Annotated in this window: 64 protein-coding genes (2 of these 64 cut by a window edge); 4 read left to right on the forward strand and 60 right to left on the reverse strand. The window is 35.6% G+C overall.

Annotated features, from left to right (window positions below; translation table 11 throughout):
- The 30 genes from I2490_RS00795 to I2490_RS00930 all read right to left on the reverse strand — a co-directional run.
- Positions 1-111, reverse strand: partial view of an S-layer homology domain-containing protein gene (locus tag I2490_RS00795; protein ID WP_206457881.1) — the beginning only. Its footprint begins 921 nt before the window's first position; only the first 111 of its 1032 coding nucleotides appear in the window; its start codon is at positions 109-111; its stop codon lies off the left edge, out of view.
- Positions 112-123: 12 nt separating this feature from the next.
- Positions 124-255, reverse strand: a complete 132-nt coding sequence (locus I2490_RS16780; RefSeq protein WP_280634178.1) for a hypothetical protein — start codon at positions 253-255, stop codon at positions 124-126.
- 91 nt (positions 256-346) lie between these two features.
- Positions 347-589, reverse strand: coding sequence for a hypothetical protein (locus I2490_RS00800; RefSeq protein WP_206457882.1), 243 nt, complete (start codon positions 587-589; stop codon positions 347-349).
- Between the two features lie 21 nt (positions 590-610).
- Positions 611-1105: a hypothetical protein gene (locus tag I2490_RS00805; RefSeq protein ID WP_206457883.1), complete on the reverse strand. Its 495-nt coding sequence runs from the start codon at positions 1103-1105 to the stop codon at positions 611-613.
- 12 nt (positions 1106-1117) lie between these two features.
- A complete protein-coding gene (locus tag I2490_RS00810; RefSeq protein WP_206457884.1) occupies positions 1118-1564 on the reverse strand; it encodes a hypothetical protein in 447 nt (148 codons plus the stop codon).
- A 43-nt stretch (positions 1565-1607) separates the two neighbouring features.
- Positions 1608-1742 (reverse strand): hypothetical protein, encoded by a 135-nt coding sequence (locus tag I2490_RS16785; RefSeq protein ID WP_280634179.1) that lies wholly within the window; start codon positions 1740-1742, stop codon positions 1608-1610.
- Positions 1742-1891: a hypothetical protein gene (locus I2490_RS00815; RefSeq protein WP_206457885.1), complete on the reverse strand. Its 150-nt coding sequence runs from the start codon at positions 1889-1891 to the stop codon at positions 1742-1744. The genes I2490_RS16785 and I2490_RS00815 overlap by 1 nt, the downstream gene beginning before the upstream one ends.
- 1 nt (position 1892) lies before the next feature.
- Complete coding sequence (locus I2490_RS00820) at positions 1893-2777, reverse strand: hypothetical protein (RefSeq protein WP_206457886.1); 885 nt, start codon at positions 2775-2777, stop codon at positions 1893-1895.
- 14 nt (positions 2778-2791) lie between these two features.
- Complete coding sequence (locus tag I2490_RS00825) at positions 2792-3718, reverse strand: hypothetical protein (protein WP_206457887.1); 927 nt, start codon at positions 3716-3718, stop codon at positions 2792-2794.
- Between the two features lie 4 nt (positions 3719-3722).
- Entirely contained in the window at positions 3723-5216 is a 1494-nt protein-coding gene (locus I2490_RS00830; RefSeq protein WP_206457888.1) for a hypothetical protein, read from the reverse strand.
- A 13-nt stretch (positions 5217-5229) separates the two neighbouring features.
- On the reverse strand, positions 5230-6006 hold the full coding sequence (locus I2490_RS00835) for a hypothetical protein (RefSeq protein ID WP_206457889.1): 777 nt from the start codon (positions 6004-6006) through the stop codon (positions 5230-5232).
- Between the two features lie 13 nt (positions 6007-6019).
- On the reverse strand, positions 6020-6715 hold the full coding sequence (locus I2490_RS00840) for a hypothetical protein (RefSeq protein ID WP_206457890.1): 696 nt from the start codon (positions 6713-6715) through the stop codon (positions 6020-6022).
- Between the two features lie 25 nt (positions 6716-6740).
- A complete protein-coding gene (locus I2490_RS00845; protein ID WP_206457891.1) occupies positions 6741-7760 on the reverse strand; it encodes a hypothetical protein in 1020 nt (339 codons plus the stop codon).
- A 15-nt stretch (positions 7761-7775) separates the two neighbouring features.
- Positions 7776-8846, reverse strand: a complete 1071-nt coding sequence (locus tag I2490_RS00850) for a M23 family metallopeptidase (protein ID WP_206457892.1) — start codon at positions 8844-8846, stop codon at positions 7776-7778.
- Complete coding sequence (locus I2490_RS00855) at positions 8839-10935, reverse strand: CD3337/EF1877 family mobilome membrane protein (RefSeq protein ID WP_206457893.1); 2097 nt, start codon at positions 10933-10935, stop codon at positions 8839-8841. The genes I2490_RS00850 and I2490_RS00855 overlap by 8 nt, the downstream gene beginning before the upstream one ends.
- 14 nt (positions 10936-10949) lie before the next feature.
- Positions 10950-13424, reverse strand: a complete 2475-nt coding sequence (locus I2490_RS00860; protein WP_206457894.1) for an ATP-binding protein — start codon at positions 13422-13424, stop codon at positions 10950-10952.
- Positions 13406-13873 carry a TcpE family conjugal transfer membrane protein gene (locus I2490_RS00865; RefSeq protein WP_206457895.1) on the reverse strand — a complete coding sequence of 156 codons (468 nt, stop codon included), beginning with the start codon at positions 13871-13873 and terminating at the stop codon, positions 13406-13408. Before I2490_RS00865 ends, I2490_RS00860 begins: the two co-directional genes overlap by 19 nt.
- Before the next feature lie 14 nt (positions 13874-13887).
- Entirely contained in the window at positions 13888-14208 is a 321-nt protein-coding gene (locus I2490_RS00870) for a hypothetical protein (protein ID WP_206457896.1), read from the reverse strand.
- A 99-nt stretch (positions 14209-14307) separates the two neighbouring features.
- The gene (locus I2490_RS00875) at positions 14308-15255 is read right to left on the reverse strand and encodes a conjugal transfer protein (RefSeq protein WP_206457897.1); all 948 of its coding nucleotides are present in this window, start codon (positions 15253-15255) and stop codon (positions 14308-14310) included.
- 14 nt (positions 15256-15269) lie between these two features.
- Complete coding sequence (locus I2490_RS00880) at positions 15270-16742, reverse strand: FtsK/SpoIIIE domain-containing protein (protein ID WP_206457898.1); 1473 nt, start codon at positions 16740-16742, stop codon at positions 15270-15272.
- Positions 16723-17559, reverse strand: a complete 837-nt coding sequence (locus I2490_RS00885) for a tyrosine-type recombinase/integrase (RefSeq protein WP_206457899.1) — start codon at positions 17557-17559, stop codon at positions 16723-16725. Before I2490_RS00885 ends, I2490_RS00880 begins: the two co-directional genes overlap by 20 nt.
- Entirely contained in the window at positions 17559-17702 is a 144-nt protein-coding gene (locus I2490_RS00890; RefSeq protein ID WP_206457900.1) for a hypothetical protein, read from the reverse strand. The genes I2490_RS00885 and I2490_RS00890 overlap by 1 nt, the downstream gene beginning before the upstream one ends.
- A gap of 15 nt (positions 17703-17717) precedes the next feature.
- On the reverse strand, positions 17718-18230 hold the full coding sequence (locus I2490_RS00895) for a metal-dependent hydrolase (protein WP_206457901.1): 513 nt from the start codon (positions 18228-18230) through the stop codon (positions 17718-17720).
- A 56-nt stretch (positions 18231-18286) separates the two neighbouring features.
- Positions 18287-18580 (reverse strand): hypothetical protein, encoded by a 294-nt coding sequence (locus I2490_RS00900; RefSeq protein WP_206457902.1) that lies wholly within the window; start codon positions 18578-18580, stop codon positions 18287-18289.
- 28 nt (positions 18581-18608) lie between these two features.
- A complete protein-coding gene (locus I2490_RS00905) occupies positions 18609-19286 on the reverse strand; it encodes a hypothetical protein (protein WP_206457903.1) in 678 nt (225 codons plus the stop codon).
- Positions 19287-19310: 24 nt separating this feature from the next.
- Complete coding sequence (locus tag I2490_RS00910) at positions 19311-19517, reverse strand: hypothetical protein (protein ID WP_206457904.1); 207 nt, start codon at positions 19515-19517, stop codon at positions 19311-19313.
- Between the two features lie 29 nt (positions 19518-19546).
- Positions 19547-19972: a YopX family protein gene (locus I2490_RS00915; protein WP_206457905.1), complete on the reverse strand. Its 426-nt coding sequence runs from the start codon at positions 19970-19972 to the stop codon at positions 19547-19549.
- A gap of 61 nt (positions 19973-20033) precedes the next feature.
- A complete protein-coding gene (locus I2490_RS00920; protein WP_206457906.1) occupies positions 20034-20288 on the reverse strand; it encodes a hypothetical protein in 255 nt (84 codons plus the stop codon).
- Between the two features lie 28 nt (positions 20289-20316).
- Positions 20317-20667, reverse strand: coding sequence for a hypothetical protein (locus I2490_RS00925; protein ID WP_206457907.1), 351 nt, complete (start codon positions 20665-20667; stop codon positions 20317-20319).
- A gap of 285 nt (positions 20668-20952) precedes the next feature.
- Entirely contained in the window at positions 20953-21207 is a 255-nt protein-coding gene (locus I2490_RS00930; RefSeq protein ID WP_206457908.1) for a hypothetical protein, read from the reverse strand.
- A gap of 472 nt (positions 21208-21679) precedes the next feature.
- On the opposite strand from I2490_RS00930, the gene I2490_RS00935 reads away from it, so the two are divergent.
- Positions 21680-21868 carry a hypothetical protein gene (locus I2490_RS00935; RefSeq protein ID WP_206457909.1) on the forward strand — a complete coding sequence of 63 codons (189 nt, stop codon included), beginning with the start codon at positions 21680-21682 and terminating at the stop codon, positions 21866-21868.
- Between the two features lie 68 nt (positions 21869-21936).
- On the opposite strand, the gene I2490_RS00940 is transcribed toward I2490_RS00935, so the two are convergent.
- From I2490_RS00940 to I2490_RS01000, 14 genes are all read right to left on the reverse strand, one after another.
- Positions 21937-22077 carry a hypothetical protein gene (locus I2490_RS00940; protein WP_206457910.1) on the reverse strand — a complete coding sequence of 47 codons (141 nt, stop codon included), beginning with the start codon at positions 22075-22077 and terminating at the stop codon, positions 21937-21939.
- Positions 22078-22181: 104 nt separating this feature from the next.
- Positions 22182-22403 (reverse strand): hypothetical protein, encoded by a 222-nt coding sequence (locus tag I2490_RS00945; RefSeq protein ID WP_206457911.1) that lies wholly within the window; start codon positions 22401-22403, stop codon positions 22182-22184.
- A gap of 94 nt (positions 22404-22497) precedes the next feature.
- The gene (locus tag I2490_RS00950; RefSeq protein ID WP_206457912.1) at positions 22498-22848 is read right to left on the reverse strand and encodes a hypothetical protein; all 351 of its coding nucleotides are present in this window, start codon (positions 22846-22848) and stop codon (positions 22498-22500) included.
- A 318-nt stretch (positions 22849-23166) separates the two neighbouring features.
- Positions 23167-24201 carry a ParB/RepB/Spo0J family partition protein gene (locus tag I2490_RS00955; RefSeq protein ID WP_206457913.1) on the reverse strand — a complete coding sequence of 345 codons (1035 nt, stop codon included), beginning with the start codon at positions 24199-24201 and terminating at the stop codon, positions 23167-23169.
- Positions 24194-24979, reverse strand: coding sequence for a ParA family protein (locus tag I2490_RS00960; RefSeq protein ID WP_206457914.1), 786 nt, complete (start codon positions 24977-24979; stop codon positions 24194-24196). The genes I2490_RS00955 and I2490_RS00960 overlap by 8 nt, the downstream gene beginning before the upstream one ends.
- 80 nt (positions 24980-25059) lie before the next feature.
- Positions 25060-25938 (reverse strand): DUF6017 domain-containing protein, encoded by an 879-nt coding sequence (locus tag I2490_RS00965; protein ID WP_206457915.1) that lies wholly within the window; start codon positions 25936-25938, stop codon positions 25060-25062.
- A gap of 99 nt (positions 25939-26037) precedes the next feature.
- Positions 26038-26457, reverse strand: a complete 420-nt coding sequence (locus I2490_RS00970; protein ID WP_206457916.1) for a D-alanyl-D-alanine carboxypeptidase family protein — start codon at positions 26455-26457, stop codon at positions 26038-26040.
- A gap of 264 nt (positions 26458-26721) precedes the next feature.
- Complete coding sequence (locus I2490_RS00975; protein ID WP_206457917.1) at positions 26722-27315, reverse strand: hypothetical protein; 594 nt, start codon at positions 27313-27315, stop codon at positions 26722-26724.
- 557 nt (positions 27316-27872) lie between these two features.
- A complete protein-coding gene (locus tag I2490_RS00980; protein WP_206457918.1) occupies positions 27873-28580 on the reverse strand; it encodes an alpha/beta hydrolase in 708 nt (235 codons plus the stop codon).
- Positions 28581-28728: 148 nt separating this feature from the next.
- Complete coding sequence (locus I2490_RS00985) at positions 28729-29016, reverse strand: hypothetical protein (protein WP_206457919.1); 288 nt, start codon at positions 29014-29016, stop codon at positions 28729-28731.
- 191 nt (positions 29017-29207) lie between these two features.
- Positions 29208-30323 carry a YfcC family protein gene (locus I2490_RS00990; RefSeq protein WP_245157038.1) on the reverse strand — a complete coding sequence of 372 codons (1116 nt, stop codon included), beginning with the start codon at positions 30321-30323 and terminating at the stop codon, positions 29208-29210.
- Positions 30317-30604, reverse strand: coding sequence for a hypothetical protein (locus I2490_RS16505; RefSeq protein ID WP_245157039.1), 288 nt, complete (start codon positions 30602-30604; stop codon positions 30317-30319). The genes I2490_RS00990 and I2490_RS16505 overlap by 7 nt, the downstream gene beginning before the upstream one ends.
- Before the next feature lie 274 nt (positions 30605-30878).
- Positions 30879-32081 carry a M20 family metallopeptidase gene (locus I2490_RS00995; RefSeq protein WP_206457920.1) on the reverse strand — a complete coding sequence of 401 codons (1203 nt, stop codon included), beginning with the start codon at positions 32079-32081 and terminating at the stop codon, positions 30879-30881.
- A 99-nt stretch (positions 32082-32180) separates the two neighbouring features.
- Positions 32181-33386 (reverse strand): amidohydrolase, encoded by a 1206-nt coding sequence (locus tag I2490_RS01000; RefSeq protein ID WP_206457921.1) that lies wholly within the window; start codon positions 33384-33386, stop codon positions 32181-32183.
- 167 nt (positions 33387-33553) lie between these two features.
- On the opposite strand from I2490_RS01000, the gene I2490_RS01005 reads away from it, so the two are divergent.
- On the forward strand, positions 33554-35026 hold the full coding sequence (locus I2490_RS01005) for a sigma-54 interaction domain-containing protein (RefSeq protein ID WP_206457922.1): 1473 nt from the start codon (positions 33554-33556) through the stop codon (positions 35024-35026).
- A 243-nt stretch (positions 35027-35269) separates the two neighbouring features.
- On the opposite strand, the gene I2490_RS01010 is transcribed toward I2490_RS01005, so the two are convergent.
- Positions 35270-35803 carry a spore coat protein gene (locus I2490_RS01010; RefSeq protein ID WP_206457923.1) on the reverse strand — a complete coding sequence of 178 codons (534 nt, stop codon included), beginning with the start codon at positions 35801-35803 and terminating at the stop codon, positions 35270-35272.
- Between the two features lie 100 nt (positions 35804-35903).
- Here I2490_RS01010 and I2490_RS01015 point away from each other — a divergent pair, with 100 nt between their 5' ends.
- Positions 35904-36518: an HD domain-containing protein gene (locus I2490_RS01015; RefSeq protein WP_206457924.1), complete on the forward strand. Its 615-nt coding sequence runs from the start codon at positions 35904-35906 to the stop codon at positions 36516-36518.
- A 122-nt stretch (positions 36519-36640) separates the two neighbouring features.
- Here the strand turns inward: I2490_RS01015 and I2490_RS01020 are convergent, their stop codons facing one another.
- Entirely contained in the window at positions 36641-37846 is a 1206-nt protein-coding gene (locus I2490_RS01020; protein WP_206457925.1) for an IS110 family transposase, read from the reverse strand.
- Between the two features lie 301 nt (positions 37847-38147).
- On the opposite strand from I2490_RS01020, the gene I2490_RS01025 reads away from it, so the two are divergent.
- Positions 38148-38300, forward strand: coding sequence for a hypothetical protein (locus I2490_RS01025; protein ID WP_206457926.1), 153 nt, complete (start codon positions 38148-38150; stop codon positions 38298-38300).
- Between the two features lie 62 nt (positions 38301-38362).
- On the opposite strand, the gene I2490_RS01030 is transcribed toward I2490_RS01025, so the two are convergent.
- The 14 genes from I2490_RS01030 to I2490_RS01095 all read right to left on the reverse strand — a co-directional run.
- A complete protein-coding gene (locus I2490_RS01030; protein ID WP_206457927.1) occupies positions 38363-38824 on the reverse strand; it encodes a hypothetical protein in 462 nt (153 codons plus the stop codon).
- A gap of 36 nt (positions 38825-38860) precedes the next feature.
- Positions 38861-39787, reverse strand: coding sequence for a ribonuclease Z (locus tag I2490_RS01035; protein ID WP_206457928.1), 927 nt, complete (start codon positions 39785-39787; stop codon positions 38861-38863).
- 32 nt (positions 39788-39819) lie between these two features.
- Positions 39820-40074, reverse strand: a complete 255-nt coding sequence (locus tag I2490_RS01040; protein ID WP_206457929.1) for a TfoX/Sxy family protein — start codon at positions 40072-40074, stop codon at positions 39820-39822.
- A 52-nt stretch (positions 40075-40126) separates the two neighbouring features.
- Positions 40127-40801 carry a DUF1287 domain-containing protein gene (locus tag I2490_RS01045; RefSeq protein ID WP_245157040.1) on the reverse strand — a complete coding sequence of 225 codons (675 nt, stop codon included), beginning with the start codon at positions 40799-40801 and terminating at the stop codon, positions 40127-40129.
- Positions 40802-40913: 112 nt separating this feature from the next.
- The gene (locus I2490_RS01050) at positions 40914-47060 is read right to left on the reverse strand and encodes a hypothetical protein (protein ID WP_206457930.1); all 6147 of its coding nucleotides are present in this window, start codon (positions 47058-47060) and stop codon (positions 40914-40916) included.
- A gap of 23 nt (positions 47061-47083) precedes the next feature.
- Complete coding sequence (locus I2490_RS01055; RefSeq protein ID WP_206457931.1) at positions 47084-48079, reverse strand: S-layer homology domain-containing protein; 996 nt, start codon at positions 48077-48079, stop codon at positions 47084-47086.
- A 672-nt stretch (positions 48080-48751) separates the two neighbouring features.
- Complete coding sequence (locus tag I2490_RS01060; protein ID WP_206457932.1) at positions 48752-49264, reverse strand: metal-dependent hydrolase; 513 nt, start codon at positions 49262-49264, stop codon at positions 48752-48754.
- A gap of 75 nt (positions 49265-49339) precedes the next feature.
- On the reverse strand, positions 49340-50497 hold the full coding sequence (locus tag I2490_RS01065; protein WP_206457933.1) for an HD-GYP domain-containing protein: 1158 nt from the start codon (positions 50495-50497) through the stop codon (positions 49340-49342).
- Between the two features lie 259 nt (positions 50498-50756).
- Positions 50757-51914 (reverse strand): M20 family metallopeptidase, encoded by a 1158-nt coding sequence (locus tag I2490_RS01070; protein ID WP_206457934.1) that lies wholly within the window; start codon positions 51912-51914, stop codon positions 50757-50759.
- Positions 51915-51927: 13 nt separating this feature from the next.
- Positions 51928-53322 carry a YfcC family protein gene (locus I2490_RS01075; RefSeq protein WP_206457935.1) on the reverse strand — a complete coding sequence of 465 codons (1395 nt, stop codon included), beginning with the start codon at positions 53320-53322 and terminating at the stop codon, positions 51928-51930.
- Positions 53323-53352: 30 nt separating this feature from the next.
- Complete coding sequence (locus I2490_RS01080) at positions 53353-54711, reverse strand: amidohydrolase family protein (RefSeq protein WP_206457936.1); 1359 nt, start codon at positions 54709-54711, stop codon at positions 53353-53355.
- 313 nt (positions 54712-55024) lie between these two features.
- Positions 55025-55771 (reverse strand): IclR family transcriptional regulator, encoded by a 747-nt coding sequence (locus tag I2490_RS01085; RefSeq protein ID WP_206457937.1) that lies wholly within the window; start codon positions 55769-55771, stop codon positions 55025-55027.
- Positions 55772-55797: 26 nt separating this feature from the next.
- Positions 55798-57102, reverse strand: coding sequence for a pyrimidine-nucleoside phosphorylase (locus I2490_RS01090; protein ID WP_206457938.1), 1305 nt, complete (start codon positions 57100-57102; stop codon positions 55798-55800).
- 9 nt (positions 57103-57111) lie between these two features.
- A protein-coding gene (locus I2490_RS01095; protein WP_206457939.1) for a phosphopentomutase crosses the window boundary here: on the reverse strand, positions 57112-57671 show its 3' end. 607 nt of this gene lie beyond the right edge of the window; only the last 560 of its 1167 coding nucleotides appear in the window; its start codon lies off the right edge, out of view; its stop codon occupies positions 57112-57114.

Genomic DNA, 57671 nt, shown 5'->3' on the forward strand with positions numbered 1-57671 from the left:
TGCCCAATTTGTTGTCTTTAAGTCTTTATATGTTTGCTGATCCGCAGCGTAAATTGCTGTGGATGCAAAAATCATGATTCCGGCTAACGTAATTGCGATTGTTTTTTTCATTTGGATTCCTCCTTACTTTATATGTGCTTTTATAATCAAACTATCTTCTAATTTGATTATCTCATCTATCCTATAAATCTCTGTACTTAATATTTGCTCTTTTAATGCTTGCATTCTTTTTTTCTTTTTAATCCGTTGATTCATACAATAATCCTCTTATAATTAAACTCTGCTGATTTATTAATATTATCCTACGCTGCATGTTGTTCCATTTCAAGGATAATTTTTATAATTTTTATAATTTTGTTAATTTATTATAAGAATTTTTTAATTCTTTCTTTTTCTTTTCGATCCATTTATCCTGGCAAGATGATAATTCCAACCAAATAGCACTTTCTGCAATGTGTAAACGTTGCAGCTCATCCAAATAATATACTATCTCATCTCCAATCAACTTTCGGTACAGGCAATTATTTTCCACTTTATATTCAGGCTCCGGCATATATTCAACCGAAGCAGTTATATTTAACTGAATCATTATGAGTCACCTCACTTAATCTTAACTTCCTACATATTCATAGCCGGATGTACGAATCAACCTTGCATCCCGCAGAAAGACTAATCTATAATCAAATAATTTATAATCAATCGTAACAATGGTCTTTGGCTCATAAACCATTTCTTTAAATCCGGTCAACGACTCTTCAAATAAATAAGGGTACTCTACTTTTTGACGCTTTACCAAATCCTTTCCCTTATATTCCGTCACATGACCGTCTCCATCAAAGTAATAAACATAATATTGCAATGGATCTTCCTTTAGATTCTGTTTTATCAGATAGGAAACGGCTGAGTTTCCATGGTCTTTATCAAAGATGCGGATTCCATCACCATAAGAATCACTTGTATAATAAAGAGAAGCTGCTGCGGCACAATCATCCGCAACATGCTTCAGCTTTTCTTGTTGCAGTAAAAAAGAATCATTATCTACTTGAAAGATAGAAAAGGAAGATAGTAAAAGTACAAGGGCGAAGGTGCAGATAAGTGATCTCAATGTTTCTTCCTCCTAATCCGATTCTACATATGGCAGCTTCTCTGAAGTGACTGCCCCTCTGGTGTAATACGTTCCTTTGTTTTCCTCATCCGAAATCCCAAACAATTGATTTGCCGCTATTTTCTTTTCAATGGGTACTCCAACCTCATATTCAATCAATTCACGGCTGTCAAAGGTTTCTGTACGATATTTCGGTACCTTCGTCACATTTACAATAACCTCATCTTCAGTAAATCCCAATTCCACGATTTCATCCACCATATGTGTAATGTTTTCATCTGTAAAATATCCCGCTTGGCGTGCTTCTTCCTTCGCGGAATTTACAATAGTATCGACCCGATCCATATTTCGGTTATTTTTCATTTGCAAAGAATATTGCGGTACAAAAGACAATAAAAGTGGAATACATATTAAAAATGCAATTAATTCATGCATGGCCGCTCCCTTCCTTAATTCCATTCTAAATCATTCTATTTATATTTAAGGGGGCATTTGCCCCCCATCATGGTACAATACTGCCGGCAGAAGATGTACTTTGCATTGCTTCAATACCTGCCGAAAATAAATCTCCTGTCATTGCTAAATATAATAGCGCAATTATGCCCATAGATAAAAATAAAACAAGCAATCCTTTCATTATTCTGTCAGCTCTGTAATCGTCTTTGTTGTAGACTTCCCAAGGGTTTCCATATTACTTTTTATTGAATCATTTTTTCCAATTAAAAATATGGTTACTAACCCGACAATAACGACAATTGCAATAAAATCATAAAGCATGTCTTTCATTTTAAATTCCTCCTAAAAAACTCATTGCATCCAATGTATCAATGAGTACCAAATACACAAAATTACCCATAATTAAAATTGCCTCGCAAAAAGCCAACATAAGTTTTATATGCTGTATGTGAACCAGTTTCTTCTCTTCTCTGGTTCTATGCTCTTCCAAGGCATTGTTTTGAACAATAGTGAGCTGTTTTAAAAATTCTTCTGGTGGCAATTCATCAAGCTTTACCATCACTCGTGCAAAGCTCTTACCGAGCGATGTAGGAAAGCGTTCTTCAAAGGCTTCCCCTGCGTCACTAACTCGTCCTTGGCGAACGAAATATAGTGCAGTTTGAAAGGCTGCCTTAGAGAAGTTTGTAAACGGTATCAATTTCGTTAATATGTAATCCGCAGAAGTACCATTTTTTTTCGATAGAATAATATTTTTCATTTGCATAATAATACCCGTTAATTCTTCATCCATTGCGCAGCCACGTCGTTTGGAAAAGGCATCACAAAACCTTGCAAATACTGTTTTTCTTCTACCAAACTTTTCTTTTGAAGATAACAAATAATATAAACCTATACCGAAAAGAATCAGTCTTATGGAAAAGTCTATATCACCTTTCATCACGTACATAATTGCAAGCAATCCAATTACAATAAGCAAAAGCTTTCGAATGGCGTTGTATCTTCTTAACGAAAGCTTTAATCCAATCTGACGAAACATCAAATCTTCGCTTTTATCTCTTATTTCCTCTAGGAGTTTTTCCATTTGATAGCTAACTCCTCGTCTTGAAGATATGTGTTCGACTCCTGCCTTTAAATGTAACCCTAATAAACACCACATACCCATTAAAAATAAAGCTGTTATACCAACGCAATAAATAGCTTTGATATCTACAATCAAATCAACCACCTCTTTCAAAAATCATATTTTCTTTTTCCAAGAACAGGGAATATGATTACATTAAATCCCGACAATAAAACAATCATGCTAAATATCATCAATCCCTTTTTTTCAACAAACTCATATTGCAGCATAGTTTGCCAGCTATAACTAACCATAGACTTTGCCATCCAAATCAGGATACAAAAAAAGAGAGGACAAAGTACTTTAACCACGACATCTGAAACCAATCCCTCTCTTTTATCCTTTTCAATTTTTTTGCTGATTCCTTTACACTCATCCAATATGTTTTCTAATCCATGTAATACATCAACTTGCTCCCACACCGCATTGTAAATATTATCTGCAATCATTCTTGCCCAAATGGTGTTCCAATTTGCAATGAAGTCTTTCAGTGCTTCCCGCAGTTCTCCCTCCTTTTCAAACGTTTTAATCCTTATTGCTAGCTGAAGTGTTGCTCGCTTTGAAAGGGTATCGGGTTTCAATTCCTTTACACAGGCATCCAATGCCGCATAAATATTATGATCGCAAATCTTATACTGGTTTAATAACTCATCAATTAACATTTCTCCTTCAAACGATGCATTTACTTGTATTACATAAAGCTTTGTCCTTATGTAACCATACGGTATCGCTGCTATCAAACCTGCTATAATAATTCCATTTATACCAAAGCCTCGAATGAATAAATAGCTCATTAAGACAAATATTGTGAGCACACCCCATATAAATGCAGTTACTTTTTCATTTACATGTTTACCATTCGTAATCACTTGAAAGATTCTTATCAAATGCGACCGAACCACGTTATGTGTTCCGCTAAATTTCGCTTGGATTGGCCATATAATAAGGCGTAAATTATATAAGATACTGCTTTGGTAGATTAAGAAAATGCCAATAAGAATAATGAGACAAAATACTCGGTTTACCCAAATAATCATAAAATCACCTACCTAATAACGCTTTTAAATAAGGGGGTTCAAATACGGTCTTTCCGGTGTTCGGAAACTCCTTTGCCAGCTTTTTTAAACATTCTTCAAGTTCTTTAAATGCCTTTGCATTTTCTTCGATTCCGATTTCCTTGACCTTTTCTCCTATGTCATAGGACCATACCCAATCATCATGTTCAACGCGGTATTTGCATATTTGATGCATGGTTATTTTCATGGATTCACTGTCATATCGCATTTCCCAAAGTCCTTTAAGACGTTTTTGGCCATAATCACTCGGCAAGCTCATCATATTCACGATGTACTGAAAGCTTTTCGCTACTTTAATCATGCAGCAAGCCAAGTCACCTCCACATTCTTTTGTCACTTTATCCGCTACATCATAGGCAAAATCCACGGTTTCACTGGTATGCATATTTGTTTTGCAGTGTCTTGTACCCATGTTTGCAGCCTCCAATGACAAATTCATCATTCTTCCTTGGCGAGCTTCTCCAATGATGATGTATTGTGCATCGGATCGCTTTGCGGTTGCAATAACCTCATCCATGTATTCTTCCGCTGGAACCAATTGCATAATCGGTGCCGTCGGCATCATCAAATGCAAAGGAATTTCCGGATCATTTTCGATACAAAGGCCTTCTAATTTTGGATCTTCATGCGATTGCCAAATACTCATCATCGTTGTTTTTGCAGATTTAACAGGGCCGGTAAAAGCTACGTTAAACCCACACTGAACCATAAGTTGAAATAAAATAATCGCTTCTTTCGGTATTGTATGTCGTTTCACTTGATCTTCAAATGTTGAAGTATTTGCAAGGTACTTTCGAAAGACAATGGAATCCTGACCTTTTTTCGTCATGCCATAATCGGAATAGATAGTGACACGGCTGCCATCTGCTAAATATACTTCCTGATACGCTTTAGCCCGATCTTTTGTTGGATCCGGCAAAAGCAGCATATCCCGCAGTTTTGCTCTTCTTTCCTTCGATATCGTTTGTTTTTGTAATTCTAATACACCATTGATATCATAATAAATACGCTCTCCAATAATCTTACAAGAGGGACTAAATTTTAATGTTCCTACACTTTGTATCCAATTTGAAATACTGCTAAATCCATACGCTTCTTGAAAAACAGCATCTTCTAAGCTTTGAAACCATGACGGATACACTGTCGCAGACAACTGCTTTTCTTCTAATATTTGTTTTATTTTATTTCTATAGTAAGCGACCTCTAGCTCCTGTCCAATGAGTGCTTTATATTGTCGATCCAGTGCAGTATTTTCTTCAAGCTCTTTCCCATCCATTGCATCAATGATGGTGCGCATGTGAGCACATACAGTATAAAATTCTTTTGAATCGCCTCTTTCTTCAAACTCGTTTCCTTCATGTCCAGGTTTTGTATTTCTTGATTCTATGTAGCTTGCAATGTCAAATTCCCTTTCTTGAACATCATGCTTCTTTGAAGTTTCTTTTCTTTCCATCTCCATCACTAATACCTTTTTATCCCTTTCTCCAAAATCTCATTATTCCTTTTCTTTTTTTCTTTCTTTTTTTATCATCCGGACTCGCAAATAGTTCCTTTGACAAGCGTTCCACATCCTGACTATACTGTTTATCCATTTTCACCAAAGTTCTTCCTTCATTTTCTGCTTGTAAGCTGTAGCTTGAATAATCTACCACGGTAGAATGTTCTATTTGATACTGCTTTGCAAGTTCTTGTTCATTTGGAAGAAAATGTGCAATATAAAACCGATTAATAATTAATTTTGAAAATGAAATTTGAAGCTGCTTTAGCACTTGACTATTTTTTTGCAGGTATTCCCGCAGATTGCCTTTATTTTGGGACGTAATCAATACATTCCGATCTGCATATAAAAGTGCTCCAATGTTCAAAGCGAAATCAACCGATGAACCACCATCCACTAAAACATAATCAAAGGTTGTTCTTGCCAATTCAAACAATGTTTTGACATCTTCAGGCTGATACTTTCGTCGTTCTATTAAACTTTGCGTTCCTTGCAGCGTATACAAATTATTTGAAACTGCACAAGCTCCAATCAACTCATCAACGGATAAAACCTTACTGGAAAGCTTTATCCTCAAATCATCCAAATGATAGGAAAAAGTTGTGCTGCTATACTGTGTTCCGCAACTTCCGCTTAAATTGAGCAATAATATCTTCTTTTCTGTGTGTTCTTCTGCCAAGCATTCTGCAAGTGACTGGCATAGCATCGTAACACCACACTTCGAACCGGCACCATAAAAAGTCATTATCATGAATGCATCACCTCTATTCGTACATTAAAATAAATACTTGATTTTTTTCCGCTGCTGTCTTTAATTTCTGATATTTCTCTTCCGATATTACAAGCTCAATTTGGGATACCGCAGCAGATCCATCGATGCGATCCGGTGTTACATCAATGACTTCGCGGTTGGAAGAATCTTTTACATAAGCAATCTTTGCAGTCATCAATTGATTTCCAAAACTTTTAGTATCGATGCCTTCGATTGTATCCATATCGTTTAAACTAGCCATATCCTCTACTTGTTGCGCCAGCTCCTTATCTATGCTGTAAAAGCTCACGGAATCACCTCGACGTAAGGTTTGAGGATAAGCATAAACCCAGTCCATCGGCATGCTAAAGACATAATTCCCATCTCCGGTAACAAGCTCAGGATCACTGAAAAACTCGCTGCATAGCTGCAAATGTCCGGGGATATAAGTATTTGTTCTCTGCCCGATGATCTTGTCCGGATCTATAATCGGCTGATCAATTAATTTTGCTTTCTCCATCATCATTAGTCCCAACATCTGCTTTTCAACAATCGTACCCTTTTGCACTTCTTCCTTAAAAACAATCACAGGTTGATAGGTCATTGCTTCTCTGCCGTAATTCTCCCATCCTATAAATCCTGCTACGGCAAAAAATATTAAAAGGATTCCAACGAATCCCCTTAGTCTTTCTTTTTGTGCTTTTCGCATAATATTCCTTCTTTCTACTGTCATGCTATTTTCGTTTCCAAAAAGGTTGTTTCTTTCTCACCTTTTTGATTCCAATTCCAATGTTCTGAAAAAAATCTTGCGTAAACTCTTCGAAGTCGTCTCGAAGCCAAATAGGAAGTTCATGATAATCCTTTAAAGCTCCCTCTTCATCCTCACCGGAAATGAGTAACATTAGCTGATTTCTCGACAAATCCTCTTTGAAAAAATCATTTTTCAAAAAGAGTGCAAGCTGATCCGTATTCCAAATGGATGCAAAACAAAGTCCTATCTTATAGTTACATCGAAGAAAATCTCCAATGCAGCTTTGTCTAGCGGATTCAATACAAGTATCTGAATTTACATCAAACATTCGTCCAAAATCTATGACAATGAACGGAAACTCATTGCTTCCATACGCAAGCTGTAAGATAGCATCCTTTTCATTTCCTGCTGCACTGATGTACTCCACATTTCGCTGCTTTTTTCTTATTTTCTTAAAGTTGGCAGATGTAATTTCCACACATAGCACCCGATGCCCGCAGTTTGCAATTTCCTCCGCAATCTTGATTGCAGCAGTTGTCGCGCCCGCTCCCGACTGCAATCCAAACACGCCGATGGATACCGTGCCAGTTACCGCTGTATGCATGGTTTTTAAGGTTTTATCGCTTTCAGCTAGTAAAGATAAATCAAAAGATGCAGGATAATCCCTTATATAACGCTCGATGAGCGGTATCCGATCAAACGGCACAAATGCTGTAACTTCCATTCCTACCATCTGTGCAATGAATTTTTTATCTATCAAATCCTTAATCAAAACAATGATTTTAGGCTTGTCTATTGAATCCAAATCATGAATCTCGCTTACTGCTTTTACTGCTTTTCGCTCAGAAAGCAAGGAATTTAAGATAACAAAATCATAAGTTTCATACGTTAAAATATCCGAAATGATATCTATATTTGAATTGCTTTCTGTTTGTACATCAGGAATCTCTGAAATGATGGATTCCAATTCTTCATTTCCAATTGCCATAAGTATTTTTGTCAAATTCCTCCCCCCTTTCTATTCTCGAATTAATGGTAGCGGATCAATTAACACACCGTTATAGGTAAGCTCAATATGTAAATGTGGTCCGGTTCCGATTCCCGTATTTCCCACACCACCGATTACGGTTCCACGTTTTACTTCATCACCTACGTCTACCTTTACCGCAGATAAATGCTGGTACCGGGAGATCCAAATGTCATCGCCAATCTTATGCTGCACTTTTATATTAATTCCACGTTCGCCTCCGGATAGATTCACATAAATAACCGTTCCGTCTTCAATTGCAATCACCGGCGATCCCATAGCATTACTTCCACTAATGTCCACGCCGTTGTGCGCCCGTTTAATGCCAAGAACGGGATGAATTCTTACCGATGCAAATTTAGATGTCACGCTATGAAGCTCCGGTGTCGGCCATGCAAAATAGCCTCCTTCGGTTGTGTCAATGTAATCCGGCAAATCATAAAGATCACCAAACATCTCATCTAAGATTCCGGCTGTCATTAAAGTGTCAACCCATTCAATCTGATCTGTATCAAATTCCTTTTTAATAATCAGTTCTTCCAAATCTTTATTTGAAAACTGAATGACCCACTTTACATCGCTGCTGCCACTCTCAGATACTCGTTTTCCCGCATCCAGGATAGCCTGAATATCACTCTCAGTTGGAATGGTCAGCCAAGAACAAATCGAAGAAGGTGTTGCTAAATCACCACTTTGTACTTCCTGCCAATAACCGCCTTCGTCCGTTTCAACCCAAATCCATTTTTCGTAATGCAGCTTAAGGAAATCGACCGCAGATAAGAATGGATCTACATCCTCTAAGTCATTGTCAAATCGAACAGTATCATAAACAAGAAGCTCCTGCCAAGTGCAGCCTGCAAGCTCTGCTGCCGCTTTATAATCATCCACCACACTATCCGCAACGGAAGGCATAACGCTTGCCATTGAAATAAATAGCATTGTTAGAATAAGGAAAATCATGATAAAAGGCATTGCAATCGCAAGCAATGCCCTCTTTAGCTTTCTCTTTTTTCTTTTTTTTGACTGTTTCTTATACTCTTGGTAGCCCTTTCTTTCATTCATTGTTTACCTCATTTTTACGCATATTTTGCGCAGATGAACGATTGACTGCTTTTACAGTACGTTTACTTTTTTCTTTTTCAAGCTCTTTTAATACTGCTGCATAACTTGCTTTTCTTTTCTTATCCCTTTTTCCTTCCGATGTAAAGTTAGAAAAATCATATTCGTCAACTAACTTTTTACCATATTTCTTTGTTGCAGCTTCATAGCAATCTTCACCCATCTCATCCCCAAAATTTGCTTTGAAAAATGAGATTCCCATTTGCTCCTTTGCTCTTTCATTCCTAATTATATTCGCAGATGAAGATTTTATTTGCTCTTTCATTGCTCCCAGATTAGTTGGCCGCTTAACTTCTTTTTTCTTATCCCAGTAAATTGCCTGGCCATCTGTTACCACATTTTTAATATCTCCACCCTGCATTTCTGTACTGCGTAAGATATGAGCAACCGCAGAAACATCTCGCTGATCAAAATGATTGCCACCTGATTTTCGTATTGAATCAGTGCGTTTTACAAAATTACTGTATTCTACGTCATCCTGTTTTTTGTCAGCACCATCTTCAGTTTTTTCTTTGGATATTTCGTATTGCTTTTGAAGCAATTCCTCCGCTTGTCTAAAATATCTTCCCATGTCGTTAACTGCCGTCGTCATGTTTTCGGATGAATCTCTTATACTGTCACTGATTCGATTGATATTCGGTGTTTCAATTCCACCAAACCGGCCGCCCGCAGTTTCGGTCCCCATTTTTCCAGTTGATCCCGGGATTCGTGTCTCAGACTGTTCATCATTATTCTGATTACGCATTTTCCGCCACATCTGTCTTGAACTATCCACTGCGTTAAAATCCTGATCCAAAGCTTTATGCATACTTTGAGGCATCTGTACACTGTTATTCGATTGAAAACTAGAAAACAGATTAAGCAATCGAAACCGTTCAAACCAGATGGAGGCAATAATTACTAGAATTAGAAATATACTTGTAATCAAGCCATATTCATCGCTAAACTTGTAAATTACCTCCATAAAAACAAGCGTTACACTCAGAAAAAATACAATCAAAATACGAACGAAAGAAATACTTATAATACGACCGCCCCATCGTCTCACGAGTGGCAATCCAAAATTGGGAAGCAAAGCCACAAGAAATACGAAAATACCAAGGAGTAAATAAACCAACACTAGAAACTGATACCCAATAATTAAAACAGAAAATACAATTAAGATAATCATAAGAAGAAGAGTGAACATCAACAAAATAATGGCTGTAACCAACCTTGATACTTGATAGGCAAACAATTTTGAAAAGAGCTGATTGGATTTTGCTAATGTTTCTACGGCATCCTTTCTTTGTTCTGTATCCGGTGTCAATTTTAATATTTCTGCTTCATGGCGTTCTGCCATCCTTACACTACCAAACTCCAATATCTGCCATGGCTGATGAACAAGCAGATTCCAGCAAAGCCCTGCCGCTTTTCCTTTTGCATCGCCACCCTTTCCTCCTACTGTTTCTTTATATGGTCCTTCCATTACGGTTTCACAAACACCGCCAGTTACGGTGTCAACACCCTCAATTAACTTAATTGGATATGCATAAAATGCAAATGCCAGCATTATGACAAACACTAAAGCAACCATACTTGAAAAAGCCTGTGCCGTTCGATTTTGCATCATTTTTAAAAGCAATAAGAAAGCGGCAAAGCCAATCCCGATTGCCGCAAACGTATCCCACATTGAGCCACGCATCGCTATGATAAATGGCTCTAAAAATCCTCCAAGCATCACCGCTATGTTACTGGATAACGAGAATGAAAATAAGGAAATTGTGACCTTTGCCAGTAAGACTTGAATGGCAAATAAGATATTTGAAAACCAATCACAAAAGACGCTTCCAGGGTTTTTATATACACTCATTTTTTCCGTGTCTAATTGGTAGTTGTCTCGATAATTTATAAAATAATCTTCATTGCTTTCCGCTGCTGTTTCATCAATGTTTTTATAAAGATCACTGTCTGCTGCAAAGATGACCGCTGAAGAGCATACTAAGATCAGGATCGTAATGCAGGTTAGGATTAATATAATTCGTTTTTTCATACCTCCTCACTCCTTCATGCAGTTTTTCCTGTCTTTGATTTTGGTGTAGTATCAAATGCGTCAATCAAATGCTCGTAAACCGCATCAAATGTCAGGATACCGACACGTCCGTCTAAATCCTGGAATAGACATTGTCCATTTTCTAACTTTGCCACAATCTTTATATTATCGTCAGTTTCCTCCAAATCCAAGAAATTTAAGACACGTTTAATCTCATGGTTTTCTGTCGTTTTAAAACAGAATTTATAAGTAATAGCATTTTTAATTCCATCACCCTTCAAATCAGTTACAGAATGCCCGATAAAGATACACCCGGCATTGAGAGAACGTCCCATTCTTGCAAGCGCATTCATCAGCTTAATTCCCATCTGTGTGGACGACAATGCCCATGACTCATCAAATAAAACCAACTTAAAAATACTCTTGTCGGACATTGCAAACTTCTTTGCAAAGCTTGCAATCGGAAGCATAAGCACAGAAGATAAGATTTCTTCTTGGGTATAATCTTCCTTTGGTGTACTCGGCTCCGGCATTTGTAAATTTTGTATCTGTAAAATGTTAAGCCGTTTTTTAAAGCTCAATCCCTTTTCCTTTCCGGTTCCAAACAAAAGCTTTGCCATTCCCGCTTCACGGATGACGGTAATTTTTCTTGCCAGTAAGCTTGCTGTTGCTTTTAATTCGTCCTCATGTGAAAAGCTTTTTAAACAATCTGCCAATGCAGACATGCATGGGTTTTCATTTTCCTTTACCCATTTAATTGCTTCCAGTAGGACTGTATATTCCGGATCCTTCGGCTGTATTTTAAAGAGTTCACAGATAATGTTTTGTGCAAGCTCTCCGGCTTCCGACATATTGTCTCGATAGATTAGGAAAGGATCTAGTTTCCCAACATCTTCCTCGCCCGCAGAAAGCGTAATAATACTAATATTTTCCGAAAGCTCCGGAAGATCATAAATCCAGTTCGAACGTTCTCCCTTTGGATCGAAAATTAACGCTGCTCCTCCGTAAAGAACATTTAGGTACGCTAACAGGTTCGCATTAAAGGATTTACCACCGCCTAAAGTACCTAAGAATGCTGCTGATGCAGAACGGTTTAAAAGACAAGCTCTAGCCAAATTTAAAAAGACCTGATGCATATTTACACCCGTGGTTCCGACGAACGGCCCTTCCGTATCTCCCAGCATCCTTGTAGCAGCAAACATGGAACCGGCTACTGTCTGCGGCGGCAACGGCAATACATAATCGGATACATAACGACCGGCTCCCGGAATGAATTCCATGAAAAGCTTAAATTGGTCGGTCATAGGCCGTTCTATCATAAAATTAGCATCCTCATAACGCTGCTTGATAAACGTAGCCTTATCTTCTAAAATATTTGCATCTTCGTTAGCAATACAAATGGCAATGGATACTTCCGTCAAAGGATCTCTTGCTTTTTTTAATTCTGACTCCAATTCATCCGTACTTTGTGATGCCTCAAACAAATCGTCCGGCACACTGTCGTTTTCTGCTACATGCTCTATCTGACTTTTAATTTCCCGCCGTTTTCCGGAAATCTTACGAATGGATTCTCGAAACTCTACGGTCTTAATGTGCATACAAACCTCACATGCTACCGAATAGTCCTGTAAAATTAGGAGCCACTCACTTCCGGGAAAAACGAGTCCATCTGGTATATGCGCCATCGTGAGAAACGTCTGATAAGACACCTTACCGTCACTGTTTGTTACTTTGACATATTTATATGACGGTTCAATCATTCCTTCTGTCAAGGTTAAAATATCTCGTTTTAAAGGACGAATTGCTTTTTCACCGTCCTTAATCACAATCTGTTTTTTAGGTTTCCAACCGGTTCCATCTTTATTTTTTCTTAACGATACGGATTCAGAAATACCACGGCGCAGCATTCGCTTGATTAGCCATTGCGTCGTTGCTGCATCTGTCTTTATAAGCCCGAGTCGCTTATTTTCTTCTCGATACCAAGCTTCTGCCGCTTCTTCAAATGACTTTTTTTCACTGAGCAAGATTTCTCTTCGCTCTACTCCTAGAAACTCCTCCAATGTTTTTATCGGCCTTTTAAAAAGCTGATCCACCATCTCACTCATCGTTGGTTGTTTAGATATTTTAACAATAACATAGACCTCATAATCATTGCTGCTTCCATTTATCTTAACCATATCATCAAGGTAGAGCTTCGATTCAATCGCATGTTCTTTTGCAGATTCACACAATGGATCATCCTTAGATAAAGAATTGATAAGACTTGCATAATGCTCTTCCGTATCCTGTGCAACCGGAATCATCAATATTTTTACTTCTGAACCAACATTAGCAATGAATCTTGTCAATCGATTCAGCATATTAATTTTACGTTCTGTCGATAAAAAATCGTAATTGAAGCATTTGACTTTATAGCAGGCCCAGCAGTCTTTATTCTGCTCGTTAAAAATCAAGTTGTCTTCATAGTATTTCACCGGGAATTGGTACATCTCTGCTTCCCCTTTCTGCTTTTCTTAGATTTTCTTTCAAACACTAATTCTTCTGTTAAATTGATGATTTCATGAGTACGAAAAACCACAGGAGAAAATTTCCCCTGTGGGTATGTTTTTACTGCTTGAAATCGAGCAATTTTCTTTGGCAACCCTATGTAATCCAGATAACCAATCAAGAACATATGTGGCAATTTCCCATCGAATTTTTTCTTGGTTAGGAATTTCATAAGTCCATAAGGTATTACCAAATATCTTATGAAAAACGGAATTGTATTTAAAAACGGGAGCACCTTAAGAAGTAATAGTGTAAATAGAAATCCTATGACTAAATAGATCAGTTCGTCCGGATTAATCGGAAACGGAAGCCGTATGTTATCAATTGCATAGACCTTTCGTTCGAACTTCCAAGCTTTATTATACGTTCGCAGTAATAGCTTATCTTCCATATGACATCACCCTTTTATTTAAAAATAATATTAAACATTGCTTCTCCAATTGAGGATAACTTCTCCGGATTTTTAATCACAACCAGTATCATACTTCCGATTAATACAAAGATTCCGCAAGGTATCCATGCTTTTTTAATGAGGTATTTCACAGCCATAAATGCGACGATAGCCAATGCAACCCACCATATCTGTCCCATAGCCCATTCCCCGAAATTCTGACCAACGCTAGTTGCATCGGCAAATACGGTTGCAGTTGATGCAATCACTGTTAAAACGATTAATTCTGCCGTTCTCAATACACTTCTTTTCTTTTCATTCAATGTATGTTTCATTTTTTCCCTCCATAATCGGTTGATTCAAAGCAGTCAACCGTCTAAATCATTAAATATATAACGTATACCTACTAAATTTCTAATCGATTTTGGATTGCATCAAAGCGGCCGTGTACTGATCATCTTGATATAGTATCTTCCTTTTGCAGCTTGCAGCCTTAAAAACAATCTCTGCTGCATCGGCTGCATTTCATCCAATACCGTAATCGTAGCATCCACCAAATACTCTTTGCTCTGTGGATCCTGATATGCAGTTATGTAATCGATCTTTTTATACTGCACGGTCCCTTCAATGCCCGCAGTTACATTACTTCCACTCGACAGGTAATACGATAATTCTGTTTTACTTCCTTCGTAATATGCAACGAAAAAACTATTTAAAGTATCTTTGATACGCTGCACTTGCTTTGTTGCTACCTGCTCACCATCATAAGAGTCTACCGGATCAATGCTTGCTGCTCTTATCTCGGGGACATACGATGGAAGAGAAGTTACTGCATAACCCCCATATTTATTCATAGTCACCGGCACACGAAGATAAATGTTTTTCTGTGTTGCACTTGTCCCTTCCGCAAGTGGCGTATAGGATACAACCAAATGGACATCAATATCCATTTGTGTATCACTCAGATAATGAATTTGTGTTGCAGTCGCTTGTTTTACAGTTGCTGCTACCTCTCCTGCAACAGGAGCTTTATATTCCAAATTCTTTGCTAAATAATTTGAGATTCGATCCTCATAATCACTATTCATTTTTCCGGAAAAGGTATAGTATTCATAAGCAAAGCTTTCGGCAAAGGATGCAGCCCGGATCTGGTTTGTTTCCCGCAGTTCTGCCTTCTGCTGATAATCGGTTACGATCTTTTCCAACCTCACTTCACTTCCAGGAGATAAAATTCCAACCACACCTTTCACCAATAAAAAAAGAATCACTACCCAAAGCAGGATTCTTCCTAATTTCATTAAGCGATCATTTCGTATTTTTTGAATCGCTTCTGAACTTTCTTTTGTTTCTTCTTCCCTTTTATTTTTCTTTTGAAATTTCAAATAAACTCCTCCTTTCAAAACCCTTGAAACTCAAATTCTTCGTCCTCTTCATAATCATCCTCAAATTCTTCCTCGATTTCTTCTTCATAGCTGTTATCCTCATCAATTTCATATTTACGATTACTTTGTTCTAGTAGCATCTCTCCAATTTGATAATTGCCCGGAACTAGACTTCTATCACTAAAATTAAATGCCTGAAATTCGTAGGTGTCTGCCCCTACAGAATACAAAAAACGTCCCAACGTATCACCCATCTGGCTGGCTTTTGTATTGCCAAGCACCATTTCTGACGCGTGCTTATCCACCATTCGCCCGCTAATACGGATTGGTAGGTTATTTTTAATCTGGCCAGGGATGACCTGTGCATCCGGACGCTGGGTTCCAAGAATCATATTGATCCCAGCAGCTCTTGCCAATCTCGCCAGAGATGCCATTTCTTTTTCGATTTCAAGATAGATCTTCTGATCCGATTTTTGAAGTCCTGTTTTATCCAGCATTTCCGAAACTTCATCACAGAAAGCGACGATTCTGCATAGTACCCGGTTCGGGTGAAGCTCATTATATTCGGCCAGGTTCTTTACGTTACATTCCCGAAACAGCTTTAAACGTAACTTCATTTCTTTTACAAGTACTTTCAAAATTTCCAAAGCTCTTTGACGTTCGGTGACAACTTCACCGAACTGCTCATATTCCCTGCCGAACTCAACACCACCTTTAAAGTCGAACATATAAATTTTTGCGCCTTTTTTTACACATTGCCAGAGCAAGCAGCGCAAATTTACGGATTTTCCGGAACCTGTTACACCGGCAATTAATGCATGTGGGTATTTGTTCAAGTCAATGACTGCTTCATCCAAAAGACCTTGCCCTAAGCAAAGCAGCCAATCCTTCTCCTTGATGTAATCATCAGACCATGGAAGATTTTCGCTAATTGCTATCTCTGCCGGCACAGCATGCAGCCGGACGACTTGCTTGCTCTTTTTCGCATTCTCAATTTTAAGGATATTGCAATCCAGAACATTTTCCAGTTCTGTTTTACGAGTCTCCCACACTTGAAGCTCTATAGATGGAGAAAAAAAGGAATAAATCACCTTTTTCCCATCCTCCGTCTTTTCCTTTTCTTTGAATTTTGGATAAGAACCGTCTTTCCCACAAAATTTAATTTGTGCAAATTTCTGCTCAAAATCTTCTGATTTTTCATCATTTGTACCAATGATATAAAGAAAAAGAATCGGTAAAACCGGTACAAGCAAAAGTGCAATTTTCAAAATATGAAATTCCTGATTGGGAATAAAATGCTGTGCAATGTTTGCCCGTAAATAAAAAATTGCTCCACTAACTAGTGTAACAATCACAAATAAAACCATCATCCCTTGTTCTTTTAATATTTTCTTTGCTCCTTCTCCAACACCTTTAAAAAAGTTAATTAGATAATTACCAACCAATTCAAGCTGCTGATCGCCTTTGTCAAGATTCGATTTCGCCACTTACCTCGCCCCTTTCTTCGTTCCATTCCTCTCCCAAATATAAATTTGTTGTCTTTGGAGCATTATGCCCAAGTTGTTTTCCAACTGCCCGTCTGGCTGCTGTCTTTGTACTTCCTAAACTCCTCTCCTTCCGAAATCGTTCTCTAGCATTAATGCGGCGCAAATCATGCGTTTCCATTCCATATTCTCCAGCTTTTTTCATCATATAGCTTGCAGAATAGAAAAGCGTATCATGTGCTTCAAATTGCCCCATATACGCCAACAAATGCTCTTTAAGGTATAAATCCTCAATCACTTCTACTTTTCTCTGTTTACGGCCTTTTCCGTTTCTTACATTTAAATAAATTCTCCCTTCTTCATCAAAATGAATGTCTTTTTTACTGAGATTCGAAATTTCACTGATACGAAGTCCTGATTTTTCTTGCAAACGGAATGCAAGCTTCAGCTTTTCATTCTCAATTCGATTAAATTTTTTTAAATAGGTTTTCTCTGAATAATTAAGCTTCTTGGCTGATTTATTTTTAGGTTGCATCTGCCGCAGCCTTTCCAATGGCTCACCGTAAAGTAAAATTTTCGGGCTACCAAGTACATCTCGTTCATATTTTTTAATCGCAGTGATATATTTTGCAATTTGCTGATTTCCATCACACAACTTGCGGATCACTTTTTCTAATGCTTCAGCTGATGAATGACCTTCCTCGTAATTTTCTTCTAGCTCTCTAATTTTATGTAAGTATCCACTTCTAGTCTTTTCAGAAAGTTTGTTTCTTTTTACCTGATCTCTTAATACCTCATCATACACCTGAAGGTTAAACATTACGCTCTCCTCCTCTTTGGTTTCTGAGAACCCAAAGTTCCTCCGTCTCGATACAACATCAATTCCTCCGCAGTGAGTTTATATTCCTTTACCGGCGCAGCGGGGGTTCTTTTTTCTTTTCTCCTTTTAATCTCTTGTCTCACTTGATACCTCCCTTATTAAAAAAATATATTATATTGTCCAAGCAGCACAGCACTCAGCACCGCGCAAACGGCAACCTCGCCTAAACTTCCTGTTCGAATTGGTAGGATATGCTGCCGTTTTTTTGATATTGGCCAAAGCCACATGATTCCTTGTATATTTAAAGTATCTAATATTAAATGGGACAACATACCAGGAACAAAGCCCTGTTTAAATAGTATCGCAAGATGCAGCTGCGGTGATCCTCCAAACCAGATCGGAATTCCCGCAGAAAGCAGGATCCAGATAAGTAGTATAAAAACCGGCGTATGTAAAAAGCCCCGGTGCTTAAACAAGCCCGAAGCTACTTCTGCTGCAATTGGAGCCTTATGTCCAATCCAGCTTTGTCTATGATCGATGTCCAGAAACAGTGATCCTAAAACAGCCCCTGTCACTACTGTAGTTTGCTGCACCGGATCACTGATTCCTGTTGCTGATATAACTGCGAACCCCGCAGCTACACCACCTAATGAATGTGTTATATAATTCAATGTGCCCACTCCTTTAATTTTTTTTATCTTGCCAAATAATATGTCACTTGTTATCTCTAAAAATTTTGTACTAAGTTATTTGGTCTTAGCTCCCAAACGTCATTCATACTAAATCCATAACCGCCTAAAAATTCTATTAATTTAATATAAATATGTCCGTTAAAAATAGTAGCTTCCAGTCTACTTTCAGAATCCGCAATATATCTATCTACAAATTCTTCTAAATCATTAGTATCTACCCATATACATAATTCCCTATTTCCGTCATATTCTACAACAGTTTCATTATCTTGATGCGCCAGTACCCACTTCCAAAATTCTTGTATAATTCCTTTTTGAAAACCATCCATGAGCTTTGCCCTTTCTTTTTTTATATTTTTAGTTTTCTTGAGGAAGTTCCATTCCTGCTATTTTCATTTTATTAATTACAACATCCTCAAAATAAACTCGTTTTCCCTCTATTTTTCTCATTGCTCTTTCATATCTTTTTACATTTTTTCTAAGTTCAACATATTGTTTTTCCGCTTTTTTTCGTTCTTCATTTGCACGTATCACTTCTTTTTTTAAAGCATTAGCTTTATCCATATCAGATGAATCCTTATATTTAAGCATTTTATAAAACATACTGCGTATAATACTTTCTTTAAGCATATTGTTAGTTTCTTGGTCTATTTCTTGTCGTTTTGGATTAAAGACTGTTACCATCTGCCATACACCGTGATATCTTAATTCATATGCCCTAATAAGCCCTACGTGGTTAGGCTTATATTTTTCCCAATCACCAATCTTATTTAATAAAGCATCTGATACTACAAGATAATTATAATGTCCATACCATGATTTTTTAGCACTTGATTTCAAGTCTTGTACGGTGACTTTAATTTCATAACAACGTATAATGCCTTTGCTATCCATTGTCATAAAATCCACTATTTCATCACCATAACCATTATTTACAAAACCTATGGTAATTTCTTCACAACCATAAATTCTTTTATCCCTGCACATTTCATTTAGTGCTTTTTCTATTCCCAACGTCTCTTTACGTTTTGCCATTTCACTTCCCCTGTAAATTCTAACTTACCTTATTGGTGGCTCTGCATTATCTACAAATGCTTTACATCCTTTACATTTTTCTAATACTTCCTCTGTTGAGGGTTCACAAAGTCCATAACAGAATTTTCTATTGTCAGTTGGGCCGTATTCACACGTTGAGATTATTGCTTTTTTACAATCTTCATCAAGTGGTTTGCCTCTTAGTTTGGCTCGTCCTTTAAAATTTTTCATATCTTTTCTTTACCTCCGTAAATTCTAATTTACCAGTTCACTAATTCTGGATTATCAATGATATTTCCAATTACTTTGGCATACTCCTCCAGCCGTCCAATGGGCATATCCGGTAAGTTTCTTCCGGAAGCGTAAAAGCCTACACTGTCCATAAAGCATTTGTCTATTGGACAATAAGCTTGATATACCCCATACCTTATAACTAAGTTATTAGCAAGGACTTGTCCTCCTATATGACTTTCAATAATATCTCCTTCAAATACTTCTTGGCCAGATATATCACATTTGCATGTATATCGCCCTACTGTTTCAGGTGCAACCATTATTTCGCCTATGTAAACTGATGAATTTATGTAATTATCTGCTGATAAATATCCATACACCCACGTGCCGTTTAAATGCTTGTTTACATTTATTGCGTGAATATGCTTACCTCTAAATTCATTTTCTCTCATAATTCCTCTTATCATCCTCGCTACATTTTCCTTCAGTAATTTTGTTTATAGGAATATTTTTTTAATATTCACTAAGCGCATCGATAACAACGCATTTTTGTCGATTACGTTCACGTTGTATTTGATATAACCCTGCTAATTTTAAACCTATAGGCTTATATCTTTTATCTGCTTGTTCAACTGTTATTGTTTCTTTCTCCATTGCCTTACAAATGCTATTTACTCTTTTTTGCAAACGTAAAATTTCAAATTCAATACTTTGATCACTTGACCAATTACGATGCTGTTCCAAATATGTATCAAGTTTAATATTCATCTTAATCGCTCCCACTATAAACTCTGATTTAATTATTTTTATTAATTGTTACGGTTTCCATTTCTTGTGAAACTGTTCCCCCAAATATATTTTTCCCTTTAGCTTCAACCATGACTATAATTTTAGATGTTTGTTCATCTTTTTCAGTTCCAGTTACCGTTATCTCAGAAAAATAATTAAAGTGGTTATGTACCCGATCTTTAATTTTAGTTGCTGTTCCTTCAGTCAAATATCCGTCTTTTTTAATATTTTCAGTCTCATTAGAAATAACTTTATCTACGAAGGGCGCAAAGTCCTTACATTCTTTTGCTGCTTTATAAGTATTAAACCCTGCTGATAATGTTAAAAAACATATTAGTATTAATAGAATTTTTTTCATTATTATTTCCTCATTAAGTTTAAGTTTGAGCTCACTTCTTCAATTTCATAGTTTTTTATATAACCAAACCTAAGAAATGCTTTTTCTGCACTACTTTCTGCCACTTTACGATTCTTATATACTTTAGTATTTTCAGTAATTATGTTCTCACAAATTGGATATTCTTCTCCTTAACAAATATATTTCTTCCCGATCCAATACCCGTAACTATTAGAAATCCTACTAAACCTTTCTGTATTTAGGTAAATCACATATCCCATTTTAATTACCTCGTAAGTTTTACTTTTATTTGCTAAACTCTATAACTGAAACATCATCCTGAAGAGGTGTCTCCGCTACACTTATAATAGGTCTGCTCACAACTGTTAATCCATCAACTGCGTAGCAACCTCTATAACCTTCCAACCATACTGACAACGTTCCGCATACTTCCTGCGGCTCTGTTATTACACTAAACGTCTTATCTCTATTTTTTTCAGACACATAGTATTTATCATTCATTTTTACCTTGTCATATTTTTTTATTGTTTCTTCGTTCATATTTTTCACCTCTAAAATTTTGATTTGTAAATAGAAAACCTCAAAGGCATTAACTTTGAGGTTCTTGTTAAAATATTTGGAATTATTTTTCTTTTTATATTGACATTTACGTTACGTAAATGTATAATAATATTATAGAAAGGGGGTAAAAATGAGTAAGAAAAAATCAAAGAAAAAAGAGCCTTTACCAACAATATTGCTTCTGACAGCAACCATCAACCTGATTATCGCAATAATCACTTTGATAAGAGATTTTAGGTAAAAGCTCTATAGAGGGGAAATCCACTCCCCTCTAATCCCACTATATAAAATCTTACTCATTAAGTCAATATGCTGATTATGTTACTCATACTAATTACTACCATGAACACAGCCAACTTATTTTTCGACTTTGGTAAATATTATACCATAGCGATAATCACATTATCCATTGCTGCAACTCTCCTTGCATGGAAAGATTGGAGGTCAAGTCGTGGAAACAAAGCCAATTAAGTTGTCTCCAAAGAAAGGTGGAAATGGTTATGTTTCTAGCTATTCCGTTAATCTTGGCATCAAGGAAGTTGTAGCATGTAATTTTCTTGATGAAACAGGTACTCCACTTGAAATTGAAAAAGTCATTGATACAGAAAAGAACCAAATTATCATTAGATTAAGAACTTAGAATTTATCTCTAATTTTTACATCGCGTCCAATAGGCGCGATGTCTTTATTTACTTCTAACTAATTATCTTATTTTACTGATTCAGCTAGCATATCAATCGCACAGTCTATCTCCGCATCATTATCAGAATCCCATCGAACACCTGCATTTTCAGCAATTAAGCGGAAATAATATCTTAATATTTTTTTTGCTTCTTCTTTCTTATCCATTTTCCATTCACTCCATATTGTTTAACTTCGTGCCAACTTGGCATGAAGTTAAATCTCTATAACAATTTTATAACGTGATGTGCTTATAATTATCAGAATTCAAATTATTCATTTCCTTCATCTATAACTTCATAGTCAAGCCCATGTAAAGTACAGGTGAGTTTTAATAGATTTATGCTTACATATCCCTTGTTTAAATTATTAATAATTGAGTACGGTATGGGTTTGTCAGAACTAATAATATAATCATTTAGACCTTCCATGTCTTCTATAGCCTCTATTTTAGCTGTATATTTCTTATTTTTTCCGCATTCTCCTTGTTTCAATTTTTCAAACCTCCATAAGTATAAACACCTACTCTTAATATTTTTAACTCTTTTCTTCATACTTTACACCAAGGGGCGCAAAGTTAATCTTTGGTTATTTCTTCTTCTCTATTTTCTTTAATAACTTATACTTGTCACAATCCACTGTAATTACTCTGACTGATTTGCCATCAATAAACTGCACATTAGTAAATCGACCAGCCTTACATACAATCCATTCTAATGTACGAAACGTAGACATATATTTCGGAAGTTGACTTGATTCAATTAACATTAAAAGTGCCTTTTTAAAATCATTGGAACGGAAATTCATAAAACGACCATTATTTGTAACAACACAGAGCTTTTTCCTAGCATCCTGCAAACTTAGTTTATCTATAAGCTGAACATATATATCAGCTAGGTTCTCAAGTCTCATTTCTGATTCATCAGTTCTGCTTTCCAAAAGTACCACCTCACATTATTCCTCTAATTTTAGGAGGTCTTCTAATCCATTGAATATCTTCCCTCCGTCATGCAATTAGAGGACACGGAGTGCGTACCCACCCTCCTACGACGGATTCCCGTCGTGTCCTCTAATTGCTTACCTTTGATTTATGCATTACTCCGAGGAAATATTTTCGCTTGCCCGTTACCGGTCATACTCACATATTTCCTCTTATAGACTCTTACTGGTAATATATATATTACTTTTACTGTTGTAACAAGAAAAAAACAACAATATCTTTACACTTGCAAGGCGGTAATATTAAACTTATGACATTTAAAACTCATTACCGGTATTTTCAACTTCTTTTCCTGCCTTTTTCTGCATAACGTAAGCCTTAATTGCGGTCATAATTACTTGTTCCAGTTCATTCGTATCCACAGAACAATCTTGCAGAATTTTTTCCTTCTTTATTGCTTTGTTCACACTGGCAGTTGCTTTTTTAAAAAGTTTCAAGGAATCAGAAGAAGCCTCTGTTTTTTCTTCCTTTAATAATGTCTCAAAAGGTGTTTGCTCTGTTAACTCACTATTTTCAGACAGCTTTCGTAATACCACAGCCATTTCTATAGACACCTTCTTAATTCGTGCATTACAAATACCATCTAATACAATACCTTGTTCTTCTTGATTTAAAAAAGAAAGTTCATAGGCAGCACCAAATGAAATATCTTCCTCATCAACCATTTCCAACAAATCAGGAATCAATTGATTTAAGCGAATATATCGATACACATTCCGCTTCTTATCTCCATTATTATCTGCAACAATTTTCCCAGCATCTAACTTAGTGCCAACTTGGCACGAAGTTAGATCTGTCCTCTTTCCCTGTCTTTTATAGATTTCTATCTGCATCGCATAAGCCTTCGCCTTTTCACTAGGTAATATTTTTTCTCTCTGCTTTAAATTAGTGTCCGTCATAATAATGGTTGCAGTATCATCATCCACATTCATGATTTTCGCTGGTATGTCTGTTAGCCCTGCCATCTTTGCAGCAGTCATTCTTCGATGCCCAGCTAATATCTCATAATTTTCTTCGCTAGTACATCGAACAAGGATTGGTTCTACTACCCCAACCTGCTTAATGGATTCTACCAATTCCGTCATTTCATCATCTTGTCTTACCTGAAAAGGATGATTCTTAAATTCTTGCAATTGGGAAATAGGCAGCATAGTATAATTGTCTGTATTTGCCGTCTGTGCACCAGGACTCATAATCCCTCTTAAAGCCTGTACTCTTTTTTTCGAATTTTCCTCAAAGCTTTGTTTTGTATCACCAAGGCATTTAGGCCGAATGCTGTTACTGTTATTCATCAGCCAATACCTCCCTTACAAATTCTTTATAGCTTAAAGAGATCTTTGAGCTCGCATCAAATTCCGCAATGGTCTTTCGTTGGCGAAATGCTCTTGCGGCTTTGGTACTTGTCCCTATTTTGGCTTGATATAGTGGAATCCTAAAATATTCACAACTTTCTTTTAGTCCTTTAAGTACTTCTCTTGCTTCCAGCAGCCGTTCATCAAACATCGTAAGTAATACCCCTACAATTTTTAAATTTGGATTAGTTTCCATCTTAATCATTTCAACAGTATCAATCAAAGATTCAAACCCCTTTGTATCCATATCATTCGATTTAACAGGTACGATTAATGCATCACTTGCAGTTAATGCATTAACAACCAAAGAGCCGAGCGTAGGTGGACAATCAATTATAATATAATCGTACAATGTTCGAAGCGGGGCAATGATTTTCTTAAGTAGATATTCTCTTGCTACAATAACTCTTTGCATTGATGCATCTGCAACTGAAAGTGTTAAGTTTGCTGGAATATATTCCACCTTTCCGCGGCTTAATATGTAGTCCTTAATATCCGGTAACGGTTTCCGATCAATCAATTCCATAAATAAATCACCAATAGTAAATTCCAGCTCTGACGGTACTTGTCCCATAGAAGTCGTCAATGAGCCTTGCGGATCCATATCGATGGTTAAAACCTTTTTCCCTTGCTCTGCCATTTCTGCTGCCATATTAAACACTGTAGTTGTTTTTCCTACGCCACCCTTTTGATTAATAATCGCATATACTTTTCCCATTTTTCTTTCCTCTCCACTTCGTGCCCATTGGGCGCAAAGTTCACTCTTACGACTCACTTATTATTTTTTTACAGTATTACTCACATTAGACCGGATGCTTTCACTTGGTAATAATGCTCCATGGTAGCAGGAGCATTATACAAAGCTGCTAAAAGATAATTCTTCATGTTATAAACTTTTGTTGTATTCTGTGATAAACAATTTAAAACGTACTGAATATGAGATGAGTTAATCATCTGTATTCTACGTTTCATATCCTCACTCGAAATTTGATTTCCTGAGAGCATCCATTGTTCTCGGTTCGATTTTTTCACTTCTGCCATCAGCTCCACAATTTCACTCAGTAACGTCTGATCATAGGATTCTTTTAAAATCTCGTATTCAATTTTTTCTTTTATCTCATCTACCATCTCATCCATCGAATTCATTGATGGATCGATTGATTGATTCGTATTTAATAAATCTTTATTTTGTATATTAGTATTTAATTGCACAGGATTTTCCTGTTTAGGTTTCCCCTGATTAGGAAAACCCAAGATTGGATTTTCCAATTTAGGTTCTTCCAATGTTGGATTATCTAAAATAGGTATTTCCAGTTTAGGATTTTCCAATTTATAAGATCCTGAATTAGTGAAGCTCACTTTTCTCGAATTTTCCTCTATCAACTGCGGATGCTCAAAGATGGTATATTCACTTCCTTCTAACTGTCCCTTTTCATTTCGAACTCTTTGGCGTAAAATATACCCATGAGAACTCAATTCCTTAATGGCAGCATTAATGGAGTCAATGCCATCTTTACTAATCGCAGCCAAACCTTTTAATGTATAGTCCCAATCCTCCGGCAAACTCAGCATTAAAGACAGCAACCCTTTTGCCTTTAAGGAAAGTTTCTTATCCTTAAGATGATAATTTGACATGACGGTATAATTTTGATTTTTCATTACTCTAAAAACTGCCATCTTAAATCCTCCAACTTTTATTTGCTGTAATAAAAAAAGATTGCCTTTCTCTTGCAATCCTTGTAATATAATCTTATTAAATTGTTTATTTTTCAATCTTTACTGCTTATTGGGTTTATTCCATGCTTCATTCGCGCTGCATATCGCCATGCCTTTTAATAAATTTTCTACACTTTGCGTTTCTCCAGTTTCCATATACATTTGACTTCCGCCCATGCTTGCCGCTCGTTCACTGATTGTAACTTGATCTTTCATACTGATTTGACCACGATCTACGGCTTCCAAAGCCAGCAGCATTGTCATAATTTTTGTAACACTTGCAGGAGGCAATTGCTCATGACAGTTTTGCTCATAGATAATGGTTCCTGAACCAGCATCCAAAAGAACTGCCGATTTTGCATCTACATTAAGACTTCCTTCTGCAATTTCTGTTTTTGTCCCTACAGCAGATGGCGTAATAGCTGTTTCCTCTACCGCGGATGGCGTAACGATTGGTTCCTCTTTCACGGATGTGGGCATAAAAGGTATTCTCCAAAAATGAGAAAAAGAAACAATAAAAGCAAAAATAATAGCGAAAATTAATACTGCTGACAAAGCCAACGGCATTCCCTTCTTTTTTTTATATAAATACAACGTAAACCCCCCTTACTCGTTTTCTTTCTAAAAGATATTGCGATAAAAGGGATTTTAGACCATAGGAAGACAAATTCTATTTAATAGTAGTAAAGGACAATTCACTATTATAGGATTGTCCTTTATCGTATTATTTTAAGCATATATCAATTATTCCTGATTTACAGGTATTCTCTCAGGCTCTCCAAAAATTTTATATAAATATTCGTATTCTTCCAAGCTATGATCAATCCACTTATCTTTAATCTCTTGTATTTGTTCTTTTGTTAACTCTTCTGAACTCATCACCTCAGAATAAGTTTTCCCATTTTTCTTCCAAGTAATTTCAAGGCATGCAGAGTGATAAATATCATCAGAATCTTCGGTATACCATCTTTTCTCCCCGATAAAAAAATGTCTATCCATTACAACTGATCTATCAATTCTAGCAACTCCATCTAGGATTTTTTCACGATTATAAATGTACATTTTATGATCTATTACACCACGTATATCGACGGTATTTTCTACTTTACCTTTCCCTTTATACCTAAAAAATGGCGTGTAACCAAAATCAGACGGACCTAATAATTCCCAATTTTCACTAGAAGCAATCACATGAAATGACTTTAGTGCAACTATGTCTTTTAACATCGCATTGTGAGTAAACCAACCCCAAGAATACATGATTAGCAGCATAACAATCGTCCATGCAAATAACAATTGTAGAAATACTTTAAACTTATTTTTGAATTTATCTCCCATAGTCCCTACACTTTCAATTAATTTTTTATAATAACTCTAGTTTAATGAATGATGTTAATATAAACTATTGAATATAAAAAATACGATACACTAAATTCTTACAAAAAAACTCTTCCAAAATAATAATTATTTGTTTTCGCTTTGTTATATCTTATACCGGAATCCAATCCAACAAATTCCTTTCAACTACAAATTTATTGCTTCTGTCCTTAATTTAACCATATATGTAATTTCCATAATCGTCAATATATTTTTAATAATTTGTATTATATTAAATAGTATATTAATTACAAAACTATTACCTCCCATTAAATGGGCAGTTTATTCAGGACATTACTTCTTAAGGAACTTGACTCTTCTTATTTATTATACAATTCTCAATTGTAGGAAGTCCAAGAAGATGCTTTCTTCGCCACTAATTCACTTGCCATCTTTACTCCTCCAACTTAAATTGCAAATTCTATTTAATAACAGAAAAGGAAGAGTATCTATTTTTACTCTTCCTGGGTGATTGCTTTTATTGTTATATAAACTTTACTTAATAATCCCGTTCAAACTTATTTTATTATTTGCTTCTTGATCCAACTTCTATAAATTTTCAAATCATCATCTGTATGAAAATAGTGTTCAGCATTTTCTGCTATTTCAAAATTACAGTTAAATGCTGTTACAAAAGATTGTACCACATCATATTCACAAAGATTATCTTTCTTTCCAAATAAAATGGAAGTTGGATTAGCCCATTTGGTAATAGGATTTTGTTTTACATATTGGTAATAGTCCCAATACAAAGTGTGACCAATAGAAGTAGCTATTTCTTGTTCTTTTTCAAGTCTTTCCTGTGTAATATTAAGCCACTTCATCATGTTAGTTATGATTCGCTCCATATCTACAATGGGGGATAAAAATAAACTTTGCTTTAACAGTTCATTTTTGTATGCCAGTAAACTAAAGTAAGCCCCCATACTATTAGCAAATATGCTGATAGTATTTGTTTGCATTTTTGCAAATCTCATCACTTTTTCCAAATCAGCAATACAATTCTGTGCCTTGCATAATGTAGGTTCTTCCTTTCTATCACCATGCTTTGGTAAATCAAAGCTAAGAACCTGATAACCTAATGGAATCGTTTCTTCTGCAAGAATCGCAATAGGAACATCCGATTTTGATGACATATTTCCATGTACCGCAACAAATAGCTTTGAACTCTTTTCTCCCCACAAAATTGCAGGTATATCATCAATTAATATATTTTCTTTTATCATATTTATCTCCTATTTTTTTATAGAGATATTACCCTCCACAAAAATTTTATTATTTCATTATACATAATGTTTCCTCCTTTCTCGGTTAATTTTATCTTTAATAGCATATAGCGAAATTACAATATTTGCAACATACATATTAATGATATTACTTTTTCATTTTATCTTTTTTTATTCGATCAATTTCTAATTTTTTATGTTCATTCATGCACTTTCTATAAAAATTTTTATAATATTTTTGTTCTGGATGTCTTTCTGAATAAAACCATCTTATGATACTTTTTGAATTCTCCTTTTTGCTATGTTGTGTAATATCTTTATCCCTCTCATTCGATATTTCTCTGTATTTATAATATATATAGGATGTTATAGCAAGAACGATAGCTATAATAAATATAAACATAATGTTAAATTCAATAAATTCATTAAAATACATTTAATAAACCTCCTGTTTCTTTCGTTTATGATTTAAAATATATTTTTTAAATATATTTATAGTAAATGTTTCAGAATTTACATAAATATCAGAAATATTATAACATAACAAAAGAACTAAGAGTTACTAATTATAAAAAAAATAAAAAAGGAGCAGATATCGTTATCTGCTCCAGACTTCATTAACAATAATTAGGAAAAATTAATCATCGTGGAAATTACAACCAAAATTACTTGAAGGATTACCATCATAAAGAAAAGCGGTCCCATAAATCGATACCATTTTTCTACCGGGATTCCCATCAAACCACATTCCAATGCAACTGAAGTTGGCCAGAATAAGTTTGAAAAGCCATCACCAAATTGAAATGCTAGTACTGCAATCTGACGATTCATTCCGATTGCATCTGCTAAAGGAACCATAATCGGCATAGATACGGCAGCCTGACCAGAACCGGATGGAATGAAGAAATTTATTAAATTTTGAACTGCAACCATTCCCACTGCTGCAATACTGCTTCCAACATTAGTTAATGTTCCCGCCATATAATATACAACCGTATCAATAATATTTCCTTCTGTCATTACAATTGTAAGCGATCTTGCAATACCAACAACCAACGCACCAAAAATAACTTCTGCCACCGCTTCAACAAAGAATCCGGCAATTTTACTAAGTCCAAAGCCACCGATTATTCCAACGATAATCATCATCGTCAAAAATAATGCAGACAATTCACTTAAGTACCAACCAAGCTGACTTGTTCCATACACTAAGATACCAATCGTTATCATAAATAATAACATAATAATTTTATGTTTTGCTGTAAAAGGCAGAGCTTCCATCTTTTCACGAGTCATACTTCCGCCTGTATTAAACTTTACGTCTCGTACAATGGATAAACTTGGATCTTTTTTTACACGATGTGCATATCTCATTAAATACCAAATAACAAGACTTTGAAATAGTACAAAACAAATGATTCTATACACTACACCTGAACCAATTGGTAATTCTGCGATGCCCTGTGCTATACCAATTGTAAATGGATTTAATGTAGCTGCCGCGAAACCGGTAGCAGTACCTAAAACAACTGCGGCGCCGCCAACTAATCCATCATAGCCTAATGCAATGGCAATACCTATAAAAGCAGGTAGTAATCCATAAACCTCTTCATACATTCCAAATGTCGATCCGCAAATACCAAATAGGATCATAAAAGCTGGGAAAATTAATACTTCTGATCCTCTTAGTTTTCTGACCAGCGCTCCCATTGAGCCATAGAATGCACCGGTTTGTATCAACATATATACAAATCCATAAGCAAAGAAAAAAAAAAGATAATATCCGCTGCATCAACAAGTCCATCACCAAGAGACATCACCATACCAAAAGGACTAACCGGTGTTTGCTCAACAAAGTGAAACGAGTCCTGAACGACAATGGTTCTCCCTGTAATCGGATCCTCCATTCTATCATACGAACCGGCAGGAATAATGTAAGTTAAAATAGTGACAATAACAAGAATAATTCCGATTATCACATACGTATGTGGGACCTTAAATTGTTTTTTCTTCATGGTTTCCATATCTGTCTCCTTTCATAATAAGCAATAATAATGACTTACCCTTATATATTTGCAAATCACATGCCATTTTTAGAATTTTCATATAATAGGTTTTAAAGCCTATTTTTTAAACGTTTTTATTTGAATATTTAAAATTCGCTGTTAATTATAAGTCATTACATACAACTTCCGAGTTAAAATTAACTTATCAAGTCATATTTAACAACATTATGTCAAAAATACATAAAAAAACTCCCAGTTTATTTCACTGAGAGTTTTTACACCTTGTTATTCATTATCTATTCTTTATCTTTTCCAACTCTAATTTTGCCTGCTGAACAAGTTCTGGTTTCTCATATAAATCAAATGAAACCCCTACAAGGACATTTACAACTTGATGCATCTTCTTATGCGCAAGATACGAGTCTGCATATTCTAAAGCTTGACGGTCATGTACACAGAATCGAACATCATCATCCATACCAATTTCCATATATAGTGTCGGGCATACATAACTAACATTTCCGATATCAGTAGAACCCGGTAAGATATATTCCTCTCTATGAACCTTATCAATTCCGTTATTTAACAAATTTTCCTCGGCTATTTTATTCAAGATAGGAACACTTATAAGATCATCCAAAGAAGGTTCAGGTATAACAATTTTATATTGACAACCAGTCATAATTGCAGCACCCTTAACACAATTTTTCACTTTTTCTGTGATAGAGTTTAGTACCGATCTTCTTTTGGCTCTGACAAAAAATTTACAAGCCGCATGTTCCGGCACAACATTGGCTGCACTGCCTCCATCTGTAACTATCCCATGAATTCGAACATCAGAAGGAACATGTTGTCTTAAGGCATTGATACCTGCATATGTAAGTTGAACCGCATCTAATGCATTGATTCCATCATGCGGAAATTGGGCAGCATGTGCAGCTTTTCCGGTAAAATAAAATTCCAATGAATCCAATGCAAGTGCACCAGGATCTATTTCGGTTGATTCCTCTAGATGCGCTTGCAAAATAATATCAATGTCATCAAATCCGCCTTGATTTATCATGCCAACTTTAGCGTTATAGGATTCTTCTGCAGGTGTTCCAATCAGAACAATTTTGCCATTAAATTCATTACACATTCTACCTAAAACAATTGAAGCGCCCGCTGATGTCGCTGCAATCCAATTATGTCCGCATGCATGTCCCGGTTCTCCGTTCTCTCCATAGCCCGGAAGTGCATCGTATTCTGCTAAAAGTGCAATGGTAGGTCCATTGCCATTCCCTTTTTCAGCCCGAAAACCGGTTTTTTCTCCAGCATATGGGTAAGTTACTTCAAAACCTTCCCTTTTCATTATATTAACTAGATATTCTGCACTCTTATATTCTTCTCCGCCCAATTCAGGGTTTTGAAAAATAAAGGTGGAAATCGCTTCAATTTTGTCGGCAAGGTCTGCTTCCATTTTTGCTGCAGCAAGCTTTTTATTATAGTCAATCATAGAGTAACGTCCTCACTTTCTTTTTTTAACTATAATATAGCAATTAACATGCCAACTAATTAGAATGTTTCAGATTTACTTATGAAAAAGTTTAACTTTTTATTGACTCATTGTTTTTCTATGAGATATTTTGATCTCCTCTAATAACTTGGGATTATTAAACACTTCAATTGCCAATCCGCAAATAATCCGAACAACTTGGTGTAATCTTCGATTTGAGTATTTTGAGTTAACATATTTCATTGCTGTGTTATCATGAATACGAAATTCTCCATCGGGAGCCAAATCAAACTCCATATATAATGTAGGGCAAATATGACTTACGTTTCCTATATCCGTTGAAGGAAATGTAGATGCCAAATCATATTCATCAGATGGAACGATATCCTCTATTTTAAAATAAGATTTTGCTAATTCTTGTAAAACTTTATTATTAATAATATTATCTAGTGAATTCTCAAAATATTGGTAACTCATTTCTGAACCTGTCATCAAGGCTGCACCTTCCGCACATTGTATAATCCTTGGCTTTATAGTATCTAAATATTTTCTATCTTTGGCTCTTAAATAAAATTTACAGGCTGCATGCTCCGGAACGATACTCGGTGCTTCACCCCCATCAGAGATAATTCCATGAATATTGACGCCCGCCTTAAAATAATTTTTCAAAGCATTAATACCAGCAAAAGTAAATTGAACTGCATCCAAAGCATTGATGCCTTCTTCTGGATAAACAGCTGCATGTGTCGCTCTTCCTTTAAAAGAAAACTCAATGGCATCCAGCGCAAAACTTTGACAAGATACGCTAGTATATTTTTCTAGATGGGGCTGAATTACAATGTCAACATCATCAAAAACATGTTGGTTGATAAAATCAACTTTTGATCCATAGTTTTCCATTCCAGGTGTCCCGATTAATTGCACTTTTCCTTTAAATTCATTCTTTAAGAGTGACAATAAGATAGCCGCACCCATGGAAGCTGCTGTAATCCAATTATGACCGCATGCATGTCCGGGTCCATTATCGGGACCAAATCCAGGTAATGCATCATATTCAGCAATCAAAGCAATCTTAGGTCCATCTCCATTATCAAACTCTGCCAAAAACCCTGTATCAAAACCGCAATATGGTTTTGTAACGGTAAATCCGTAATCCTTAATCACATCACAAATCACCTTGGCTGCAATGTATTCTTCCATTCCTAATTCCGGATTTTTATACAAAAAATCACTCATATATTCCAACTTAGCAGAAACTTGTTTTTCAACTTCCTCTATTTTCAACAAAATGCTTTTATCTATCATATATACCTCCTAATTTTATCCCTCCTAATCCAATGGCCTCTATGCAATTATACATTTTTTTTGTAAACTTGCAAAATAAACTGAAATTTCCCATGACTATCAGTCAAAAATGACTTATAATATTATTTATACTTAAACTAACTTATATTGGAATGGAGGAAACTATTATGTATCATAATGAATTATTTCCAAATAATTTAAATCATATTTGGGATTATTTAATGGATGGTATTTTACTTTTAAATAACAATGGTGAAATCATTTTTTATAATAAAGCATTATTGAATCTTTATAAGTTACCCAAATCGGAAATGAACACAAAAAAACCTCAAGATTTATTAGAAAATCATGATATGAATCATTCTTTTCTTGAACTTGCTTTAAAAGCAAAAAAACAAATTACTTATGAACAAACATTAAAGAATCAAAAAATGATTATTACAACTCTAACTCCTATTTTAGATTTAAACGATACGGTAACACTTATCATTGCCCATTGCAGAAATTTTGATGATTTAAAGTTTTACGCACCGAATAGTTCCCTTTTCAATCTACCTATTCCACCACAACAAAAAAAGAATAAACCGCAAGTTCTCCCTACTCTCGCTGAATTTAAAAGTCCAGCGATGCAAAATATCTATCGACTTGCGGATAATATGGCTTCTAAAAATATCAATATTCTAATATTGGGCAATTCCGGTACAGGTAAATCACAGCTTGCTCAGCGTATCCATCAAAACAGTCCAAGAAAAGAAGGCCCATTTGTAACCATAAATTGTTCTACCATACCAGAAAATTTAATTGAATCGGAGCTATTTGGATATGTCAAGGGAGCGTTTAGCGGCGCTTTAAACACCGGAAAGAAGGGTCTTGTAGAAGTTGCAAATGAAGGAACCTTATTTTTAGATGAAATCGGCGAGCTTCCTTTTTCATTACAGTCAAAATTACTTCAATTGGTTCAGGACAAGACCTATCTTCCTATAGGCGGAGTACATCCAAAACAAGTTGATACAAGAATTGTAGCTGCAACAAACAAAGACATCCTATCTCTGATTTCACAAGGAACCTTTCGAGAAGATCTTTATTACCGTTTAGCCGTTGTTACAATTTTAATGCCTTCATTGGCTGAACGTATAGAGGATATCCTATTATTAATTCGTCATTTTTCAAATATTTTTAATCTGAAGCATGATACAAATGTTGTTTTTTCCAAGGATACTCTCGAAATATTATGCCATTATTCTTGGCCAGGAAACATTCGAGAATTAGAGCATTTGATTGAGTTTTTAATACTGAATAGTCAAGATAAATACATTACCCCAAATATGCTTCCAAATAATATTTATTCTAATTCTTTAAAAACTCAGAATTCCATAAATACATTTACAGAAGAAGTCTTAGTGAGTCAAAATGATAAAGATAGTAATTCAGAGGCTACTTTTAAAGAAGATACTTCAATAGATTCATTCTCAAACCTCTCCGAGATAGAAAGTTTTGAATCCTTCTTAGAAGCACAGGAAGAACGTTTAATTAACGCATTATATCCATACTATAATACGTCCTATAAATTAGCTTCAAGATTAAAAATCTCACAATCAAAAGCAAGCAGACTAATCCGCAAATATATAAAAAACAAATAAAAAAATATAGAAATTGACCTTTTTATTTAAAAATATCTTTATTTAAGAATTTTAAAATACTGCTTTTTAATTTTATAAACTCACCATTTGAAAAAATGGTAATAGGCCTCGGTTTTTTAAAAGGAACTTCGATTTGTTGAACAATTTTCCCGGGCAATTTACTCATTATATAACAAAAATAGAGTGATAATATTTATTACCACTCTATTTTTTCTTTTTTAATTCTTACATACTCTATGAAGACTAGCTATACATACCGTTTTGTGCCATATAATTGTAAATTTTCTCACCATGTTCTTGTTCTTCTTTCTGAATATGGTTTAGAGCCTGTCTCATATTAGCATCTTTACATTCAAAAATGGTAGTATTATACGTTGAAGAAATAAATTTTTCAGTAGAAAGAGCATCTGTGCAAAGATAAGCATCACTCTGTGAACTATTTGATGCATTCGGCTGCGCTTGTGCCTGTGAAATCGCTTGTGACTGCATTGTGGATAGTGACTGAGTCGCTGCTTGCGGCAATGTTGATTGTGACTGTGACATTCCTTGAAATTGTGGTTTTTGCTGACTGGTATTCATCGTTGGCACAGTACCGCTTAACATTTGATTAATTGTGTTTAAATGTTCCTTTTCTTTTCCTTCCAATTCCTGGAATAGAGCTTTTAATTGCGGATCGGATGCTTGAGATGCATATTTATTATATTTTTCTATGCAAATCTCTTCATTCTTTTTTTCATCTTGCAATAACGTCATTTCTTTTTGTGTTAATGTATTCATAAAATCACCTCAAATTTAATATGCACCATAATAATAAAAAAATGTACTTTCTTTCGAATATTTCTATTTCAAATATGGATAATAATGATGAGGTGCAATTATGTGTAACAAAAAACAGATATTCGAATCAATCAGCCAACATTTAATGAAAGATGAAGCTCCATCAAACTACATCAATCGTGTTTTTAAATTAAAAGAATGCAAAACATATCCATTCTCCATGCTTTTGGACTTGCAATCAACAGAACAGTCACCCATTCATCATCCGGAAGGCAGTGCTTGGAACCATACCATGTTAGTAGTAGATGAAGCAGCCAGAAGAAAAAATCAAAGTCATAATCCTTCTGTTTTTATGTGGGCAGCCCTTCTTCATGACATTGGTAAACCTTCTACAACAAAATCAAGAAAAGGAAAAATAACCTCCTATAATCATGATAAAATTGGAGCAGATCTAGCCAAAGATTTCTTATCTGTATTTACCGAAGATGATAATTTTATTGATAAGGTATCCGCTTTAATTCGATATCATATGCATATTTTATTTGTTACTAGAGATTTGCCTTTTTCTGATTTAAAAGGATTAAAACAACAAACAGATATCCATGAAGTTGCATTACTTGGTTTATGCGATAGACTTGGAAGAACCAATGCAAATTTAGCAGAAGAAGAGAAAAATATTAAATTGTTTTTAAAAAAATCAAATTTTGAAAATTAGCCTGCAAATAAAAAGTCAATAGTAAAAAGTTGATTTTTTTCAAAAGTACAATGAGGAAATATGACCATCACAAAAAGACCACCGGATATGGCTGGTCTGAAATAAGGGTATGTATGTGGTAATTACTGCGGAAGAGATGCTAAGTATTCTTTCACTCGTCCATAGTAGATACGTAAGAACTTATTGGCACCTGCAGTCATGTAGACATAATAAGGTTTACCTTGAGCACGTTTCTTGTCCATAAATAGATACACGGCATCATCCTGTGGCTTATTTTTGATAAGAGCGTCCATGACCTGAAACAAAGTTTTACGCAAGGTAGAAGATCCTCTTTTGGAAGCATGAACACTCTTTTGTTCATAGGTTCCAGATTGATTTACACCTGGATCGACACCAGCAAATGCTGTAATGGCGCCTTTGTGAGTAAAGCGTGTAACATCTCCAATTTCAGCAATTAGCTGAGGACCTAGAGACGAACCAACGCCTTTCATTTCCATGACGATAAAGTACTCTGGCAGTTTAGATGCAGTTTCATGCATTAAAGAACGAAGTTGTTCCACTGTTTGAGAGGCGATATTTAGCTGTTCTACAGCCTGTTTAACAATCAGTTTGGTTAAGTCATCTTTAGGAAGTACGGGAATAAGCTCCTTAGCTGCACCATAGATTTCTTCAGCTTTTGATTTACTGAAGTTGTACTTCTTTCTCTTGCACCATTTCTGATAATGGTCGGTGAAAGCATTTAGAGACATTTTACGAACACAGTCCACATGCCAGTATGTAGTGGCGAAATCAACCCATTTCTGACTACCATCATTACGGGCAGGGCTATCGAAGTAAGTATTAACACCTGGATAGGTTTGATCAAGAATGCCGATAAAGTTGTTTTTCATAGCCGTTTTGTGCTTCATATAGAAACCAAACTGACGGTTCATTGTTTTTAACTGATTGCGTATTTCATCCATAAGACAATACTGTTTCAAATCAGTCCAGCTGTCAAGAGCATAACGAGCTATTTTAACAGCATCTGCCTTATCAGACTTGACTTTACGGAGAGAATTATCTCCGAAATCTTTAATAAGTTTTGGATTTACGGCACTTACGAAAAGATTTGCCTGAGAAAGCTCATGAGCTAATGGTTCGTAATAACGACCAGTATGCTCCATGACAATCCGTGATTCACCTTCAATGGATTTGATTTGTTCAATTAAGAAACTAATTTCACTTGAAGTGTGGTGAATCTCAAAAGGTGAAGAAACAATCTCACCATATGGGCGGAGAATAGCAATCATGCTTTTGCCCTTAGAAACATCAATACCTACTGCGTTCATAAATTTGTCACTCCTATAGATTATTGCAATGGATAAACACCAGTTTTACTCATTGCCTATTCCATCTACTGTGGTGTGACCCGAACGTACTGTAGGAAGCAGTTCAACCTGCATAAAACGAACGCTGCGAATGAGGAGCTGGTTAGCAGTCTAATTTACGGACGCGAAGTCCAAGAAAGGAAGACGCCATACCTATTGCTCCATACATTCTAACAGCTTAAGCAACAAGATGGATAGTGACCTGACTGGCTGTCAAGCACATTAACCATAAATATATTGTAGTAGAAAGGAGTTAGTTATTATGGCAAAAGCAGGTATGAGAAGACCAGATCCAAAAGATCCTCATGGTACAGAAAGTAATCATAAAACACATATTCCAAAAAATGATGTTGAACCGGTACCTGAAATTCAAGGTAAAGCAAAAAGCGGAAAAGTAAAAGCAAATCCAATGTAAAAGATAAGGAGTGGTTAATTCCCACTCCTTTTAATACTAATCAATAAAATTATAATAATTTTTTACTCTAAAATATATTCCATATTAGGGTTGCCATCCTTTCCATTATACGAAAAAATATATTCTTTCTGAATACCATTTGGTAAACCAATGGAAACTTTGTAATTTGGAATTCCTTCCGGACGAATTGCTCGGAATTCCAAACAAAAATCCTTTTTACTATCAGTATTGGAATATATTTTCTTTTCCGCTAGATTTTCAACCTCTTCATCATACTCTAGTGCATAAACATCAATTGTTGTATGCTCATATCGAGGAATGAACAGCATTTTTTCATCCGTTTCATCGAAATATAAGGTTTCTGAAACTTTGTATTCTAATATCTGCTCCGGCGTTGGTAAATTTACAATCAATGCAATTGCTTTTTCCGGTGCATCTTTAAAAAAACTGGATTCTACAGAATTATCACTACATCCTGATAAAAATACCACTGACATTAAAATAATAAATAGAAACTTTTTCATAATAAATGTATCCTCCGATAATATACATAAAGTAATTTATTTATCTGTTTTTTCGTTATTTGGAAGTGTTAAATGGATTCCGTCATAAGCTACAACCGAATTTTTAAATATTTTTTTTACAGAATCTGAATAATCTTGAGGTTTTATTAACGCAGGACTATAATGCGTAAGCCATAGCTCTTTTACACATGCTTTTTCTGCAACTCGTGCACTTTCAGAAAATAGCATATGACCTTTTTCCTCTAATTTATTCTGCATACACATTTTTCCATACATACCTTCACAGATTAACAAATCAGCACCTTTGGCAAACTCTATCATCGCATCAATTGGCCTTGTATCTGTGCAATAGCAGACTTTAATGGGATCGCGTTCTCCATCTAAAACCATTTTGGGAGTAACCACTCGTCCATCGTCTAACTGAACTATATTTCCTGCATGAAGTCGTTTAAAATATTGCTCAGGTATACAAAGCTTGTGTGCTTTTTCCGGGTTAAATCTAGGTTTTCTCCTTAGAGTTATGCTATATCCATAACAATCAATACTATGTTTTAATGAAACATAAGATATTTCCATTTCCCCCATTTTCAGTTTCTCAATTTCATCATTTCTTATTTCAATTGTTTCAATGGGATAAGGTATAACCGGCGCAATCACCGTCAAAGCATCGAATACTTTCTTTAAGCCAACTGGTCCAACAATAATCAGCGGCGTAGTCTTTCCATTATTACCAAGCGTAAGCAATAGCCCTGGTAATCCTGCAATATGATCCGCATGGAAATGAGTAATCAAAAGCATATTTAAACGGCTTATTTTACATCCACACTCTTTTAATGCAATCTGTGTTCCTTCCCCACAATCAATTAAAATTGCCTGTCCTTGATGTTCTATCCAGCAGCAACTGAGCCATCGGTTTTTCTGTGGAATCATACCACCTGTCCCCGGCAGGTATACATCGATCATCCAGTCTCCCCCATCATTCTTTTTAAATGCACTTATTTAAAGGAACGAAAAAATTCCTTTAAATCACTTTTTGTATCCTCTCGTAAGTTGCTTTTTTTGATTCCTTGAATTGCTCCCTCTAAACCATATAATTTATGAATACATGCCGAAGGATCAATTTCCCTGATTTTTAACCAAGCTTCTTTACTCCCAATTGCTCTTAAATCTTCTGTCGTTTTAATTCCTACTTCTTCTAATTGCGCTTCAACAACCTTTCCAATGTTAGGTAATCTTGATAACTCACCCATTTTAAGTCCTCCCTACTTCAGCAATTCATACGATTTATTTCAAATTATTTCTCTAAGGTATCCATCTATAATGTCCAATTATTTCTTGTCTGGTAAGTGCATCCTCTTCAAGATTCGGCTGACCTGCATTATGAATAATATATGGTCGTCCGTTTTTATTCCTTTTATCTGATACAATTGCAATGTGATTATGATAAATGACAATGTCTCCGGGCTGCCATTCCTCCACGCTACTTACATCTAATGTTAATGACGGCACATTTCGATCAAAAAAAATTTTTAAGTTTCGAACACGCCGAAAATCTATATTAGGATCTGGCTGCATAATTGTTGTATAGCTATCAAGATTTTGGGTAATATCATCATCCACCAAATCTTTTAATGAATATCCAGCATTCTGAAATGCTTTCCAAATTACATCTGTGCAGACACCTACTCCATCTGGCGGATAACCTCCTGAATAATATGCGCTTTTATAGGCTGGTTTCGTCTGTACATATGATCGAGCACCAAGTAATATATCGGTAAAATCATCTGTCCCATTTTTATTATAATCCGTCTCACTTTTTATTGTCTGAATTCCAAAATCCTCTGCTGTATAGCTTTGATCAGGGATAACATTCCAAAATTTCAGAGCATAGAGACACATGCCTGCAAAAATAGACAATAAAATAATCATTGCTATTGTTGGACGTTTTATTTTAACTTTACCCCTCTTCCTTTTCATGCCTGTCTTCCCTATATTCTTTATATTTTATCTTACATATTCTTAATTATATTTCGTATTATATTCCTACATTTTCCATATTACAATCGTATTTTTTAGGACATATTACATATTAAAATAATCGATGCAGCTGCCAGTAATCTTCTTTACTGTCTACAATGACATTAACTGTCTGCATCTTCGTTATGTCTCCATTGTAAGTAGCTGTAAAAATAAAAGATAACTCCTTTGGTTTACTTCTTCCCCATTTATTGAGCATAGATTCATCCCAAAGCACCCCACTGTAGATTGTTTCATTTTTGGCATTTTTCTTTCCAGTGCTTTTCATGGTCGTAGCGTAAGATGGATATCCTTCAATCTTGCAAGTTACCTTTGTTGGACTGCCGGCAACATCTGCATGCAGCATAAATTTTTCACCAGACCAAAAGACATTGGTTCCTCGTTTCCTCGGTTCCTTTAATTTTAAATAATCGGAATAAGGAATCACTCGATTTACTTCTTCCTTAAATCGGTGTATATTATACTTCTTTCGGTTTTCATCCCACTTTTCTGTATGATACACCCTGCCAGTTATTCTTCCTTCCGATATAACCGTAAAACGGTACGTGTCCATTCCAGCTCCGGTTTGATCTCTTACTGTGCATATAACTTCATATCTTCCGGATTGCGCTTCATTTTGTACGATGCCCGTTGTAGTAAGTGGATAAATACCATTCATTGCTGTTAATCCTGTTTTTCGATAGGTATAAATGAGCTTTTTATCTTTATACACTTCGATTGTCAGCCGCAACTCATCTTTTTCCATATCGTCTACACCGACTTGAACTTGAAAGGCTTGTCCTTCTTTGACTTTTAGCGGTACGGTCTTAATAGACGTAATCCACGGTGCGGATGCTCCTCCCTCAATGTAGAATGTCAGGCTTTCTATGTTTGATGCTTTATCATACAATGGACGCCCGTTTGAATTCACCTCCTTATAGTCTGGTGCAAGACGATAAGTGTTATCTTCTTGCCAATGCTCTACGATGTATTTACCATCTACATAAAACCTTTGAATCGGTTGATTCAACACCTTATTTAAGTCTTGAGATGCTACATTTCCCTCATCATCTAAAATGGTGGCTGCGTCCGGATGCGCACCGTCATTGAATGGAGTATGGGTATAACGCCAGTATTGTTTCTTCGACGGATCTTCTTCGTAATCATAATAAGAAATCCCATAAGCGACCAATTCGCCTTTTTTGTAAACAAGCTTATCTTCCTCTTCTTTTTCATCTTTTAACTTATCTATTTTTACAGTCATATTTTCTTTGTTCCAGTTTTCTATTCCCCCGATTTCTCTAGTAATATAAACCTTTTTCCCCTTATTTAAGCTGTAAATTTTAAAGTTCCTTATTTGATACTGTCCTTTGTTCTGAGATGAAAAAGAGATCTTTACTTTTCTGTCAAAAATATCATTTTCTACGAACAGTCCGGTATCACCCTCTTTTGTTGGAGCAAAAAAATACCGATTTTCTTCTGTTAACGTATTTGTTTTGTCCACTACCATTAATTCAACGTTTGGAATACTAGCAGTAGAACGTCTACTATCTTGACATCTAAATCTCTGTTTTCCCGTTAAATTAGGTAGACTAATACGATAATTTGAAGAGATATTATCCATCTCATCGCGTGAATCTTTAGGGTCAGAATCGTATGTCCAAGTATAATCATCCCAGCGATAAGAGCAATTATTGCCATCCCACCCCCTAGATTTTGTATCTAATCCCGAATAAATTGCTGTTTTCCCATCCGGAATATCTAAGTATTTATAATAACTATCTAAAGAAGTATATTTTGCAACACCAAATGCACCACTTGAATATTCCGCCTGCTGTCTTGTAAATGCAACGGTGCTACCAGGAGTTTCAAAAATACCAGACATTTGATTCCAATCTGAGAATATTTTATTGCTAATATTTTCTTCGGTTTCCTTCTTCTCTTTATCACTTTTTTCAACTAAAAATACTTTCAAATTATCAATATGTGTCCATACACTTAAATGTCTTCTTCCGTATGTCCACGCACGAAAGCTAATGGTATTGATTCCTTCTGTTAACAGATAGTGATGCGTATAATGACCTTCTCGATTCCCTGGAACAAATTCTTGCCATTCCTTTGATTCTATCACCTTTACAATTTCTTCTCCTCGTTCATCAACCGTCTTTTCACCTTTTCCAATCCAAGCTCCATTTGAGTTCCATTGTTGATTGCCATCCGTGTTCATATCGTAGTCAAAGGATAAAATTGCTTGTTTTCCTTGTGGAATTTCAAACCACATCATACTACTATCACTATAAAAGCGATTTTTACTACTGCTTACATGATCCGTTCTGTTTGCCCCTTGATAAATCCCGTTTTTTACTCTATTTGGTTTCAGATTGAAGAATGGATTCAAATTGCTGTCGTTAAAATCTTCCTCATAGCTTTTGACTACCTTATACTTTTCATCCAATATTTCCGAACCATTGATTCTGCTTGTTTTCATTGGTTCTGCAATAAATTTCATATCCCCATTTTCATCCGTTGCTTTGATTTCATACTCGTAATAATATTGGGTTTCCGGATTTAATGAAAACTCTTTCTCTATTTTACCGCCACCATCTTTTACATCAATTACAGCAATATCGCTCTCTACTTCACGTTCTCCCATTACCGTATCCACTACATTTTGCACTGCATCTTTTACATCAGAAAAAATACCTAAATTCAAAAACTTAGTTTTATAGTCTTTCATACTATTTAATAGATCATTTATATTCGTACTATAATCCACTAACTGGCTGTATACCCCTAAAATCTTAATATCCACATCGTTAATGCTATGTTTTCTCAAATATCGCTCTACGATTTGTTCTCTGCTTTGATTCCAAGTCCAAACCTTTAATATGCTTTCTCCGCTATATTCACTCGATGCACCAATTTGAGAAATACGAAATACATCACTTCTTTTTCCGTATTCTTCATTGCTTGACATTCCAGCTGCTACTTCTCCAAGCGATGCTTCATCTGCATTTCCTGTTTTTAAATCAAAAGAAAAGGCGGTTGCTGTCTGTGGATATCCGCACCAACTACCACTGTATCCCTGATTCAGAATCCAATCATGCATTGCACCTGTTACTACATAGACTTTTTCTCCAAACTGTTCCGCTAAAATTACATGATTTACTTCTGTAGGTGGACCATTTTTATTTCTCACTCGAAATGATGCGCTATAATCTGTTTTTAGACCATATAAATTTGCATACGCATAATCATATTTTGAACTATCCGATTCATGTGTCCATACTGCATAATTGCAATTTCCTCCAGCATCATGAACTGCTGTTACATTAATTCCATCATTGATACTTGAATTTGTATGAATCTTTTTTAATTCTTTATTGTCGCTTGAATAGAATCGGATTACCATAGGTTCATAATCACTACGATCTCCTTTATCTGCAAATCCTCTTACCAATAAATTTCCTTTAACATCAATATCTATCGTTTCATATTTTGTGCTTCCATCATCTTTTTCGGTACCTGTGATATGCTCCAAATATACTTTTGATGAGTTTAGATCAAAGATGCCTCGCTGCAAAGTCAATCCATCTACACTAAGAAAATGAACCTTCCCTCCAAGCATTCGACACATTCCATTTATCGTAGATGAAAATACTTTCTGAATATTCCCATCTGACATACTTACTTTGTAGATTCCATTTTCCTTAAAAGTATACAAATTTTCTTTCTGTGCGACGTTATATTTTCCAAAAGCAAAGTCTAAAACAGCAATGGATGCGCCTGTTTCTTTATCTAAAATAAGCGTTTTATCATGATTGATGAAATATAAATACTTGCCGTTCTCGTCCTGAGCTAATTGAGCTGTTTTTCCGTTATCCTTTGTTGGTATGGTATCTTCTGTTAATGTATACACCCAGCAGATACTTCCTGTAAAACCGTCATATGCCGTTATTTTATAAGGCATTTGTGGATAAAATTCTTTTGAGCTTCCTCCCCAAGTTGCATCCACTCGATAAACTTTCGAATCATCACAAATAAAGTTATCCTCTTCAAAAAAACCACTCCATGATCCTTGATATCCGTATGGTGTACTGACTGTCCATAAATGATTATAATGTTCACTTTGTGTATCAGACGGTTGAGGAGATAGTTTTTCTACCGTAATGTTTGCATCAATTGCATTTCCTAAAAAGTAGCTCTGCATTGTGTTGATGCCGTTTTTTAACTTGTAATACTCTTCGGTATTTCCTGCAAGCAATAAGATGTCTGCTGTTCTTGGTGTCAGTGGTTTTAAACTAACTACAGGGGCAATGTTATCCACCTTTGTGATTGCTGTGGTTTCTGCTGTCAAATAGTCTGTATCGGTGATGTACTCCGGTAACGTTTCTTCTGTCCATACGTCCTTTACATGAAGGTGCAGCCTTACCTTTCCAACTCCTATTTTATTTACGGAAATAATCTTCTTTGTGCCAAAGGAATTATCGGTAAATCCCGCTTTCTTTTCTGCCTTTACTTCCGTTTCGCCTATGAAACTTTCATCCACATCGCTGTCTTCTGTGATGTACCAGCTCCGTTCCAACTGATCGCCGTCGCTGCTGCTTACATCTTCCATTTCAATTTTTGCTGTATTCGTTCCTTTCTCACGAAAGAACGCATCCTGAACGGAAATCTTAGCATCCGGCGGTAAATCCGGCTGTACAGTAAATTCCTTTTCTATTTCGTCCCATAACCCTCGATTGTCCTGGGCATAAACCTTGTATAGGAATTTTGTTTCCTTCGTATTTTTCGTTAAAAATAGAAGTTGACAGTTTGTCCAGTATTGATCGGACTCTAATTTCTCAATTGGACGTGTTTTAATACCATCGGTATTATCTAATGCGTTTTCTTTTCCATCTATGTTATGATTCAAATGAACGGTTTCACCTGTCTCTAAATTTGTGACTTCTGCCCACACTCTCTTTAAAGGACTTTGTGGATTTGTCGCCACTTGAATATTAAGTACCTGTTTTCGATTTTGTTTTTGTGTTCCCCCTAACCTTGCAAGAACGGTTGGTGTTTTTAATACCTCAATCGGTTTTACATCGTAAAGGCTTCCACTGTTTTTCGGACTAATTTTTAATTGCACGTTATAATATCCCTTATTTGGAAAAGTTGCCGTTGCATAAATCGGTGTACTATTTTTTCTGATGTTTCCGGCTCCACTTTCTACGATAGAAAAACGATTGCTCGCTTTTCCTTCTTCATAGGCTCTTAAAGCCGAATAGTCTTCTCCATCTACAACGTAAGTAGATTCATCTTCTGCTGTAACCGGATGCCCTTCATAAGTTTTTTCTGGGAGAGATAAAATGGCAGTAGCATCTACTACAGAACCGTAGATAATATTAATTGTCTTTTGAATTTCTTTCACTTGTCCATACATGTCATGTACAGTAAGTCGATAAAAAATCACACCCTCTTCATTATATGACTCTGTTATTTGTCCCCCTGTGTTTTCTCCTGCTTTCCCTGTTCCATCCCATATAATTATGTTTTTCCAGTTTCCATCACCATACTGTTTCTCTAATACTGCATAATCTATCTTATCATCGCTATCAACAATAGATGCATCAGACACCGTATAACTTTCTCCAATTTTTGCAGATGGAGGAACATTAAGACCTGGTTCGAAGTCTCCTACCGTTGTTTCTATCATATAAGAATAGGTGATCTCTATAATCACCGGAATATAATAACGGTAACCTTCTACAGCATCTAATTGTCCCGAATTCGTAATATCTTTGCCATTAGCTCCACTTCTGGCTATTAAATTAGTATTAACAGTATAAGTAACTATTTTTTTATTTAAATTATATAATGGATTTCCTAAAAGACTCCCACTTTTAACAGTATAAGCATTGTATTTTAACTGATTAAAGCTTTTATTAAATTTACCAGAACAGCTTATAAAAGTTCCTCCCTTTGGAATTATATCTGCAGGTATTGTAAATGTAGCGGAAACCGAAGAGCCTTGCTTGATGCCTTTCTGCCAAGTACCATCCGCATGTTTCCAAATATCGTAATAAGCCAAGTCATTGATTGTTTCTGTCTTTGTAATTGTTTCTGTTTTTGTAATAGCAAAACTTTTATTTGGAGCAATAAAAAACCCTGCAATCAACAGGGTTAAAATTAAAAGAATAAAAATTCCTCTTTGTATTAATTTATTTTGAGCTAGCATTTAAAAAGCACACTCCTTTCCTATTACAGTATCACATCTGTATAGCGATAAACATTATCATCTGAAAATAATAATGAAGGAATTTTCCCTTTTGTAATTATATTTTTTCTAGATGGATTTGCTAAATAAATATAGTAACCATCTTCAAGGTAATAATTAAGACCATTTGTAAAGCACATAGAGTCTACAAGAGTATTATCTAGATATATATTGATAGCATCATAACAAACTGTAGAATATATCACGATACGCCCAATGGAATTGACTTCAATCTTTTCAATTCCATTGTATCCCAATTGTACATCTGTAGAGTTTAAAGTGTATTTTGTCCAACCTTCATCAATAGTTACTATAGTTATTTTTCTTTGCTCTTGTGCATTATCTTTCTTAAGAGATTCCGCTGTCACTGGCGTTCTCTTTTCGGGTTCGGTGAACCGATAAATGACAAGTGCGGATTCTGCACGGTTTAGTGTTCCATCCGGCTTAAAGGTACGGTCAGTATATCCGGAAAGAATGCCTGTCGCATAGGACTTGATGATGTGATAATCATACTTCGTCTTACTATCTACGTCTTTTACGGATTCTTCAATTTCCGTATAATTTTCAATATCTGTCTTTCCAAGTGCGTTACTTATGATAAGAGCCATGTAATTTCTTGGAATTGGCTGATTGAGCATGCTCTTATCAATATCTGCTTCTTCAAATAGCTTTAATTCCAATGCTTTTTGATAATAGTTATATGCCCAATGGTGTGGTTTTTCTGCAACGGTCAATTCATAATCCTTATCTTTAGTCGCTACGACCATCATTTTTATAAATTCACCATATGTTACCGTATTTTGCGGTCTGAAGCTTTTATCAGGATACCCTTTTATAATGTCTTTGTCAGACATTGCCTTTACAGATTCATACGCCCAATTTGTAGTTTTTAAGTCTTTATATTGCTGGTCCGCAGCATAAGTGGCTGTTGATGCGAAAATCATAATAGCAGCTAAAGTAATCACGATTGTTTTGTTCATTTGGATTCCTCCCAATATTATTCCATTCCTTTATACTCATAAGGAAATTTAGTACTCAATCTTCGATATGCTCTTTTCATCGTAATCCTAAAAATAGAGTACTTCAAGATTTTTCTTTTAATTTTATATTATTTTTAATTATTTAAAAAATATTTATATTTTGCCTCATAATGTTTCCCTTGTTCATCTTTCATTCTATCTTTTTAATTTTCAAGGTACATACTTCCAAACGGATATTTACCATATATTTACATATTAAATACATTTACAAATTTTGTCAATTGTTTTTCAAGCAAAAAAAAAACTGTAAGAATACAGTACAAAAATAAGAAATACAGACCGATTTCTTCATAATATTTTATTGTTTGTTTACGAATGTTTCTGTTATAATTTATGGTAAGGATTACCGTTTGGCGGTTGGTCACTTCCGAAAGGAGGTGATAGTTATGATTACATATAGCGAACTCTTTCAGTTTGGATTATTAATTGTAGCCATTATTTCCTTGTGCTTGCACAAGCGTAACTAAATGCAAAACCGCCTAATCCTTTTCGGTTTAGACGGCTTTTGAATAAATCACTGTATTTAGGATCTGCCGCCATGCGAAAAGCGGTAATCCTTTTCTTATTTAATATATATCATATAATATTATTATATGCAAGTCTTTTGCCTTATTAAAAGATCCCTTTATACTGCCCAAAAAGCATAGCACCCAGCACCGCACAAATAATTGCCTCGCCGAATCCTCCTGTTCGGATGGATAAAAGATTGATTCTTTTCGTTGAAATCGGAAAAAACCACATAATACCTTGCACATTAAGTGTATCTAATATCAAATGTGATAACATACCGGGTATGAATCCGTTAAAAAAAAGTATCGTTCGATAAAGTTCCTCTGTTCCTTTTAGCCACATTGGAATAAGAATAGATACAAATGCCCATGTAATAACAATAAATAACGGTGTATGTAAAAAACCTCTATGTTTAAACAGACCTGAGATAATTGTACCCGCAACTGGTACTTTATGTGTGATCCAACTCTTGGGATGATCGATATCCGCAAACAATGATCCTAAAACAGCTCCTGTCATCACGGTTGTCTTTTGAATGGGATCATGAATTCCTGTGGTTGTAATAATAGTCAGCCCCGCAGCAACGCCTCCCAATGCATGTGTCATATAATTCATTTATTATGCCTCTTCTAATGATGTCCTAAAGAAAAAAGAAATGATTTTTAATCACTCCCTTTTTAATACTTTCTCCTATTCTACATGAGTAATTGGAGAAATTGGGTCATTTATAAAATCTTTAAAACCTATAATTTTAATTTGCCTTCCATCTTCTAAAATTGAAGTTTGTCCTACTTTATAAAAAATAGTCCGATAAATAAATAATTTCAAGATATCGGCATCCAATTGATTACCCGCATCAAGCCACAATTTTTTTATCGCATTTCTTGGTGTCAGAATTGTTCCGGAATATCCACCCACTAGTTCATCGTAAGCTTGACTAATATGAATAATTCTACCAAAAAGACTAATTTCTTTACCTTTTTTCCCGCATGGGAAACCAGATCCATCATAATTTTCATGGCGATCTATAATTCCATGTAAAATCGCTTCTTCTCTTAATTTTTCAGTTTTCATTGCCAATTCTAACAACAACTTATTATGCTCAAGTAAGACATCCCGATTGCTTTCCTTATTAATCAGATATTCATTAAAGGTCTCTTTTGATATTTTTGTATAGCCAATATCTGCAAATAACGCTGCAATTGCCAAATCAACTAACTCATCCTCTGAGAGCTCCAAGCATAATCCTATCATCAATGACATACTTGCAGTATTTACGCTATGTATAAAGAAAATATCCTTATACATTTTTATTCTCAGAAACTGACTTTGCAAATCTTTGCTCTGTCGAATTAATAAGGTCAATTTATTTTTGATTGAGGCAGCTCGAGAACGTGCCATTTCAGATTCAATATTTTTTTCAAAAGCATTAAATGAAGGAACCTGAAATAAAACCTTTTCAAAATAATTCTTATCATTGTCATCGATCACTTTTTTAATGATCTGTCCTGCAACTACTTGCATATCCTCTCCAATAAAAGAATCCATTTTCATTGGTATTGTACTAATTTCATTGTATTGATTGACAATCAAAAGCAATTTTTTATAATATTCAATATCCTCATATTCTCGACTTGAAAGAAACTCTTCCAAATTCGATTGTGATTCAACAACCAAAACAAAAAAAGACGGTGAAACATGTTGTCGAATCTTTGATATTAAATCCACATTTAACGCCTTGTACCGATTAATTAAAAGTAAACCATCGCCTCGATAAATCGGATGTAAAAGAATATCTCCGGGAATTATTTCTTTGACTCTTTTATAATGATAATGATTCAATTCCATAATCCACCTCCATCTGACAAAATGGAATACTGTACTCAGTAAATAACCTTTTAAGTAGATATTACATATCGACAAGTCTTACATTTATTGTACCATTATTTCTTATATCTTCCAAGATTTTTGTGTCAAATACTTCATTCATGATAAATATTCCAAAAACAAAAATGTCAGAGTGCATTCTATTTTTACAAGAAGCACTCCAACATTTTACATTCTACTATGAGTGAATACTATAAGCTATTTCTAATCTAACTCTTAATTATTTTACCGATTCAAACTCCTCACGAATACGTGATAAAAGTTCTTTATCAGTAATTACATCATATCCAGTTAAAGCCATTGCGCAAGCTCCACGATACAAAAGATCACGCCCCTCTTCCGTTACAGTTTTCGCTGCAAATTCACGAGAGTGTATAATAAGAGAGGAATCACCGAATCCAATCCATCCATGAACACAAGGTGCTTTATAGCTTACATTTCCTAAATCCAAAGAACCAATTCCTTCTTGTGCTGGTCTAACATCATCACCTAATGACTTTTGATTTGCAGTAAACACTTCCAATAATGCTTGATTGGTTACTAAATCATAATAAGTTTCTTCAAATGAAGAAATCTCCAAACGAGCACCCGTCATAAGAGCTGCACCTTCCGCAATGTGTTTTACTCGCTCAACTGCTGCTTCTGCTGTTGCCCTTTTCTTTGCACGAATGTAAAAGCGTGCTTCTGCAAAATCCGGTACAATATTTGGTGCAGACCCACCATTTGATATATAGCCATGAAACTGTACATCATTTGGCACATGTTGACGCAAAGCATTGATTCCATTGTAAAGTTGTATCAAAGAGTCAAGTGCATTAATTCCCTCTTCCGGACATGCTGCTGCATGCGCAGATTTTCCATAATATTGAAATTGAAGAGGAATGAGTGTTAATGAAGAACCACTTTCCTCAGAAACAGGAGCAGGATGTGCCATCATTGCAATCGAAACATCATCAAACGCACCTTGATCAGCCATCGCAACCTTAGCACCACTGGTTTCCTCCGCAGGTGTTCCAAAAACAACTACCTTTCCTCCAATCTCAGGAAGAATTGGTTTTAAAGCAGTAGCAGCAAGAAACGCCATAGAACAAATCAAATTGTGTCCACATCCATGGCCAATATCCGGCAAAGCATCATACTCTGCACACAAAGCTAATGTCGGTCCTTCTTTGCCGCTATCATACGTAGCTTTAAAAGCAGTAGGAATATTATAAATTCCTTTTAAAACTTCAAATCCGGATCGTTCAAACGCATCACAAAGCGCATTACAAGCTTTTACCTCTTGATAGCCTAATTCTGGATTTTCATATAAATAATTTGCTATTTGAAAGGCATCATCAAGATAGTCTTTCACATTTTTTTTAATACGCTCTTTCATAATAAACTCCTTTTTAGAACGGTCCAAAATTCGTCATTTGTGCAATAACAATAAAGATACCACCTATTAAGTACTGTATGCAGATTAGTGGTAAAATCCATTTTGCCCACTTGGTCCATGGAATTTTAGCTAATGCTAATCCAGCCATAAAGTAACCTGAAGTCGGTGTGAAGATATTAGAAATACCATCTCCTAATTGGAATGCCAAACAAGCAGTTTGTCTTGTAACTCCAACCAAATCTGCCAACGGTGCCATGATTGGAATCGATACTGCAGCCTGACCGCTGCCAGAAGGAACGATAAAGTTTAACAAACATTGGAAAATATACATACCAATTGCAGTTACAGCTCCAGGTAGTTGTCCTAAGAAGTTTGCAGCACTGTTAAGAATTGGATGAATAATATTACCGTCTGTCATAACAACAAGAATTCCTCTTGCAAAACCAACGATCAAAGCGCCGGCAGCTACATCTGCCATTCCTTTTCCTAAAGAATTAGCAAATCCATTGAATCCCATACGTCCAATTACAGCAACTACCATAGCCATTCCTAAGAAGAGAGCTGCAATTTCATTCATATACCAACCATACTTTACAACACCAAAGATTAAAAGAACAATGGATGCTGCAAATACCAATAAAATCAATTTCTCTCTTCCACCAAATTCGTGTAGATTTGAAAGATCCAGCTTATCTTCACGTGCAATGTCGACATCATACATTGAAGAAAGCTGTGGGTTTTTCTTAATTCTTCTTGCATACAGAATAACAAAAGTAATAGTAATAATCAACATACAAATGTATAGCACAACACGAAGCATCATTCCTGAGAATAAAGGAAGACCCGCAATCCCCTGTGCAACACCGATTGTAAATGGATTCATGAAAGCGCCGGCAAATCCACAACCCGCTCCACATAAAACCATCGCAGTTCCCGTCATCGAGTCAAACCCCATTGCAATTGCCAAGCTGACCATAATCGGGATAAAAGGTAATGTTTCTTCAGCCATACCAATAATTGCTCCTCCTAAGGAAAAAGCGATCATAACTGCCGGTATAATTACTATTTCACTTCCGGAAAGAGCTTTCGTAAGACGACCAAGCCCTGCTTCAATTGCTCCAGTATCCTGTAAGACGGTAAAACTACCTCCCACAAGGAAAATAAAGAAAATAATGCTTGCACTTTCAATCATACCTCGCGGTATCGAAGAAAGAAATCCCATAATATCTACTGGAGTATTTGCGACATTTTGGAAAGATGTTGCGTCAACAACTTCTCTTCCACTTTCAAGAGTCATCATTTGATACTGCCCTGCCGGAATAATATAAGTAAGCACTGAACAAATCAAAATAATTCCAATTAATAAAACATATACATGCGGTACCTGTAATTTCTTTTTCTTTTCCATCTTTAGGCCTCCTCTTTTAGATATAATCTTTTAAAACTTCGAAGAAATAAAACGGCCAAGTCGATCATTGATGACGTCTCCATCTTTCAATGCAATACGTCCATTTAGAAGCACCAAATCGATTCCTGTAGGCTCAATTGTAATGTCTTCAAATGTTGCCCCATCCTGAATGGTTTTGGGATCGAATATAGTAATATCCGCATCAAAACCTTCTTGAATTTGGCCTTTTTTGCTAAGTCCCAGACGTTTTGCTGGTTCTAATGTCATTTTCCGTAATGCATCAATCATAGAAATAGATTTGGTCTCTCTTACATATTTTCCGAGTACTCTTGGAAATGTTCCTGCTGCTCTAGGATGTCCATTCCCGTTATTAATGATACCATCACTTGCAATCATTCCATGTGGATTGGAAATAGCTGCGGCTATTTCTTCTTCATTCATTACAAACGCAACGGCAAGCATTTCCGGATACTCTTTGCGAGCTTTTTCAAACAACTCCTTGTCACAGAAGCGATTTTTATAAGGCTCATCGGTTAAAAGTATACTTTCATAACTTTTGTTCCAGCGTTCAAAGCAGCCTTCATTAAAAACAGCTGATCCAATATGTGTTGAAAACGCATTATAAGGATAAGTGTCGTAATCCAGCTTCGGATTTTCTGCGATTGCATCGTTTATTTCCTTAAGTGCATCCTTCATCTGACCCATTGCAGAACAACTGCTTAAATGAGATATTTGGAATTTTTTCTTAGAAATTTTTGCAATCTTGATCATTTCCTGAATGGCATCCGGAGAACCGGCAGAATCCTCACGGTAATGCATGGAAACAAAGATATCGTCATCTTTTTGATCATTTAAGACAGAAACTACCTCATCAAAAGTGATTCCCGGATCATATTCCAAACCAAAGGAAACTCCAAATGCACCATCTGCTATTTCTTCTTTCATTTTTTCAGAAATTTTTGCAATTACCTCTTTCGGTGCATTCGTATAGCGATCAATTTCATATTGAGTTCGCATACTGTTATAGCCTGCAAGTAGCATATAATTTACAGGGCTGCCACCCAAACGTAAAATGCTCTCTTTAAAGGTTTTAACACTCTGATGCTGTAAGCCGCAGTTTCCGCCTAAACAGGTCGTTACTCCCATTTTAAGCATCATTTCTGAAATAACGTATTTCTCACCTTCATTGATGAAGTCCTCTTCATGCATATGGATGTCAATAAAACCAGGAGAAACAATTTTGCCTTCTGCAGAAATGATTGCTTTTGCAGATTCCGTAATTCGGCCAACTTTTAAAATTTTTCCGTCTTTAATACCAATGTCGCCATTGACCATTTTACCTTTCTCATAATCCGGATATTGTGCGGATTGAATGAGTATGTCTAACATGATATCCTCCTTTCTTATACAATATACTTGTTTTGCCTTTCACAATGTGTCATTTCATAGCGAATCGGCTTAGTCCATATTGCGGAATAAAGTCAATATTATGGACTTTCCTGTAGTATAACACTTGAGAGCAAACGCGTCAATAAAATAAAACTGATTTATCAGACTCTTTATACCTTATCATCCACTAGAAATCCCTAAATTCCTTTCGATGCCAGCTTTATATAATTAATAAAAAAAATTACAGCTAGATGAATAATTTCATCTAGCTGTAATTTTTTTAACATACATACACACATACAAACAAAATAACCTACAGCAAAAAGGGACCAATTTTTTTTGCTGCAGCAAATAATTCTTTTATGTATTTTTCTTTATTTTCATCAAAATACTTTGATTTAATTGCTCCTAAAGAGATACAACCATGAATGCTCCCATCACTATGAAAGACTGGAACACCCAGTCCAACGGTACCATCCAAGTATTCATCTGTACTATCTGCATATCCTCTTTCTATAATTTTTTCATATTCATTTAACAAAGCATTTGGATCTAAAATGGCTCCCGGCGATACTTTTTTTAGCTCTAATGATGGAATTATTTGACGAAGTTCATCTATCGAATGTGAAAATGCCATCAAAACCTTTCCATAACACCCTGCATTAATCGGGTAAACAGCACCGGCTATATAACGAATTCTTGAATCTTGAGTTTGTGATTCGTAGACACTTACTACATCAGTTCCTTCCAATACAGCGTAGCCTACCTGCTCACCAGTTTTTCGAGCTGCTTCATCAATAATTCTCCGTATTTCTAAAAAAACATCTGTGTGATTTGCATAAATCATACCAACTTGATAAGTTTTATATCCAATCGTATACTCTCCATTATAAGTACGACGAATGTAACGAAATTCCTCTAATACATTTAAAATGCGATGAACCGTTGGTTTGCTAAAACCTAATCGCTCACTAAGTTCTTTTGCAGTGTAAGAATATGGTCTTTTAGTAAATTCGTTTAATATAAAAAGTGTTTTTTCAATGGCAGTTGCTTTTTCCATGAATACGATTGTCCTTTCTCCACTTCTTATTCAATGATCTTCTTTATCAAAGGCAGTTTTTCAATCGGCTCTTTGCAGAAAGAAAATGCTTTTATTGCTTCAAATAATGCTTTCTCTATTTTTTCCTCAACATTTCCATAGACAGTTGCCAAACAGTCACCCTTTTTAACGTAATCACCAATTTTTTTATGAACTAAGATACCTGCTGAAAGGTCAATGGAATCTTCTTTCGTTTCTCTACCAGCACCCGTGTGCTGAGATGCCATCCCAATTTGTTTTGCTTCCACCTCAAAAAGATACCCTTCTTCTTTGGCAATAAGTTTTCTTTCATAGCTTGCTTTTGGAAGTTGAATTTCTTTTTTTCCTTCAGAAACTTCACCGCCCTGGCGTTTTACGAACTCTATGAATTTTTTATATGCTTCACCGCTATTAAGAGCTTTTACCGCCATTTCATAACCCTGATCCGATGTGGCTACTTTTTCTCCTGCTAATAGCATATAGGAAGCTAAACGCAAACAAAGTTCTTCAATGTCCTTCGGCCCATTTCCCTTTAAGGTATCGATTGCTTCTTGTACTTCTAAACTATTTCCGACTGCATTTCCAAGTGGTTGGTTCATATCGGTAATAACGGCAATGGTTTTCTTTCCGGCAGCCTTTCCTATGCTTACCATCAATTGACCTAAATGTTCCGCTGATTCTATGCTTTCCATAAAGGCACCTTTTCCGCATTTTACATCCAAAACAATCGCATCACTTCCTGCGGCAAGTTTCTTACTCATGATACTTGATGTAATCAAGGAAATGTTATCAACCGTAGCCGTCACATCTCGAAGTGCATAAAGCTTCTTATCCGCAGCAGCAATATGAGCTGTCTGTCCAATGACAGAAATTCCAATCTCATTAACCTGCTTTACAAAATCCTCTGGTTCTAATGAAGTTTGAAAACCAGGAATGGATTCTAGCTTATCAATAGTTCCACCTGTAAATCCTAAGCCTCTTCCCGACATTTTAGCAATTGGCACACCACAAGCAGCAACAATCGGCGCTACAATTAAGGTTGTTTTGTCGCCAACACCGCCGGTACTATGTTTATCTACTTTAATCCCTTTGATTGAGGATAAGTCAATGACATCGCCGGAATGCTGCATTGCGTCGGTAAAGTAAAAAGTTTCTTCATCAGTCATTTTTTGAAAAAAGATTGCCATAAGTAACGCAGACGCCTGGTAATCCGGAATCTCCCCTTTCGTATAACCCGAAATGAAAAATTCAATTTCTTTACGTGTTAGTACGTTCCCCTGTCTCTTTTTAAAAATAATGTCATTCATATTCATAATCATACCTCAAGCCTTAATCTTATCCCAAAAACTGCTTCCGATTTCAGTTGTTTCTACTTGTAAATACTCTGAAATGGTAGCTCCAATATCTGCAAAAGACTTTCTGGTTCCTAAATTTATACCTGGTTTTACTGCGTTGCCATAGATAAGAACCGGAACATACTCTCTCGTATGATCCCAGCCACTATGAACAGGATCGTTCCCATGGTCAGCACAGAGTATTAAAATATCTTCTTCTCCCATAGCCTCAATGATTTCAGGAAGTCTTCGATCAAACGCTTCAATTGCTTTGCCATATCCATTTGGATCTCTTCTATGACCGTACATCGAATCAAAGTCCACAAGATTTGTAAATATAAACCCCTCAAACTCTTGCTTCAATGCTTCAATTGTTTTATCGACTCCATCCATATTTCCAGTAGTATGCACAGATCCAGTGATTCCTTGGTTATTGAAAATATCACTGATTTTACCCACTGCATAAACTGTCTTTCCTGAATCCTTTACATGATCTAAGATTGTTTTCCCACTTGGAGAAACCGCATAATCCTTTCGGTCAGTAGTTC

The organism is Anaerovorax sp. IOR16 (assembly GCF_017168145.1).
Classification (GTDB): domain Bacteria; phylum Bacillota; class Clostridia; order Peptostreptococcales; family Anaerovoracaceae; genus IOR16.

Excerpts from the sequence above, each read along its gene's own strand:
- I2490_RS16780 (WP_280634178.1), bottom strand. The coding sequence starts at position 255 with ATGAATCAACGGATTAAAAAGAAAAAAAGAATGCAAGCATTAAAAGAG.
- I2490_RS00800 (WP_206457882.1), bottom strand. The coding sequence starts at position 589 with ATGATTCAGTTAAATATAACTGCTTCGGTTGAATATATGCCGGAGCCT.
- I2490_RS00810 (WP_206457884.1), bottom strand. The coding sequence starts at position 1,564 with ATGGAATTAAGGAAGGGAGCGGCCATGCATGAATTAATTGCATTTTTA.
- I2490_RS16785 (WP_280634179.1), bottom strand. The coding sequence starts at position 1,742 with ATGAAAGGATTGCTTGTTTTATTTTTATCTATGGGCATAATTGCGCTA.
- I2490_RS00815 (WP_206457885.1), bottom strand. The coding sequence starts at position 1,891 with ATGAAAGACATGCTTTATGATTTTATTGCAATTGTCGTTATTGTCGGG.
- I2490_RS00825 (WP_206457887.1), bottom strand. The coding sequence starts at position 3,718 with ATGATTATTTGGGTAAACCGAGTATTTTGTCTCATTATTCTTATTGGC.
- I2490_RS00830 (WP_206457888.1), bottom strand. The coding sequence starts at position 5,216 with ATGGAGATGGAAAGAAAAGAAACTTCAAAGAAGCATGATGTTCAAGAA.
- I2490_RS00835 (WP_206457889.1), bottom strand. The coding sequence starts at position 6,006 with ATGATAATGACTTTTTATGGTGCCGGTTCGAAGTGTGGTGTTACGATG.
- I2490_RS00840 (WP_206457890.1), bottom strand. The coding sequence starts at position 6,715 with ATGCGAAAAGCACAAAAAGAAAGACTAAGGGGATTCGTTGGAATCCTT.
- I2490_RS00850 (WP_206457892.1), bottom strand. The coding sequence starts at position 8,846 with ATGAATGAAAGAAAGGGCTACCAAGAGTATAAGAAACAGTCAAAAAAA.
- I2490_RS00855 (WP_206457893.1), bottom strand. The coding sequence starts at position 10,935 with ATGAAAAAACGAATTATATTAATCCTAACCTGCATTACGATCCTGATC.
- I2490_RS00860 (WP_206457894.1), bottom strand. The coding sequence starts at position 13,424 with ATGTACCAATTCCCGGTGAAATACTATGAAGACAACTTGATTTTTAAC.
- I2490_RS00865 (WP_206457895.1), bottom strand. The coding sequence starts at position 13,873 with ATGGAAGATAAGCTATTACTGCGAACGTATAATAAAGCTTGGAAGTTC.
- I2490_RS00870 (WP_206457896.1), bottom strand. The coding sequence starts at position 14,208 with ATGAAACATACATTGAATGAAAAGAAAAGAAGTGTATTGAGAACGGCA.
- I2490_RS00885 (WP_206457899.1), bottom strand. The coding sequence starts at position 17,559 with ATGTTTAACCTTCAGGTGTATGATGAGGTATTAAGAGATCAGGTAAAA.
- I2490_RS00900 (WP_206457902.1), bottom strand. The coding sequence starts at position 18,580 with ATGGATGGTTTTCAAAAAGGAATTATACAAGAATTTTGGAAGTGGGTA.
- I2490_RS00905 (WP_206457903.1), bottom strand. The coding sequence starts at position 19,286 with ATGGCAAAACGTAAAGAGACGTTGGGAATAGAAAAAGCACTAAATGAA.
- I2490_RS00910 (WP_206457904.1), bottom strand. The coding sequence starts at position 19,517 with ATGAAAAATTTTAAAGGACGAGCCAAACTAAGAGGCAAACCACTTGAT.
- I2490_RS00915 (WP_206457905.1), bottom strand. The coding sequence starts at position 19,972 with ATGAGAGAAAATGAATTTAGAGGTAAGCATATTCACGCAATAAATGTA.
- I2490_RS00920 (WP_206457906.1), bottom strand. The coding sequence starts at position 20,288 with ATGAATATTAAACTTGATACATATTTGGAACAGCATCGTAATTGGTCA.
- I2490_RS00925 (WP_206457907.1), bottom strand. The coding sequence starts at position 20,667 with ATGAAAAAAATTCTATTAATACTAATATGTTTTTTAACATTATCAGCA.
- I2490_RS00930 (WP_206457908.1), bottom strand. The coding sequence starts at position 21,207 with ATGAACGAAGAAACAATAAAAAAATATGACAAGGTAAAAATGAATGAT.
- I2490_RS00940 (WP_206457910.1), bottom strand. The coding sequence starts at position 22,077 with ATGGATAAGAAAGAAGAAGCAAAAAAAATATTAAGATATTATTTCCGC.
- I2490_RS00955 (WP_206457913.1), bottom strand. The coding sequence starts at position 24,201 with ATGAATAACAGTAACAGCATTCGGCCTAAATGCCTTGGTGATACAAAA.
- I2490_RS00960 (WP_206457914.1), bottom strand. The coding sequence starts at position 24,979 with ATGGGAAAAGTATATGCGATTATTAATCAAAAGGGTGGCGTAGGAAAA.
- I2490_RS00965 (WP_206457915.1), bottom strand. The coding sequence starts at position 25,938 with ATGGCAGTTTTTAGAGTAATGAAAAATCAAAATTATACCGTCATGTCA.
- I2490_RS00970 (WP_206457916.1), bottom strand. The coding sequence starts at position 26,457 with ATGCCCACATCCGTGAAAGAGGAACCAATCGTTACGCCATCCGCGGTA.
- I2490_RS00975 (WP_206457917.1), bottom strand. The coding sequence starts at position 27,315 with ATGGGAGATAAATTCAAAAATAAGTTTAAAGTATTTCTACAATTGTTA.
- I2490_RS00980 (WP_206457918.1), bottom strand. The coding sequence starts at position 28,580 with ATGATAAAAGAAAATATATTAATTGATGATATACCTGCAATTTTGTGG.
- I2490_RS00985 (WP_206457919.1), bottom strand. The coding sequence starts at position 29,016 with ATGTATTTTAATGAATTTATTGAATTTAACATTATGTTTATATTTATT.
- I2490_RS00990 (WP_245157038.1), bottom strand. The coding sequence starts at position 30,323 with ATGTTGATACAAACCGGTGCATTCTATGGCTCAATGGGAGCGCTGGTC.
- I2490_RS16505 (WP_245157039.1), bottom strand. The coding sequence starts at position 30,604 with ATGGAAACCATGAAGAAAAAACAATTTAAGGTCCCACATACGTATGTG.
- I2490_RS00995 (WP_206457920.1), bottom strand. The coding sequence starts at position 32,081 with ATGATTGACTATAATAAAAAGCTTGCTGCAGCAAAAATGGAAGCAGAC.
- I2490_RS01000 (WP_206457921.1), bottom strand. The coding sequence starts at position 33,386 with ATGATAGATAAAAGCATTTTGTTGAAAATAGAGGAAGTTGAAAAACAA.
- I2490_RS01005 (WP_206457922.1), top strand. The coding sequence starts at position 33,554 with ATGTATCATAATGAATTATTTCCAAATAATTTAAATCATATTTGGGAT.
- I2490_RS01010 (WP_206457923.1), bottom strand. The coding sequence starts at position 35,803 with ATGAATACATTAACACAAAAAGAAATGACGTTATTGCAAGATGAAAAA.
- I2490_RS01015 (WP_206457924.1), top strand. The coding sequence starts at position 35,904 with ATGTGTAACAAAAAACAGATATTCGAATCAATCAGCCAACATTTAATG.
- I2490_RS01020 (WP_206457925.1), bottom strand. The coding sequence starts at position 37,846 with ATGAACGCAGTAGGTATTGATGTTTCTAAGGGCAAAAGCATGATTGCT.
- I2490_RS01025 (WP_206457926.1), top strand. The coding sequence starts at position 38,148 with ATGGCAAAAGCAGGTATGAGAAGACCAGATCCAAAAGATCCTCATGGT.
- I2490_RS01030 (WP_206457927.1), bottom strand. The coding sequence starts at position 38,824 with ATGAAAAAGTTTCTATTTATTATTTTAATGTCAGTGGTATTTTTATCA.
- I2490_RS01035 (WP_206457928.1), bottom strand. The coding sequence starts at position 39,787 with ATGATCGATGTATACCTGCCGGGGACAGGTGGTATGATTCCACAGAAA.
- I2490_RS01040 (WP_206457929.1), bottom strand. The coding sequence starts at position 40,074 with ATGGGTGAGTTATCAAGATTACCTAACATTGGAAAGGTTGTTGAAGCG.
- I2490_RS01045 (WP_245157040.1), bottom strand. The coding sequence starts at position 40,801 with ATGAAAAGGAAGAGGGGTAAAGTTAAAATAAAACGTCCAACAATAGCA.
- I2490_RS01050 (WP_206457930.1), bottom strand. The coding sequence starts at position 47,060 with ATGCTAGCTCAAAATAAATTAATACAAAGAGGAATTTTTATTCTTTTA.
- I2490_RS01055 (WP_206457931.1), bottom strand. The coding sequence starts at position 48,079 with ATGAACAAAACAATCGTGATTACTTTAGCTGCTATTATGATTTTCGCA.
- I2490_RS01060 (WP_206457932.1), bottom strand. The coding sequence starts at position 49,264 with ATGAATTATATGACACATGCATTGGGAGGCGTTGCTGCGGGGCTGACT.
- I2490_RS01065 (WP_206457933.1), bottom strand. The coding sequence starts at position 50,497 with ATGGAATTGAATCATTATCATTATAAAAGAGTCAAAGAAATAATTCCC.
- I2490_RS01070 (WP_206457934.1), bottom strand. The coding sequence starts at position 51,914 with ATGAAAGAGCGTATTAAAAAAAATGTGAAAGACTATCTTGATGATGCC.
- I2490_RS01075 (WP_206457935.1), bottom strand. The coding sequence starts at position 53,322 with ATGGAAAAGAAAAAGAAATTACAGGTACCGCATGTATATGTTTTATTA.
- I2490_RS01080 (WP_206457936.1), bottom strand. The coding sequence starts at position 54,711 with ATGTTAGACATACTCATTCAATCCGCACAATATCCGGATTATGAGAAA.
- I2490_RS01085 (WP_206457937.1), bottom strand. The coding sequence starts at position 55,771 with ATGGAAAAAGCAACTGCCATTGAAAAAACACTTTTTATATTAAACGAA.
- I2490_RS01090 (WP_206457938.1), bottom strand. The coding sequence starts at position 57,102 with ATGAATATGAATGACATTATTTTTAAAAAGAGACAGGGGAACGTACTA.